The sequence below is a fragment of the Clostridium sp. CM039 genome, from assembly GCF_055081075.1.
Genome location: NZ_CM143649.1, coordinates 1,038,086 through 1,095,756, shown reverse-complemented (window position 1 = coordinate 1,095,756; position 57,671 = coordinate 1,038,086). Strand labels below are relative to the sequence as shown.

45 protein-coding genes are annotated in these 57,671 nt (G+C 31.1%); 31 read left to right on the top strand and 14 right to left on the bottom strand.

The features are described 5' to 3' along the window. Positions 1-163 precede the first annotated feature (163 nt). From ACWJJ2_RS05175 to ACWJJ2_RS05155, 5 genes are all read left to right on the top strand, one after another. Positions 164-1,306 (top strand): SNIPE associated domain-containing protein, encoded by a 1,143-nt coding sequence (locus tag ACWJJ2_RS05175; RefSeq protein WP_216304417.1) that lies wholly within the window; start codon positions 164-166, stop codon positions 1,304-1,306. Between the two features lie 129 nt (positions 1,307-1,435). Then, on the top strand, positions 1,436-2,647 hold the full coding sequence (locus ACWJJ2_RS05170; protein WP_216304418.1) for a dicarboxylate/amino acid:cation symporter: 1,212 nt from the start codon (positions 1,436-1,438) through the stop codon (positions 2,645-2,647). 77 nt (positions 2,648-2,724) lie between these two features. Beyond that, positions 2,725-3,564: an ATP-dependent sacrificial sulfur transferase LarE gene (gene larE / locus ACWJJ2_RS05165; RefSeq protein ID WP_216304420.1), complete on the top strand. Its 840-nt coding sequence runs from the start codon at positions 2,725-2,727 to the stop codon at positions 3,562-3,564. A 259-nt stretch (positions 3,565-3,823) separates the two neighbouring features. Continuing rightward, positions 3,824-5,503, top strand: coding sequence for a glycoside hydrolase family 13 protein (locus ACWJJ2_RS05160; RefSeq protein ID WP_220286879.1), 1,680 nt, complete (start codon positions 3,824-3,826; stop codon positions 5,501-5,503). 283 nt (positions 5,504-5,786) lie between these two features. Further along, on the top strand, positions 5,787-7,886 hold the full coding sequence (locus ACWJJ2_RS05155; RefSeq protein WP_216304422.1) for a sodium-translocating pyrophosphatase: 2,100 nt from the start codon (positions 5,787-5,789) through the stop codon (positions 7,884-7,886). A gap of 100 nt (positions 7,887-7,986) precedes the next feature. On the opposite strand, the gene ACWJJ2_RS05150 is transcribed toward ACWJJ2_RS05155, so the two are convergent. Then, a complete protein-coding gene (locus ACWJJ2_RS05150; RefSeq protein ID WP_216304423.1) occupies positions 7,987-8,670 on the bottom strand; it encodes a tetratricopeptide repeat protein in 684 nt (227 codons plus the stop codon). A 342-nt stretch (positions 8,671-9,012) separates the two neighbouring features. On the opposite strand from ACWJJ2_RS05150, the gene ACWJJ2_RS05145 reads away from it, so the two are divergent. After that, the gene (locus tag ACWJJ2_RS05145; RefSeq protein ID WP_216304424.1) at positions 9,013-10,305 is read left to right on the top strand and encodes a Na+/H+ antiporter NhaC family protein; all 1,293 of its coding nucleotides are present in this window, start codon (positions 9,013-9,015) and stop codon (positions 10,303-10,305) included. Between the two features lie 141 nt (positions 10,306-10,446). On the opposite strand, the gene ACWJJ2_RS05140 is transcribed toward ACWJJ2_RS05145, so the two are convergent. Next, a complete protein-coding gene (locus tag ACWJJ2_RS05140; RefSeq protein WP_220286877.1) occupies positions 10,447-10,923 on the bottom strand; it encodes a DsrE/DsrF/DrsH-like family protein in 477 nt (158 codons plus the stop codon). A 138-nt stretch (positions 10,924-11,061) separates the two neighbouring features. On the opposite strand from ACWJJ2_RS05140, the gene ACWJJ2_RS05135 reads away from it, so the two are divergent. Then, positions 11,062-11,403: a hypothetical protein gene (locus tag ACWJJ2_RS05135; RefSeq protein ID WP_216304425.1), complete on the top strand. Its 342-nt coding sequence runs from the start codon at positions 11,062-11,064 to the stop codon at positions 11,401-11,403. 281 nt (positions 11,404-11,684) lie between these two features. Here the strand turns inward: ACWJJ2_RS05135 and ACWJJ2_RS05130 are convergent, their stop codons facing one another. From ACWJJ2_RS05130 to ACWJJ2_RS05120, 3 genes are all read right to left on the bottom strand, one after another. Beyond that, entirely contained in the window at positions 11,685-12,407 is a 723-nt protein-coding gene (locus ACWJJ2_RS05130) for a phosphatase (RefSeq protein ID WP_216304426.1), read from the bottom strand. Positions 12,408-12,494: 87 nt separating this feature from the next. Continuing rightward, complete coding sequence (locus tag ACWJJ2_RS05125) at positions 12,495-13,517, bottom strand: metal-dependent hydrolase (RefSeq protein ID WP_216304427.1); 1,023 nt, start codon at positions 13,515-13,517, stop codon at positions 12,495-12,497. Positions 13,518-13,571: 54 nt separating this feature from the next. Continuing rightward, entirely contained in the window at positions 13,572-14,213 is a 642-nt protein-coding gene (locus tag ACWJJ2_RS05120; protein ID WP_216304428.1) for a pentapeptide repeat-containing protein, read from the bottom strand. Between the two features lie 220 nt (positions 14,214-14,433). Between ACWJJ2_RS05120 and ACWJJ2_RS05115 the strand changes: the two genes are divergently transcribed. The 7 genes from ACWJJ2_RS05115 to ACWJJ2_RS05085 all read left to right on the top strand — a co-directional run bounded on the left by ACWJJ2_RS05115 (position 14,434) and on the right by ACWJJ2_RS05085 (position 20,940). Beyond that, positions 14,434-14,688 carry a spore coat associated protein CotJA gene (locus tag ACWJJ2_RS05115; protein WP_253198299.1) on the top strand — a complete coding sequence of 85 codons (255 nt, stop codon included), beginning with the start codon at positions 14,434-14,436 and terminating at the stop codon, positions 14,686-14,688. Beyond that, positions 14,678-14,953, top strand: coding sequence for a spore coat protein CotJB (locus ACWJJ2_RS05110; protein ID WP_165414510.1), 276 nt, complete (start codon positions 14,678-14,680; stop codon positions 14,951-14,953). The genes ACWJJ2_RS05115 and ACWJJ2_RS05110 overlap by 11 nt, the downstream gene beginning before the upstream one ends. Before the next feature lie 3 nt (positions 14,954-14,956). Continuing rightward, positions 14,957-15,538: a manganese catalase family protein gene (locus ACWJJ2_RS05105; protein ID WP_165414511.1), complete on the top strand. Its 582-nt coding sequence runs from the start codon at positions 14,957-14,959 to the stop codon at positions 15,536-15,538. Between the two features lie 468 nt (positions 15,539-16,006). Next, positions 16,007-17,230: an arginine deiminase gene (gene arcA / locus ACWJJ2_RS05100; RefSeq protein WP_216304573.1), complete on the top strand. Its 1,224-nt coding sequence runs from the start codon at positions 16,007-16,009 to the stop codon at positions 17,228-17,230. A gap of 49 nt (positions 17,231-17,279) precedes the next feature. Then, complete coding sequence (gene argF / locus ACWJJ2_RS05095; RefSeq protein ID WP_216304574.1) at positions 17,280-18,278, top strand: ornithine carbamoyltransferase; 999 nt, start codon at positions 17,280-17,282, stop codon at positions 18,276-18,278. Positions 18,279-18,373: 95 nt separating this feature from the next. After that, on the top strand, positions 18,374-19,795 hold the full coding sequence (gene arcD / locus ACWJJ2_RS05090; RefSeq protein WP_216304575.1) for an arginine-ornithine antiporter: 1,422 nt from the start codon (positions 18,374-18,376) through the stop codon (positions 19,793-19,795). A 23-nt stretch (positions 19,796-19,818) separates the two neighbouring features. After that, on the top strand, positions 19,819-20,940 hold the full coding sequence (locus tag ACWJJ2_RS05085; RefSeq protein WP_216304576.1) for an aminotransferase: 1,122 nt from the start codon (positions 19,819-19,821) through the stop codon (positions 20,938-20,940). A 159-nt stretch (positions 20,941-21,099) separates the two neighbouring features. On the opposite strand, the gene ACWJJ2_RS05080 is transcribed toward ACWJJ2_RS05085, so the two are convergent. From ACWJJ2_RS05080 to ACWJJ2_RS05060, 5 genes are all read right to left on the bottom strand, one after another. Continuing rightward, positions 21,100-21,807, bottom strand: a complete 708-nt coding sequence (locus tag ACWJJ2_RS05080) for an MIP/aquaporin family protein (RefSeq protein ID WP_216304577.1) — start codon at positions 21,805-21,807, stop codon at positions 21,100-21,102. Between the two features lie 105 nt (positions 21,808-21,912). Further along, complete coding sequence (gene glpK, locus ACWJJ2_RS05075) at positions 21,913-23,403, bottom strand: glycerol kinase GlpK (RefSeq protein ID WP_216304578.1); 1,491 nt, start codon at positions 23,401-23,403, stop codon at positions 21,913-21,915. 261 nt (positions 23,404-23,664) lie between these two features. Then, the gene (locus ACWJJ2_RS05070; RefSeq protein WP_220287842.1) at positions 23,665-24,030 is read right to left on the bottom strand and encodes a DUF1667 domain-containing protein; all 366 of its coding nucleotides are present in this window, start codon (positions 24,028-24,030) and stop codon (positions 23,665-23,667) included. A gap of 6 nt (positions 24,031-24,036) precedes the next feature. Further along, the gene (locus ACWJJ2_RS05065) at positions 24,037-25,296 is read right to left on the bottom strand and encodes an NAD(P)/FAD-dependent oxidoreductase (RefSeq protein WP_304518689.1); all 1,260 of its coding nucleotides are present in this window, start codon (positions 25,294-25,296) and stop codon (positions 24,037-24,039) included. 15 nt (positions 25,297-25,311) lie between these two features. Continuing rightward, positions 25,312-26,751 carry an NAD(P)/FAD-dependent oxidoreductase gene (locus ACWJJ2_RS05060; RefSeq protein WP_258280696.1) on the bottom strand — a complete coding sequence of 480 codons (1,440 nt, stop codon included), beginning with the start codon at positions 26,749-26,751 and terminating at the stop codon, positions 25,312-25,314. Positions 26,752-27,018: 267 nt separating this feature from the next. Between ACWJJ2_RS05060 and ACWJJ2_RS05055 the strand changes: the two genes are divergently transcribed. The 10 genes from ACWJJ2_RS05055 (at position 27,019) to htpG (ending at position 38,167) form a co-directional block, all read left to right on the top strand. Beyond that, a complete protein-coding gene (locus ACWJJ2_RS05055) occupies positions 27,019-27,591 on the top strand; it encodes a glycerol-3-phosphate responsive antiterminator (RefSeq protein WP_165414344.1) in 573 nt (190 codons plus the stop codon). Between the two features lie 495 nt (positions 27,592-28,086). Next, entirely contained in the window at positions 28,087-29,100 is a 1,014-nt protein-coding gene (gene aroF, locus ACWJJ2_RS05050; protein WP_216304052.1) for a 3-deoxy-7-phosphoheptulonate synthase, read from the top strand. A 12-nt stretch (positions 29,101-29,112) separates the two neighbouring features. Further along, on the top strand, positions 29,113-29,973 hold the full coding sequence (locus tag ACWJJ2_RS05045) for a prephenate dehydrogenase (RefSeq protein ID WP_462953940.1): 861 nt from the start codon (positions 29,113-29,115) through the stop codon (positions 29,971-29,973). Next, entirely contained in the window at positions 29,966-31,042 is a 1,077-nt protein-coding gene (aroB, locus tag ACWJJ2_RS05040) for a 3-dehydroquinate synthase (RefSeq protein ID WP_216304050.1), read from the top strand. The genes ACWJJ2_RS05045 and aroB overlap by 8 nt, the downstream gene beginning before the upstream one ends. A gap of 28 nt (positions 31,043-31,070) precedes the next feature. Next, positions 31,071-32,363 (top strand): 3-phosphoshikimate 1-carboxyvinyltransferase, encoded by a 1,293-nt coding sequence (aroA, locus tag ACWJJ2_RS05035; RefSeq protein WP_220287794.1) that lies wholly within the window; start codon positions 31,071-31,073, stop codon positions 32,361-32,363. After that, positions 32,344-33,414 (top strand): chorismate synthase, encoded by a 1,071-nt coding sequence (gene aroC, locus ACWJJ2_RS05030; protein ID WP_462953004.1) that lies wholly within the window; start codon positions 32,344-32,346, stop codon positions 33,412-33,414. The genes aroA and aroC overlap by 20 nt, the downstream gene beginning before the upstream one ends. Before the next feature lie 13 nt (positions 33,415-33,427). After that, complete coding sequence (gene pheA, locus ACWJJ2_RS05025) at positions 33,428-34,567, top strand: prephenate dehydratase (RefSeq protein ID WP_220287790.1); 1,140 nt, start codon at positions 33,428-33,430, stop codon at positions 34,565-34,567. Positions 34,568-34,607: 40 nt separating this feature from the next. Beyond that, positions 34,608-35,432, top strand: coding sequence for a shikimate dehydrogenase (gene aroE, locus ACWJJ2_RS05020; RefSeq protein ID WP_462953939.1), 825 nt, complete (start codon positions 34,608-34,610; stop codon positions 35,430-35,432). Between the two features lie 3 nt (positions 35,433-35,435). Further along, entirely contained in the window at positions 35,436-35,945 is a 510-nt protein-coding gene (locus ACWJJ2_RS05015) for a shikimate kinase (protein WP_216304045.1), read from the top strand. Between the two features lie 341 nt (positions 35,946-36,286). Beyond that, a complete protein-coding gene (gene htpG, locus ACWJJ2_RS05010) occupies positions 36,287-38,167 on the top strand; it encodes a molecular chaperone HtpG (protein WP_216304044.1) in 1,881 nt (626 codons plus the stop codon). A 141-nt stretch (positions 38,168-38,308) separates the two neighbouring features. Here htpG and ACWJJ2_RS05005 read toward each other — a convergent pair whose 3' ends face one another. Both ACWJJ2_RS05005 and ACWJJ2_RS05000 read right to left on the bottom strand, forming a co-directional pair. After that, on the bottom strand, positions 38,309-38,665 hold the full coding sequence (locus tag ACWJJ2_RS05005; protein WP_258280761.1) for an IS3 family transposase: 357 nt from the start codon (positions 38,663-38,665) through the stop codon (positions 38,309-38,311). Between the two features lie 242 nt (positions 38,666-38,907). Beyond that, positions 38,908-39,057 carry an IS3 family transposase gene (locus ACWJJ2_RS05000; protein WP_369811885.1) on the bottom strand — a complete coding sequence of 50 codons (150 nt, stop codon included), beginning with the start codon at positions 39,055-39,057 and terminating at the stop codon, positions 38,908-38,910. A gap of 292 nt (positions 39,058-39,349) precedes the next feature. Here ACWJJ2_RS05000 and ACWJJ2_RS04995 point away from each other — a divergent pair, with 292 nt between their 5' ends. The 3 genes from ACWJJ2_RS04995 (at position 39,350) to ACWJJ2_RS04985 (ending at position 53,192) form a co-directional block, all read left to right on the top strand. After that, complete coding sequence (locus ACWJJ2_RS04995) at positions 39,350-43,906, top strand: amino acid adenylation domain-containing protein (protein ID WP_462953938.1); 4,557 nt, start codon at positions 39,350-39,352, stop codon at positions 43,904-43,906. A 101-nt stretch (positions 43,907-44,007) separates the two neighbouring features. Then, positions 44,008-47,196 carry a non-ribosomal peptide synthetase gene (locus tag ACWJJ2_RS04990; protein WP_462953937.1) on the top strand — a complete coding sequence of 1,063 codons (3,189 nt, stop codon included), beginning with the start codon at positions 44,008-44,010 and terminating at the stop codon, positions 47,194-47,196. Then, the gene (locus ACWJJ2_RS04985) at positions 47,193-53,192 is read left to right on the top strand and encodes an amino acid adenylation domain-containing protein (RefSeq protein ID WP_462953936.1); all 6,000 of its coding nucleotides are present in this window, start codon (positions 47,193-47,195) and stop codon (positions 53,190-53,192) included. Before ACWJJ2_RS04990 ends, ACWJJ2_RS04985 begins: the two co-directional genes overlap by 4 nt. Positions 53,193-53,465: 273 nt before the next feature. Here ACWJJ2_RS04985 and ACWJJ2_RS04980 read toward each other — a convergent pair whose 3' ends face one another. Beyond that, positions 53,466-53,705 (bottom strand): hypothetical protein, encoded by a 240-nt coding sequence (locus ACWJJ2_RS04980; protein WP_216304039.1) that lies wholly within the window; start codon positions 53,703-53,705, stop codon positions 53,466-53,468. 97 nt (positions 53,706-53,802) lie between these two features. Then, positions 53,803-54,543: a LytR/AlgR family response regulator transcription factor gene (locus tag ACWJJ2_RS04975; protein ID WP_216304038.1), complete on the bottom strand. Its 741-nt coding sequence runs from the start codon at positions 54,541-54,543 to the stop codon at positions 53,803-53,805. A 472-nt stretch (positions 54,544-55,015) separates the two neighbouring features. Between ACWJJ2_RS04975 and ACWJJ2_RS04970 the strand changes: the two genes are divergently transcribed. The 4 genes from ACWJJ2_RS04970 to ACWJJ2_RS04955 all read left to right on the top strand — a co-directional run bounded on the left by ACWJJ2_RS04970 (position 55,016) and on the right by ACWJJ2_RS04955 (position 57,564). Then, a complete protein-coding gene (locus tag ACWJJ2_RS04970; RefSeq protein ID WP_462953935.1) occupies positions 55,016-55,798 on the top strand; it encodes an HAD family hydrolase in 783 nt (260 codons plus the stop codon). 252 nt (positions 55,799-56,050) lie between these two features. Beyond that, the gene (locus ACWJJ2_RS04965) at positions 56,051-56,665 is read left to right on the top strand and encodes a TetR/AcrR family transcriptional regulator (protein WP_462954313.1); all 615 of its coding nucleotides are present in this window, start codon (positions 56,051-56,053) and stop codon (positions 56,663-56,665) included. A gap of 14 nt (positions 56,666-56,679) precedes the next feature. Next, positions 56,680-57,159, top strand: coding sequence for a flavodoxin domain-containing protein (locus ACWJJ2_RS04960; protein ID WP_216304035.1), 480 nt, complete (start codon positions 56,680-56,682; stop codon positions 57,157-57,159). 21 nt (positions 57,160-57,180) lie between these two features. Continuing rightward, entirely contained in the window at positions 57,181-57,564 is a 384-nt protein-coding gene (locus ACWJJ2_RS04955; RefSeq protein ID WP_216304034.1) for an FMN-binding protein, read from the top strand. Positions 57,565-57,671: the final 107 nt, after the last annotated feature.

Genomic DNA, 57,671 nt, shown 5'->3' with positions numbered 1-57,671 from the left:
ATTTTTTATATTTAGGGTAGTGAGCTACAGTATACATAAGGATAAAATTAGGAAAATATTAATAGTTTGGTAATTATTGAGCTAAAATTTGACTTATTACTATATTTACGAGTGAATTTTTTGTGGTATAATGTAAATTAATAAAGAAATAGGAGGGTTTTCAATGGCAATACTTACGTCTATTAAAGATGCTTTAAATGCGAAGCAATATAAATCTGAGGTTGAAAAACTAATCGAGGAAAATAAAAATTTGAAATATATAAAATTAACTCCAACTCAAATGGGAATGAGTCAAATTTTATCTAAAACTAAAGAACTTGAAGCAGAGCTCGAAGGATATGATAATATAATTAAAACAAAAGCAAAAGACATACAAGAACTTAAAACAGAATATAATGATCAAGCTGTGTATCAGTCTAGAGAGTTTGAACAAAAATCGAATGAATATGATGATTTAATTAAGCTGAAATGTAAAGAGCTTGAAGATAAATCAGCAGAATACGATTGCATAATTGAAAACAAGAGTAAAGAATATGATGATCTAATTCAGCTAAAAGGTAAAGAACTTGAAGACAAATCAACAGAATACGATGGATTAATTGAAAACAAAAGTAAAGAGTATGATAATTTAATCCAGTTAAAAGATAAAGAACTTGAAGATAAATCAACAGAGTATGATGACTTTATTGAAATGAAAAGCAAAGAATATGAGGATATGTTCAAACTAAAAGCTAATGAAATTGAACAGAAATCAAATGAATATGAAGTTTTAATTGAAACTAAAACAAAATTCATTGAGGAACTTAATGCAGAATATAACGATATAAAAACATGTGTGGATAGCTTAAAGTCTCAAATAATAAATTTAGATGATGATATTTTAATGCAAAGTTTTGGAGTTTATAAATCTGAATATAATTTAATGAATTCAGAAAAATGTTCTACAATGCTTCAGGATATAAGAGAAAAGCAAATTGAGATGATAAAATCAAAGGAAGCTATAGAATTTAAGCAGTGGATTGTTAATGGAAGTATAAAAGAAGGCAATCAACTAGTTGGAGATATGACAGAGGATATGATTAAATTAGTCCTTAGGATTTTTAATGATGAGTGTGATTCTATAATTGAAAAGGTTAAATTTAGTAATATAGAAATGATAGAAAATAGAATCAAAAAATTCTTTGAGGATTTAAATAAGCTTGGGAATATAACACAAGTTAAAATAGCTCCTAAATATTTGGATACTAAACTAGAAGAACTTTATCTTTCTTATGAATATAAACTTAAAAAACAGGAAGAAAAGTAAAATAATGGTTGTGTGATAACCTTAGAAGAACTATAATGAAGCTATAACAAAAATGCATTATTTATGAAAGTAATTATTAAAATTAAAATTTAAACGTCAAATTAAGTTTATTTATAAGGAGGAATATAAATGAAAAAAACAGTAAAAAAGAAAAAAATAGGATTACTTCCTAGACTTATTATCGCTATCATATTAGGTATCATTTTAGGAAAAATACTTCCAGGAACAGGGATTAGGATTTTTGCAACATTCAATGGACTATTCGGTCAATTTTTAGGTTTTGCTATACCGCTTATAATTATAGGATTTATAGTACCTGGTATAGGTGATCTTGGTAGTGGGGCTGGTAAAATTCTAGCTTTAACTGCAGGAATAGCGTATGCATCTACTATAATTGCCGGATCAATAGCATACTTTGCAAATATTACTATTCTTCCAATGTTTTTAAAACCTGGAGCACTAGGCGCAAATTTTGGTAGTAGTGAGAGTGGGCTTGCTAAAGCCTTTATTGAATTTAAAATACTACCTTTAATGGATGTAATGACTGCTTTAGTTCTTGCATTTACAATAGGTATAGGAATTGCTGCAATAAAATCTACTGCCATAAAGAGTGTTATGAAGGAATTCCAAGAAATTATAAGTAAACTGATTTCTGGAATAATAATTCCACTACTACCTATATACATTATGGGTACTTTCGCAAATATGACTTATGCTGGTCAAGTTGAATCTATATTAAAGGTATTCTCAAAAGTATTCATTTTAGTTATTTTACTTCACATTATAGTAATTGTTCTTCAATATGTAGTTGCTGGAAGCATATCAGGTGCTAATCCATTCAGATTAATTAAGAAAATGATTCCTGCATATTTAACAGCTATAGGAACTCAATCATCTGCAGCAACTATTCCTGTTACTCTTGCTCAAACTAAAAAAAATGGGGTAAGTGATGGAGTAGCTGATTTTGTAATACCACTTTGTGCAACTATACATCTTTCAGGTAGCACAATAACTTTGGTAAGTTGTTCTCTTGCAATAATGATGTTAAATGGTATGAATTATGGTTTTGGAACTTTCTTTGGATTTATTTTAGCATTAGGAGTTACAATGGTAGCGGCTCCCGGAGTTCCTGGCGGAGCGGTTATGGCATCACTTGGACTTCTTCAAAGTATGCTCGGATTCAATGAAACATTGACATCGCTTATGATAGCTCTATATGTAGCCCAAGATAGTTTTGGTACTGCTTGCAACATAACTGGAGATGGAGCAATTGCTGTTATAATAAATAAAATCTCAGGACATAAACTTGAAACTCCAAAAGAAAAAGATGCTATTGCTTAGATATTATGGTAAATTAAATATAGTGATATATTTTTAGTGTAAATAGTAATAGCATTATAAGAACAGGAGGACGAAATATGGAATTAGATTTGAAATTTCAAAAGTTAAAGGAGATTCTTCAAGATTTAGAAAGTGTAGCGGTAGCGTATTCTGGGGGTGTTGATAGCACGTTTCTTTTAAAGGTAGCAGCTGATGTTTTGGGGAATAGGGTTATAGCAATAACGGCAAAGTCATCAACATACCCGGAAAGAGAATTTAAGGAAGCTGTTAAATATATTGAAGGTATCGGGGCAAAGCATATAGTCATAATTTCGGAAGAATTAGAAATTGAAGGATTTGCTAAAAATCCTGTTAATAGGTGCTATTTTTGTAAAAAAGAACTTTTCTCAAAGATTAGAAAAGTTGCTGATGATAATAACATTAATGCAGTTTTAGATGGTTCGAATGTTGATGACTCTTCCGATTACAGACCGGGAATGAAGGCAGCTAAGGAATTAAAAGTTATTAGCCCATTAAAGGATGCTGGCTTTACGAAAAATGATATAAGAGCACTGTCAAAGAGATTGGGTGTACCTACTTGGGACAAGCCAGCATTTGCATGTCTATCCTCAAGATTTCCATATGGCAATGAGATAACGGTGAAAAAACTAAGTATGGTTGAAAAAGCCGAACAGTTTTTATTGGATTTAGGGTTCAGACAGATAAGGGTAAGGCACCACGGAGATATAGCAAGGGTAGAGGTTAATGTTGAAGAAAGAAATAAATTTTTCAATATTGAAATGATGGATAAAGTTGGAAACAAATTGAAAAGTATTGGTTTTAAATATGTAACCCTTGATTTGTTAGGCTATAGAACTGGAAGTATGAACGAAGTACTTAGCGTAGCAGAAAGAAATTCAGTAAAAGCTCTTGATTAAAATCAAGAGCTTTTTTATTAATAGTTGCTACTATATCAAAGATTGTTTTATCTAAATAAATTTAATTTTCATGAAATATTTTTTATAGCAAGTAAAAAATATATACTAATTTACGTTTATATGGTAAAATGTGGTAGAGGAAATTTAATATAGACTAACTGCAATTGGTAGGAACTTAAAGACAAAAACTAGCCATATTATAGAGGTATTGTTACCAAATGTTAAGGAAGTTATAAAACAATAGAAAGAAGGAGAGTTTATGAATAAATATTGGTGGAAAGAAAGTGTAGTTTACCAGATTTACCCAAGAAGTTTTAAAGATAGTAATGGCGACGGAATCGGAGACTTAAGAGGAATAATAGAAAAACTTGATTATCTTGAGGAACTAGGAATTGATGTAATATGGTTGTCGCCTGTTTATGAATCACCTAATGATGATAATGGATATGATATAAGTAATTACCAGGGGATAATGAAAGAATTTGGAACCATAGAGGATTTTGATTTATTGCTATCACGAGCTCATGATAGAAAGATTAAGATAATGATGGATCTTGTCGTAAATCATAGTTCTGATGAGCATAAATGGTTTATTGAGAGTAAGAAATCTAAAACAAATAAATATAGAGATTATTACATTTGGAGGGATGCAAAAGATAGCTTGCCTCCCAATAATTGGGGATCGTGCTTTAGTGGTTCTGCTTGGGAATTAGACCCTCAATCACAAATGTATTATTTACACTTATTCTCGAAAAAACAACCAGATTTAAATTGGGAGAACGAAAATTTAAGAAAAGAAATCTTTGGTATGATGGAATGGTGGCTAGAAAAAGGAATTGATGGTTTCCGTATGGATGTTATTAATATGATTGGAAAAGATCAAAGCTATCCTGACGGTATTCTTAATGGAGATAATAACTATGCAGATCCAGGTAATTTCAGCAAAAATCATCCAAAGGTTCATGATTATTTACAAGAAATGAATAAAGAAGTATTAAGCAAGTATGATGTTATAACTGTTGGCGAAACGCCAGATGTAACACCTGCGCAAGCTATCGAATACGTAGATGAAGATAGAAATGAATTAAATATGGTGTTTCAATTTGAACATATGAGTGTAGGAGATGGGCCAGAAGGGAAATGGGGCAAAACAAAATTTGAGCTGAGTGAATTTAAAACTATTATGTCAAAATGGCAAAATGAACTTGAAGCTAAAGGATGGAATAGTCTTTATTTAAATAACCATGATCAACCAAGAATGGTTTCACGTTTTGGAAATGACAATAAATATAGAATTGAATCTGCAAAAATGTTAGCAACCTTTCTTCATATGATGCAAGGTACTCCCTACATTTATCAAGGTGAGGAAATAGGTATGACAAATGTCAAATTTGATAACATCAATGATTACAAAGATATTGAAACACTAAATGCATATAGAGATTTTACTGAAAGTGGTAAGAAAAGTCATGATGAGATTATGAATTCTATTTATAAAAGGGGCAGAGATAACGCAAGAACGCCATTTCAGTGGAATAATAAAAAAAATGCAGGTTTTACTGATGGAACTCCTTGGATCAAGGTAAATCCAAATTATAAATATGTTAATGCGCAATCGCAATTAGAAGATGAAAACTCTATTTTTAATTATTATAAAAAACTTATAAGACTTAGAAAGAATAATGAAATAATAGTATATGGAAAATATACTTTAATTTTGGGGGACCACAAAGATATCTATGCATATAAAAGAGAATTAAAAAATGAGACTCTTTTAGTAATATGTAATTTCTGTGAGAACATTGCTAAATTTGCTCTTTCCAACAATATAAAATATGAGCATAAGGATCTTCTAATTTCAAATTATATTGTAGAGACTGAGTCCATAGATGAAATTAACCTTAAACCTTATGAAGCAAGAGTATATTTGTTAAAATAAGTGAACTATATAAGTGGAATTAATACTCAAGGTTCGCAACCCTCAAAAACTTGTTAAATAAGGATTTGAGGGTTTTTATTTATAATGATAATTAGGTGTACGAATGATTTTCAAAAATCGATTTATGAGAAGTAAGCTGCTAGAGCATTTAATGTTGGTGGAAAGTAGTAGAAAAAATTGATGATAGCTTAAAGCTTTCAACTAAGCTTAATTTGTGGTATAATAAGACAATATTGTAAAGATAATGAAACACTATTACTAAAATACTTGGGAGGGAATTATTATGAATTTATTGATTTTAGCCCCAGCTTGTTCCATATTAGCCCTTGCTTTTGCCGGTTATCTTGCAGCTAAAGTACTAAAAAAAGATGAAGGAACCGAGCAGATGAAAAAAATTGCGACTGCTATTAGAAATGGTGCAGATGCATATTTAAAAAGACAGTATACAGGAGTGATTATTTTCTTTGCAGCTATGTTTGTAATACTAGGAATACTTGCATCATTTGGGTTTATTACCCCATTTGCACCTTTTGCATTTATAAGTGGGGGGTTCTTCTCAGGTCTCTCAGGCTTTATAGGAATGAAAATTGCTACCCGTGCAAATGTTAGAACTACACATGCAGCTGGGAAAAGTCTTAATAGTGCTTTAAACGTTGCTTTTTCAAGCGGTGCAGTAATGGGACTTACCGTTGTAGGTCTTGGACTTCTTCATGTTAGTATATTTTATTACTTATTGGATTTTTTCTATAGAGATTTAGAAGCGGGTATAAGAATTCAAAATATAACAAGTGCACTGATTACATGTGGAATGGGAGCTAGTGCAATGGCATTATTTGCACGTGTTGGTGGCGGTATATTTACTAAAGCAGCAGATGTAGGTGCAGACCTTGTTGGTAAGCTTGAAGCAGGAATTCCTGAGGATGATCCAAGAAACCCTGCAGTTATAGCGGATAACGTTGGAGACAATGTTGGAGATGTAGCTGGTATGGGTGCAGATTTATATGAATCCTATGTTGGGTCAATAGTAGCTACTGCTGCTCTTGCCGTAGCAGCTGGACTTGGAGTTTCAGGTGTTACAATTCCTATGATCATAGCAGCTATAGGTATAGTTGCATCTATTATTGGAACCTTCTTTGTTAAATCAGGGGAGAAAGCTGAGCAAAAAAGTCTTTTATCAGCTCTTAGACGAGGTGTTTACGTTAGTTCTGCAATAATTGGGATAGCTACATTCTTCCTAGTCTGGAATGTACTTGGATGGGATCATATTGGAGTTTACTTTGCAATATTAAGTGGTCTTATAGCAGGTAATTTAATTGGGTTTTGTACAGAGTACTTTACTTCAGACACATACAAGCCTACCCAAAAACTAGCACAAACAACAAAAACCGGTGCAGCAACAGTTATAATAGGTGGTCTTTCACTTGGAATGATGTCTACTTTTCTTCCAGTTGTAATAGTAGCTGTGGCTATAGCAACTAGTTTTTATTTTGCTGGAGGAGCAGTAGATTATAATATGGGGTTATATGGCGTAGGAATAGCCGCAGTAGGTATGCTTAGCACACTAGGTATAACACTTGCTACGGATGCGTATGGTCCTGTGGCAGATAACGCTGGTGGTATTGCAGAAATGACTCATCAAGATCCTATAGTACGAGAAAGAACAGATGCTCTTGATTCTTTAGGCAATACTACTGCAGCTACAGGCAAAGGTTTTGCTATAGGTTCTGCAGCACTAACAGCTCTTGCGCTTATCGCAGCATATAGAGATCAAGTAGAAATTATTATAAAAAAAGAAAATTTGGATTTTGTTTTTAATTTGTCAGTATTAAATCCCCAGGTTCTTATAGGGTTATTTATAGGTGGAATGGTGCCTTTCATATTTGCAGCACTCACCATGGATGCAGTCGGCACGGCAGCACAACTTATAGTGGTAGAAGTTAGAAGACAATTTAAAGAGATAGTGGGTCTTATGGAAGGTAAATCAGAAGCTGATTATGCAAGGTGTGTTGATATCTGTACAAAATCAGCTCAAAGGGAAATGATTATGCCAGCACTACTCGCTATTACTATTCCAATAGTAGTTGGTTTACTTTTAGGTGTAAATGGCGTAGTAGGATTATTAGCAGGAGCAACTGTAACAGGTTTTGTACTTGCTATTATGATGGCAAATTCAGGTGGAGCTTGGGATAATGCTAAAAAGCATATTGAAGCCGGAAACCTAGGTGGAAAAGGATCGGATTGTCATAAAGCTGCCGTTGTTGGTGACACTGTAGGAGATCCATTTAAGGATACCTCAGGTCCATCCATAAACATATTGATTAAATTACTTTCAATGGTATCAATAGTATTTGCAGCATTTATTTTGAAGTTCTCAATGTTTTAGATATTACAAAGTCAACTGTAAAATAGTAATAATAACCATCGGTTAAGATGCAAGCAGCATCTTAATCGGTGGTTATTATTAGTATTATGGCAAAGAAAAGTTATTCTATTAATTCCTTAAACTCCATATGGTTACGTACATTATCAAAATCTTCCTCATTCTTTGCATTATTTTTTACACTTGGATTAATATCAATAGCTAGTTTTAAGTATTTTACGGTATTATTAACATCACCTTTTCTTCCATAGATACTAGCTATACCATAATAGCTCCATTCAAACTTTTCGACTTCTAGATCTTTTTTATACCATGTTATAGCTTCATCATAATGTTCGTATAATTCATTGGCTAGTGCTTTATTAAATCTTGCATATCCGTAATTAGGGTTAAGTTTTAATGATTGATTGATTTGCTGCATACCTTTTTCAAAATTTCCACTATAAGCTAAGGCAATTCCTTCTACAGCATATGCTTTATAAAAAGTAGGATCTTCTTTTATGACTTGTCTTTCCGTTTCAATAGCTTGCTTATATTTTTTATCAAAAAATTCATCATACCCTTTCTTCCATACCTTTTCTAAGTTTTCTTGTTTTTGATTTATCTGTTGCTGTTTTTCTTTTTCTTTTTCTTTTTCTTTTAATTGTTGCTTTTTTATTTCTTCGTTTTTATTGCTCGATACAATCACACTGTTATTTTTCATTGTAGCATTAACCATTATACCTATCACTATAGCAGAAAGAATAGCAAACATTATTACCCTAAATTTAAATGATTGTGATTTCATATTTTCCACCGATTCCTTTACTATAATATTTTAAACTTAAACTTTAATATTACGCCATATGATTTTGTTCGTTTTTGACAAGTATATGGTAGAGATACCTATATAATAACAATATATGAATATTTAATATAGTAAAAGTTATTAAGGGCTGTGTTTATTTAAACAAAACATAAAAAAATACCGGAATATATCAAAATACATCGAAATAAACGAAATTAAATGATAGAATAGTAAAAAGATATACAAAATAAATGGTTATATCTAAACAAAAGCTTTAGAACAGACTAAGGCGATGATTTAACATGAAAGAATAATTATTATTATACATAGGAGGAAAATTAAATGGAAAAAAGAACTAATTTTATAGGATTATTACCTTTGGTATTTTTCTTAATATTGTTTATGGGGGTTGGTATTTTAACGGGAAACTTCTCTAGTATGCCATTATTGCTAGCATTTGTTTTCGCTACTGCTTTTGCTTTATTATTGGATAAAAAAGGAGAGAAAACATCGTTGTCCGACAAGATTGATATATTTGCGAAAGCGGCTGGAGAACCTACTATTATGTTAATGGTAGTTATATTCATATTGGCAGGCGCTTTTTATTCAATTGCAGATGCAATGGGTGCTGTTACTTCCATAGTAAATATGGGATTAAGTGTTTTACCAGCCAATATGATGTTACCAGGTTTATTTATAGTTTGTTCTATTTTATCATTTTCTATGGGCACTTCAATGGGAACTATAACAGCTTTAGCGCCAATAGGAGTTGGTATAGCATCGCAAACGGGTATGGGATTACCTTTGGTATTAGGAACTGTAGTCGGTGGTGCAATGTTTGGGGATAATCTATCTTTTATTTCAGATACAACAATTGCAGCTACAAGAACGCAAGGAGTAAAAATGAGAGATAAATTTAAATCAAACGGTTTAATTATTTTACCCGCTTTTGTTATTACTGTAATAATATTGACTTTTCTATCTGGTGGAAATGTTCAGTTGCAAGCACTTGAATACTCGTTAGTTAGAATAATTCCATATATATCAATTATTGCTAGTGCGGCAATCGGCCTAAATGTTATGGTTGTTTTAGGAATAGGTATAGCTACTGGATCAATAATAGGACTTGCAATGGGTAGTTTTAATATAGTTGAGATGTTTGCAATATTGCAAAGAGGGATGGGCTGGATGGAAGATTTAGCACTGATATCTATTATAGTAGGCGGATTGGTTGGCCTTATGCATTATTATGGGGGGATTGAGTATCTACTAGAAAATTTAGCATCTAAAGTTAAAACAAAAAAAGGAGCAGAAATAGGAATAGCTGCACTAGTAAGCGTGCTAGATATAACTACAACAAATAATACAATATCTATTATTACGGCAGGACCACTCGCAAAGGATTTGTCAGAGAAATATGGGGTTAGTCCAATAAGAGCAGCAAGTATTTTAGATATATTTTCGGCTGGGTTTCAAGGCGTAAGTCCTTATGCAGGGCAAATGCTATTAGCAGCAACAATTGGGAAGATATCACCTATTCAAATTATTCCTTTTTCAATATATTCTTATTTAATGATAGTTTGCGGATTACTTTCAATATTCTTAGATTGGCCCAAAGCCCAAAGTTTTAAATAAACAGGGGCAGTCATGAGAATGGCTTTAGTGGAGTTTTATTCTAGCAATAAGGAAGTAAATCCTAAGTAAGCTGGCACCTGTAGAGTAAACACTTTTTTATGTGCTTACCCTATAGGTGCCAGTTTATTTATGCACTTACCCTTATATGAATAATTGTATATCTGATTCGAGAGCATCCTTTAGATAGTCCTTAGCCTCAATTACCTCAAGTTCTGGAATGAGTTCTTCCTTTTTAAGGCCCATAACTTCCATTGAAAGCTTACATCCATAAAACTTAACACCTTTTTTTACAGCACCTTCTAGAAATTTAGAAAGGGTAGGTGTTCCGTCTTCCTTCATCATAGCCTCAAGCATTTTTTTTCCGAAACCACTAAAATTCATGGTGGAAAGGGGTAATTCATCTGGACCTTTTGGAGTCATTGCACCCATAAGTTTCTCCAGCGAAGACTTACCTTCACTTGTATTTATATTTGGATTTCTCAATAAAAGCAGACCCCAAAAGGCGAAAAACATAGACACTTCCATTCCTAATTCTTTAGCTGAATTTGCCAGTATTAATCCAGCTAAAGCTTTGTCATATTCTCCACTAAACATTATAAGACTTAGTTTTTTATTCATTATAGCACCTCATTTTCTTTAGTATGTGTATATATTTACATATTTATTCTTATTCATTAATTGAATTTTTTTATAATAATGGGGAAATAATATAATAAATGTTGCAAAAATATTTATTATATTTAGGAGGATTATTGTATGAATTCTTTAGACAGACTATCAAATAAAAATAAATTTAAAAAAAGAAAACAAAGGGTTTGCCCTATTAACAGTTTAGCAGTGATAGGTGTCGCAATTGGAGGAGCTATTGCAGGTTTGTTCGTTCGAAGTTGTTGTGGCGAAATAAAAAATATTATTATTAGTAATGCAAAAGATATTGAAGAGGATATTGAAGAAGATACAAATACTAAAAGGGATGAAATTAAGCAAACATTGGATAAAGCACTTGATGAATCTGTAGGTGACGTAGGAATTGCAATGGAGAGGGCCTTTGAAGACTTGGAAGATGAGAAACAAAGCAAGGATGAGGTTATAAAATAATATGTATATATTAAATCAACTCCTGCGGAGCTGCACAGCATCGAAGAAGATGAATTGACGACTTCAGAAGGAGATTAATACCGCACTTATAGAAGTAGGAGACTTTCCTTCTGAAATGTCGTTAAACTTTGAGTTATAAAAAATGATTATATGCTAATAGTTAAGAAAGAGGATTAAAAACAACAGAGATTGGAAGCTTTTAGAAGCTTCCAATCTCTGTAAATGGTAAGAACTTTTTGAACAGTCTTATTTATGTCTGTTTAATGATTTTAGCTACTGTATTATATATTTTTACCTTTTTCTTTAAGAAATGATAATAACATTTTTTTATTAGTATTAATAATAAGTTCTTCAGGCATATTTATATCTCTAAGTAGTTTTTCTACAACACTAAAATTTCCTATAGAATAGCAGAAATGAGCATCACTGTTTACAATAATCCTTACTCCAAATTCTTTGCAAAGTTTTAGAATTTTAAGACAGTTTTTGTCACTGCCTTTTCTTGAAGTTACAAAAGAGCTATTATTTATTTCGATTAGTATATTTTTTTCTTTTGCTTTTTTTACGATTTCTTCCGCATGTATAGGGAATTTAGGATTTCCCATATGTCCTAAAATATTCACATAAGGATTATCCATAGCTTTTAAAATAGTAGCTGTATTTAAGTCTGCACTCTTTTCACCTTCCATTAGAGGTTCATGCATGCTTGCTATCATTATGTCAAGAACATTTTGTAGCTTTACTGGTATATCAAGATTACCTTCATAATCAATTATATTAGCTTCACATCCGTAAAGCATTTTAACACCGTATAATTCTCTTGGCAGCACTTTAAAATTTTCAAAATACCAAGGGTCGGGAGCCCCTGGCATATTAGGACCGTGATCTGTAACTCCTAATATCTCAAGACCTTTCTCACTAGCATATTTCGCATTCTCCATTAAAGTACTATATGCATGGCCACTAACTATAGTATGGGTATGTAAATCAGCAATAAACTTCATAAAATCTCTCCTCTCACTTTTCCATCTGTATATATTTAATTGTATCCCAAAATCCATGCTAGTGCTTAAAAAGGGGATATATTTTACTTATATTACTCTGAATTCTCCACCATAAACATTGAAACCTATCACGACTACTACAAATAATACTACAATATATATTACTTCAAATAAATTTCCAGTATCAGAGCCTGTGGTAATATGTGGTGGGAATTTAAGTTTAAACTTACCTATTTTTTCTAATATATTAACAAATTTATTATGAATACCTAATTTTTTCAATAACTGCGCAAGAAACCTGGGTATTGAAAGTATTGGTACTCCTTCTTTAGTAAATATATCAGCCCAATAAATATGACTTATATATCCAACGAAAAAACACCCCGTTAAATACTCATAGCCTAATTTATTAAATACATATGAAGCTGAAATAGTAAAAATAGTAACGCCTTCTATTGAGTGCAAAAATGTTCTGTGTGGGAATATTGCTATACAAATTAATAAAATACAAATAAGATAAATAAATGCATCGTTTAAATTAGTAACGTTATACATTGCTAAAATTGCACTCGAACCAATATAAGTTATAAGCATGGTCGACCTTTTGAAATTATTTGTTCCTTTACTAATTGTGGCGGATAATTTCTTATAAACTAAACCAATGATAGGAATCCTTTTGTAATACCTATCATTGGTGATTCCTAAAACTATAAAAAGGAAAGACATAAAATATGTGAATATCTCAGCATATTTACCTATATATTTTATCATTGTTAACTCTTGTACAATAGTTTTTGAATACCACAAAATCAGTGCCCCAAGTCCAATACTTAATAATAATTTTAGTAATAACTTTAATGATTTTTCCATATTATTTATTACTTTAGTACTTGTGCCTGAAAGTGGGTTCATTTGGTTTATCTTACTATTTTGACTATCTGCATCAACAAGTAATCCCGCCAGAGAGGCAGTTCCAAGGCCAATAATGCTTATTCCCATTGGAACATGTATATATTTATTGTTGAATATTGGCATTGAATTAATTAAAGGTATTGTCGCTACTATAGCATATGATAATATCGCTATTTTTTGGTGTGATCGCCCATTCATCTTATGTACTCCTTACTTCCGTTGATGTCATTGTAAATTTTTTTATAAATTACATTACATATTGTTTTTTAAAAACTTAATTATATAACTTAATGTGTGAAAATCACAATTTAAATCGGATTTAATGATATTTAATCCTTTAATTAAGGTATCCTCATCAAAGTTCTCTAATAATATTGTTAAATTTATCATGTTAATGCTACCATCTTTTGTATCTAGAACCCTTGCAGCCTTTACATATTTATTTTTCATTGCATCTAGAATAGCTATTTTAAGGTCCTCACTAATTTCAAATTGTGGCATTTCATCAAAAATTTTGATGCCTGAGTTTTTAATGCTAAGATTCTTAGCTTTTGTAACATCAGTTGACAAAAATATAGTATTTTTAAATTCCGCATCTTTAAAATCAACACCGTCTAGATTCACAGAATCAAATATAGTATTTTCAAATATAGTATTTTTGAAATCACTGCCTTTTAGATTTGTTCCAATAAATTCGGCCCACTTAAAGGTACACTCAAAAAACACACATGATTTAAAATGCGCACCTCTAAAATTTACAAAATTAAAATTAGAGTTTGAAAAATCACTATTATAACAATTGCTTCTCTCAAGATTTTTATACATAAAATTCTTACCTATTTTCTCTATGTTGTTGTAAATAAAATTACCTTTAACACTTTGATTCTTACCCATTTTTACCTCCATGGCAAATGCATTTATTTGCCTTCCTTAATATTAGTATACCTTAAAAAAACTTCTAACCAATTTTAAGGTGGTTAGAAGTTTTTACATTCATTATAAATAGTATACACAATTTCAATAAAAGTCAATAATTAATTAAAAGAAAACTATCACATTTTTAAATACGTGAATATAATATTATGTACTAAACAATATTATATGGAGGATTAAATTGGAACAGAATGAAATGAGAAAAAAAACAAACTGCCCAACAATGAGTAATTGTATTCCACAAGAAACTATAATAGAAAATGTTAGATTAGCCGCAGCTTACGTTCCGTACCAAAAACTTTGCACGATTTTTGCGCCTTTAGAAGCACTTAAAAGAGGAACTGCTTTCCCAGAACTTTATAGTCCGTTTGAGGGGGAAAACAAAAAAAATAGTCCATTTGCATCAAGTAAAAAGGGGAGAACTTATGAAGACTAAAATGGAACTTTTAAAACTAATTGTTGCTTCAGAATTTATGAAAGATGACCTAGGTTTGTTTCTTAATACCCATCCAATGGATCAAGAGGCTCTTGCAAAATATAATTTTTATGTGATGGAATCAAGAGGATTAAGAGAAAGCTATGAGATGAATTACGGAATGTTGTCTGACAACTCGCTGAGCCCTTATCCATGGCAGTGGATAAATAATCCATGGCCTTGGGAAACTGATGCTAATTTCAAACTTGAAAGGGGGGATATGTAATTTATGTGGACATACGATAAGTTTTTACAGTATCCAGTGAAAATTAAAAACCCAAATCCTGCAATGGCGAAAATTATTATTACTCAATATGGCGGACCGGATGGTGAATTAGGTGCCTCATTAAGATATCTGAGTCAGCGCTTTTCTATGATTACGCCTCAAGCGATAACAACATGTACTGATATTGGTACGGAAGAATTGGCCCATTTAGAAATGGTAGGTGCTATGGTTAGACAGCTAATGAAAGGTGCCAGTCTTGAAGAAATTGAAAAAGGAGGCATGAGTGGCTATTATGTGGATCATGGTAGAGGAGTATACCCTGTAAGTGCTTCAGGAGTACCCTTTAATGCTTCTTATCTTCAATCAAAAGGGGATCCAATTGTAGATCTAACAGAAAACTTAGCAGCAGAGCAAAAAGCAAGGGCCACTTATGAATATCTAATTAACATGGCAGATGACCCTGATGTATTAGATCCATTGAAGTTTCTACGAGAAAGAGAAATTGTTCACTATCAAAGGTTTGGTGAATCTCTTAGGATTGTTCAAGATTACTTACAGGAACCTCGTTTGTTTACAATGAGATAATGAATTATAAGTACACATATAAATGATAATAAAGCTTAGGATTGTGAAAACAATCCTAAGCTTTTAATTTATAAAAAAAATTTGCGGTTGACTTCCATATACAAAGATGGTAAAATCTTAACAGAATTATGAACAAATTATTAACAAAAATCATTAAACACATTTATAAGTATAAATAACCAAAAATAAGTTTAATGAATATTTATGCTTTAGTTTTATTATTATGCATAGCAAATTAGATAATTGCGAATATATATACAAACAATCTGACGTTTTAACTTATCAAGAGGAGATGTATGTAGTATTATTGCGCAAAATAGAGATTTTCATAACCATATAGTGATAATTCAGGAGCAAAGCTAATAATCAAGATATATATGCAATTACAGTGAAATAATGGGGTTCCCTTATAAAATCGTACACTTTATAATGATAGTATAAATAAAAATGAATAGGAGGCCAAGTTAAATGGAATCATTTATAAATGTAACTTCTGAAATAGGAAAACTTAATAAAGTAATGCTACATAGACCTGGTAGAGAAATAGAAAATTTAGTACCAAATCTTCTTGAAAGATTGCTTTTCGATGATATTCCTTATTTAGAAGTAGCGCGAAAAGAACATGACATATTTGCAAAAATATTAAAAGAAAACGATGTTGAAGTTCTTTATTTAGAAGAACTTGTTACAGAGGCTTTGAATGAGGATCAAACAAAAAAAATATTTTTACAACAGTTTTTACATGAAAGCCACATTAGTAATAAAGAAATATATAAATCTCTTTATGATTATTTAATGTCAAAGCCTACAAGAGAAATGATTGATATACTTATGGCTGGAGTTAGAAAAAACGAAATAGCTGTTAAGGAGATTCATTCTCTAAGAGGATTAATAGGAACCCAGTATCCATTCTACTTAGATCCTATGCCTAATCTTTACTTTACTCGCGATCCAGGTGCTTCAATTGGAAATGGGATTACTATAAATACTATGCAAACTGAAGCTAGAAGACGTGAGACTTTGTTCCTAGAATTTATTCATGAATATCATAGCTCTTTCAAACAAAATGAAGTGCCACTTTGGTATGATAGAAGCCTCCCAAATAATATCGAAGGTGGGGACGAACTTATATTATCTGCCACAACCCTTGCAATAGGATGCAGTCAAAGAACTTCCCCTGAAGCTATAGAAGTTGTAGCAAGAAATTTGTTTGAAATACATACTACTTTTGAAAAAGTATTAGTACTAGAAATTCCATCTAGCAGAGCATTTATGCATCTTGATACTGTATTTACTATGGTTGATTATGATAAATTTACAATACACCCAGAGATAGAAGGACCACTTAATGTTTTCGAAATTACAAAAGGTGTCAATGGAGAATTAAATATTAAGCAAGAAAAAGATATATTACAAAATGTATTAAAATCTGCATTAAAAGTGCCTTCAGTTGATTTAATAAGATGTGGTGGTGGTGACGCTATTGTAGCGGCAAGAGAGCAATGGAATGATGGATCAAACACTCTAGCTATTGCACCAGGAAAAGTTATAACTTATGAACGAAATTATGTTACAAATGAAATTTTATCAAAACGTGGTGTAACAGTGCTCACAATGCCAAGTGCCGAACTTTCAAGAGGAAGAGGCGGCCCAAGATGTATGAGTATGCCACTAAATAGAGACAACTTATAAACACAATATAAAAACAATATAAAAACAACAATATTAGGAGGAATTTATTATGTTTAACTTAAGAAACAGAAACTTTTTAACTTTGATGGACTTTACTCCAAAGGAAATAAACTACTTTTTAGATTTAGCTAGAGATTTAAAAAGAGCTAAGTATGCAGGTACAGAACAACAGAAATTAAAAGGTAAAAACATTGCGCTAATATTTGAAAAGAGTTCTACAAGAACAAGATGTGCTTTTGAAGTAGGAGCACTAGACCAAGGAGCTCATGTAACTTACCTTGGACCTACAGGAACTCAAATTGGTAAAAAGGAATCTGTAGCAGATACAGCTAGAGTTCTTGGAAGAATGTATGATGGAATAGAATATAGAGGATATGGCCAAGAAATAGTTGAAGAACTAGCAAAATATGCAGGAGTTCCTGTCTGGAACGGATTAACAACTGAAGACCACCCAACACAAATTCTTGCAGATTTTTTAACTATAAAAGAACACTTTGACAAGCCATTAAGCGATATTGTGTTTGTATATGCCGGAGATGGAAGAAACAACATGGCAAATGCATTGATGATAGGCGCTGCTAAAATGGGTATGGACTTTAGAATTGTATCACCAAAGAGCTTATTCCCAGAAGCAGCATTAGTTTCAAAATGTAATGAAATTGCTAAAGAAACAGGAGGAAAGATTACCATTACAGATAGCGTTGATGCAGGAGTTAAAAGTGCAGATGTAATCTACACAGACGTATGGGTTTCTATGGGCGAAGCAGACGAAGTATGGGCATCAAGAATAGAATTATTAAGGCCATACCAAGTTAATATGGAAATGCTTAATAAGACAGGTAATAAAAACGTTAAATTCATGCACTGCCTACCAGCTTTTCATGATTTAAAAACACTTGTAGGTAAAGATATATTTGAAAAATATGGTCTTGAAGGTTTAGAAGTTACAGATGAAGTATTTGAAAGTACACATTCTATAGTATTTGATGAAGCAGAAAACAGAATGCATACAATCAAAGCAATTATGGTTGCTACACTTGGAAACTAGCCTAAAATAATTATAAAATTAATTGGTGAGGGCAATATTATTGCTCTCACCAATTTAAAATATGGCTAATACATTAATCAAAAGGAGATTACAAAATGTCTGATAGATCAAAAAAACTAGGGTTGTTTTCACTAACAGCATTAGTTATTACGTCCTCAATAGGTGCTGGTATATTTAGTATATCTAGTGATTTAGTATCTGGTGCTGCAGCAGGACCTGCAATTATTGCATGGATAATTGTTGGTTTTGGTGTTTTAATGTTATCGTTATCTTTTAACAATTTATTATTAAAAAAGCCTGAATTAAATGGCATATTCAGCTATGCAGAAGATGGTTTTGGAAAATTTGGAGGTTTTATTAGTGGATGGGGATACTGGTTATCATCTTGGCTTGGCAATGTAGCCTTTGCCACAATGCTTATGAGTATACTTTCCTACTTCTTTCCCGTCTTTGGAAATGGTCATAATATACCATCAATTATCGGTGCAAGTGTTTTTATATGGTTACTTACTTACATAGTTAATAGAGGAGTTGAAGAAGCCGCTGTTATAAATACACTAGTTACCTTATTTAAATTAATACCAATCTTTTTATTCATAGTAATAGGTATTATAGCTTTTAAGGTGGATTTATTTACATATCATTTTTGGGGAAACATATCTACTAATTTTAAGATATCAGATATATTCGTGCAAGTTAAAAGTTGTATGATGGTAATGATGTGGGTTTTTGTCGGTATAGAAGGGGCCTCTATGTTATCTTCTCGTGCTAATAAGAAATCTGAAGCAGGCAGGGCAACTGTACTAGGACTATTAGGTTTATTAATTATTTATGTTTTAGCTTCTATGATTCCTTATGGTCTTATGAGTAAAGAGCAACTAGTAAATTTACCAACTCCTACAATGGCGTATATCTTAAAAGATATTGTTGGGCCATGGGGAGCTACATTCATAAACATAGGTTTAATAATATCTATTTTAGGTTCATGGTTATCGTGGACAATGTTACCCGCTGAAACCACTCTTTTAATGGCACGTGCAAACCTACTGCCGAAAAAATTTGGTGAAGTAAATAAAGCTGGTGCGCCTACTTTTTCATTAATTATCACGGCGGCTTTAACTCAATTATTCATTTTCACTTTATTATTTACAGATAAAGCATATCAGTTTGCTTATTCAATGGGTACTGCTGCAATATTAATATGTTATTTATTCGTTGGAATGTATCAATTTAAAATATCTTATATCGACAGACATAAAAAAGGTGAAATAAAACAAATAATCATAGGTTTAATTACAGTAATTTTTGAAATTTGGGGAATTCTAGCTTCAGGAATAAACTATACTTTGCTTTGTCTTTTGGCTTATATTCCTGGGATTGCGTTTTTTGTAATGGCTAGAAAAGAAAATGGTGAAAAGAAATTACTAACAAAAAACCAATTTGTATTAACTTCTTTGATCGTTATTGGATCAATATATGTTATTTATCTATTAGCAATAAGTAAAATTACAATTTAAATTGTTGAAAAGAGGTTTTTAATATGAAAATTGCAAATTTTGGCGTTGAAGAATGGTTAAATGTTTGGGAAAATGATGCTATCTATGATATAGCAGGAAGCTCAATAGCTTCATTTTCATTAGAGGAAATAATATCTATAGATGGGACAACTCCAGAGGAATTTTTCCATGGACTATTAAAAACAAAAATGAACTATGGATGGATAGAAGGGTCCCCAGAGTTTAAAAAAGAGGTTAGTAAATTATATGAAAATGTTCCAGCTGAAAATATTCTACAAACTAATGGAGCAACTGGCGCAAATTTATTAGCTTTATATTCATTAATTGAGCCAAATGATCATGTGATTGCCATGCATCCTAGCTATCAACAATTATATGAGATTCCAAAGTCTTTTGGTGCTGAAGTGGAGTTTTGGGAAATTTATGAAGATAATGACTGGCTACCTAAGTTAGATGAATTAAAAAAATTAATGCGTCCAAATACAAAATTGATTTGTTTGAATAATGCAAATAATCCTACTGGGACTATTTTTGATGATAACTTTCTAAAAGAAATAGTTAAGATTGCGGATGCTGTGGGTGCTTACATTTTAGTTGATGAAGTATATAAACCTTTAGATTCTGACATTTCTGTTTCATCAATAGTAGACCTATATGATAAAGGGATTTCTACAAATAGTCTATCAAAAACATATTCAGTTCCAGGAATACGTGTTGGTTGGATTGCTAGCAATAAAGAATTAGCAGATTCATTTAGGAAGTATCGTGATTACACTATGATTTGCGCAGGTGTTTTTGATGATTATCTAGCTGTTCATGTATTAAAAAATAAAGAATTAGTCCTAGATAGAAATAAAAAAATTATCCATACGAATTTAGAAATTGTTAAGGAATGGATTAAAAATGAACCTCGCGTTTCATTAGTGTTTCCGAAATATGTTTCTACATCATTTATAAAATTAGATATACCTGTTGATATTGAACAATTCTGCATAGATATTTTAAAAGAAAAAGGAGTTCTTTTAGTTCCAGGCAATCGTTTTGATGTTCCGGGGCATGCTAGGTTAGGATACTGTTCGCATTCAAATATATTAATAAATGGATTAAAAGAGCTATCTGCTTATTTAACAAAGTTTGATAAATAATCTAATCTAAAATAATTTATACTTACAAAGTTAATATATTTTACAAATAAAAAAGTTTACATGGAAGTCATAAGATGAAAATACTTACGGCTTGCATGTAAACTTTTAATTTAGTTTATTGAGGATCTATGTGTTCCAATTTAATGACTACATGATTTACTAAAATACAGCTACCCAAACTAATGCTGCAAGTACTGCTCCAACTATTGGGGCAAATACTGGAATCCATGAATACGCCCAATCAGAATCTCCTTTACCGGCTATTGGTAATATTGCATGAACAATTCTTGGTCCTAAATCTCTTGCTGGATTTATTGCATATCCCGTTGGTCCACCTAAAGAAAGTCCTAAACCCAAAATTAATCCTCCAACAACAAATGTTGGTAATCCTGCAGCAGCTGTAACACCACCTATACCTAATATAACAAAAACCAATACAAATGTTCCGATTACTTCAGTTAAAAAGTTTGAAGAATACTTTCTAATTGCTGGTCCTGTACAAAATACTGCGAGTTTTCCAGCCTGGTCATCTGTTGCCTTCCAGTGTTCTAAGTATGTAAGCCATACTAGTGTAGCTCCAGCCATAGCTCCTAACATTTGGGCTATAACATAACCAGGCACTTGCGCCCAGGAAAATTTTCCAGCAACAGCTAAAGCAATAGTAAGCGCTGGGTTAAAGTGAGCACCGCTTATTGCACCAAAAATGAACGCTGGCAACATAACGGCCATTGCCCAACCAGATGCAATTACAATCCATCCGCTATTTTGAGACTTACTTTTGTTTAGTACACTGCCTGCAACTACACCGTCTCCTAAAAGAATAAGTATCATAGTACCAAAAAATTCAGCTAATAGTTTTGTTGACATTTTATTTTCCCCCTAATTTTCGAATATCTTTATAGATGAAATGTATTGCATTGCATCTATATTTGAATACATATCATATCATATCATATTATAGCTTTATTTTCCTTATTTCGACCAATTTCTTGATCTTCCAATAGCTTTATGCCATCCTTTTAAAAGTTCTAATCTCTTTTCTTCTCCCATTTTTGGTTCAAAGGATCTTGATAGTGCCCAATTTTTCGCAATTTCCTCCTGATCTTTCCAATATCCAACTGCCAGGCCTGCTAAATAGGCAGCACCTAACGCTGTTGTTTCAATTACTTTTGGTCTGTCAACTTGAACATCTAATATATCTGACTGAAACTGCATTAAGAAGTTATTAGCACATGCACCACCATCCACCTTTAATGATTTAAGTGTAATACCTGAATCTTCTTGCATAGCTTTTAATACATCATTTGTCTGATAAGCTAAGGATTCAAGTGCTGCTCGTATAAAGTGTTCTTTCTTAGTTCCGCGAGTTAAACCAACTATTGTTCCTCTTGCATATGGATCCCAATATGGAGCACCAAGTCCAACGAATGCTGGCACCATATATACACCATCTGTATCTTCAACAGCACAGGCATACTCCTCTGATTCAGGTGCGGTCTTTATCATTCTTAATTCATCTCTTAGCCATTGAATAGTTGCACCTGCAACAAATACACTGCCCTCAAGAGCGTAGTTAACTTTGCCATTAATGCCGTAAGCTATAGTTGTAAGTAAACCATTGTGGGAATCAACTGCTTTTTCACCAGTGTTCATTAATAGGAAGCAACCAGTACCATAAGTATTTTTAGCCGTTCCAGCTTGATAACAAGTTTGTCCAAACAGGGCAGCTTGCTGATCACCGGCTGCGCCAGCTATTGCAATTGGAGAACCAAATATTGAATTATCGGTGTATCCATAAACACAGCTTGATGGTTTTACTTCTGCAAGCATTGATTTAGGTATATCTAAAGTACTAAGTATTTCATCGTCCCATTTCAATTCATGAATGTTGTATAGAAGTGTTCTTGAAGCATTTGTATAATCTGTTACATGAACCTTTCCATTTGTTAATTTCCAAATTAACCATGTATCAATAGTACCAAATATTAAATTACCTTTTTCAGCCTCGTCTCTAGCACCAGCGACATTATCAAGTATCCATTTAACTTTTGTTCCAGAAAAATAAGCATCAAGTATAAGTCCAGTTTTATCGCGTACTACTTTATTAAAGCCTATAGTTTTTAATTCATCACACATGCCAGCGGTTCTTCTACATTGCCAAACAATTGCATTGTATACAGGAACTCCAGTGTTTTTATTCCAAACCACTGTAGTTTCTCTTTGATTAGTAATACCAATAGCGGAGATATCTTTTGCTGTGGCACCAATTTTGGCCATAGCTTCTTGTGCCATACCTAATTGAGTAGCCCAAATTTCCATAGGGTCATGCTCAACCCAACCTGGACTCGGAAATATTTGTGTAAACTCTTTTTGAGCTACGCTTGCAATAAGTCCTTCTTTGTTAAATAAAATGCATCTTGAACTTGTTGTTCCTTGATCTAGTGCCATTACATACTTAGCCATAATTTGTACACTCCTTTTTCGGTTTAATAGTAATCGTTTACTTAATGATTTATGGAAACACGATATTAATTAATATAATATCGTGAATTATTATTGGATTAGTTGTTAATGTTAAATCATCACCTGCGCAGCGGCAGTATCAACGACTTCAGAAAGAAATTTATACTCTCACTGAAGTTTTTTCTTTATTATAGTGTATAACCCCCTCTTATAGAAGAAGGGGTTATATACTATTACTAATATACTATTAAAGTAATACTATTAGACCACTTTAACGTTCTTAGTTGCTATAATATTCACTCCGGTGTCAAGTATGTTTTCTAGAACCACATCACCTATAGAAATAGGAGCTTTTACTATAACATTTTTTAATGCTCTTACGCAGTCATAAATCATATCCTTTGGAATATCTCTCTCAGTTTTAACAGGAAGTATCTCATTTTCCCCACCTGAAACTAAAACAGAGGATGTAACGACTCTTGTTGGATTAGTGCATTCTTTCTTGCCGTAGGTTTCTCCCAGCTTACAGGTATTTCCTTTAACGCTAATAACTTCTTTGCCCTCAAGCGCTACCACAAGAGCACAACCTATTGGACAGCCTATGCATGTTAATTCCCTTGTACTCATAGTTAACTACTCCTTTTCTACCTTTATGGTAATCTTTTTACAGTTACTATATTTATCAAAAACTGCTTTAGTTAATTTAACGCTTTCCATTTCGCCTGGTGTAAGAATCTTTTTCTTTAAATGCATTTCGCGCACATCATCAAAATAAACAGATATATAAGCAGATTTATGTACCTCACCAACCCTAAATCTAACATCTATTATGTTATCGATATTTTCAGGATTGATAGTACTTGGTACTGTATACCTAACTCCGTCTGTCGCGAAGATCTCAATACTCTTTCCGGCATGGTAAATTCCTTTTATGTAATCAGAAGCATTTCTACCAGCAGTGTAGCTTTCAGTGGTTACATTATCTACTAAATCATGAACGTGAAGCACATTGCCACAGGTAAATATTCCAGAAATGCTCGTCTGCATGCTTTCATCTACCTCAGGACCCCCAGTAACTCTGGAAAGTTTAACATTAGCTTTTCTAGAAAGTTCATTTTCGGGTAGAAGGCCAACAGATAAAAGTAATGTATCACAAGCAATGTATTCCTCAGTTCCCTTAATTGGTTTTCTATGGTCATCAACTTGAGCTATAGTAACTCCGCAAAGTCTATCATGCCCATGTATATTTGTTATAGTGTGGCTTAATTTTAAAGGAATATTAAAATCGTCTAAGCATTGTACAATATTTCTCTTAAGTCCACTTGAATGAGGCATTAGTTCTACACAAGCCTTTACATTTGCACCTTCGAGAGTCATTCGTCTTGCCATTATAAGTCCGATATCTCCAGAACCAAGTATTACTACTTCTTTTCCTGGCATTAGACCCTCAACATTAACATATTTTTGAGCTGTTCCAGCTGTATAAATACCTGCGCATCTTGCACCTGGTATGTTTAAAGCTCCTCTTGGTCTTTCTCTGCATCCCATTGCAAGTATAACTGCTTTTGCCTGGAGCTCCAATATACCATCTTCTGTATTTACAGCAGTAACTTGTTTACTATCATTTACATCTAGAACCATGGTATTTAGTTTATACTCGATATTAAGTGCAATAACCTTGTCAATAAACCGTTGTGAATACTCAGGACCAGTAAGTTCTTCTTTAAAGGTGTGAAGACCAAAACCATTATGAATACATTGATTGAGAATACCACCTAATTGATTATCTCTTTCTATAATTAAAATGCTGTTTATCCCTTGATCCTTTGCAGAAACTGCAGCTGCAAGGCCTGCTGGACCTCCACCAATTATGATTAAATCATATTCTTGCATATATATTCCTCCAATTTATAAAGATTGTTTATTTTTGCCAGTGAGCAGTATAGAATTTTCGCCTGATTTTGTGATGGCGCATCGTGGTATATTAAGTTCTCTTGAAAGAATATCTACAACTTTTGTTGCACAAAAGCCCGATTGGCATCTCCCCATTCCAGCTCTTGTCCTTCTTTTAACTCCATCAAGTGTTTTTGCTCCAAGAGGTCTTCTTATAGAGTCTATAATTTCACCTTCTGTTACAGTTTCACACCTACAAACAATTGTTCCATATTCAGGTATTTCCTTGATTATTTTTTTTCGCTCATCGTTTGACATTTCTCTAAATTTTCTTGTACCTTTTCGTATAGGGTTGAATTTTACATTTTCCTGCGGTGCTAATTTTTCTGTTACTATATCAGCTACCATTGCAGCAATACTTGGAGCACTAGTTAAACCTGGAGAATCAATTGCTGCTACATTAATAAAGTTCTTAGCGTCTTCTGCTTCCCCAATTATAAAATCATTTCCCTCGCATTTTGATCTATTCCCTGCAAAAGAAGTTATAACCATATTCATAGGAAGTGGCATTTGGATACTTAATTGAGCATTTAAAACGATATCATCGATGCCTTCGCGAGTTGTACTAAGATCAGCTTTGTTATCTTGATCTACAGCATTAGGTCCAATTAGAAGGTTACCATCAACAGTAGGGGTAACTAAAACTCCTTTTCCAAGTTTAGTTGGAAGTTGAAAAATAGTTTTTGTAACTAAATCTCCGCAAGCTTTATCAAATAAGACATATTCTCCTAGCTTGGGAAGTATTTTAAATTTATTATTGCTTACCATATTATTAATTTCATCCGAAAATAAACCGGCTGCATTTATTACTACTTTTGTTTCAATGTCGCCTTTATTAGTTTTTATAACGTAACAACTTTGTTTTTTTTCTATATTAAGGACCTCAGTTCCAAATTCAAATTCCACGCCATTGGTGTATGCGTTTTCAGCCATAGCAATAGTCATTTCATATGGGCAAACAATTCCTCCTGTTGGAGCATATAAGGCACCGACACAGCTCAATGTTACATTAGGTTCCATTTCTCTAACTTGATCTCCATCAAGAATAGCTAAATTAGGTACTCCATTTTTTTCGCCTTGTTCTAGTAATTCTTTAAGATCATTCATGTGTTTCTCGTCGAAGCACAGAACCAATGATCCATTCCTCTTAAATGGGAAATCTAATTCCTTTGCAAGCTTTGTATACATTTCATTACCTTTTGCGTTTAATTTTCCCTTAATAGTACTTGGATTAGCATCATACCCTGCATGTACTATTGCACTATTTGCTTTTGTTGTACCAGAAGCAACATCACTAGATTTTTCAATAACACATGTTTTTAAATTATATTTAGATAGCTCTCTTGATACTGAGCAGCCAATGATGCCAGCACCAATAATAGTTACGTCAAACATCCTTTTACCTCCTAAATGCAAATAAAAAGAGAACCTTGATTAATAGGTATAAAATACCCATACATCAAGGCTCTCTTTTCTCCGCCTTTACTTATTTAAGTACATACTAACATAATAATTAAAGAAGTACAAGTCCCAATTAAAAACATACATAATTTCGAAACAACAACAGAATGATGTGAATTTGCTTGAATGAGAAATGAGAATGTGATAGTATTTAATTAACTATATCTTATAAACCTAAATAAATTTTTGGAGGGTACATCATTGGAAAACCTAGAACAATTATTAATAGAGAACCCAGTTATTGCAGCCATACGAAATGAGCAGGATTTAAAAAAAGTGATTCTTAGTAATGTTCATATTGTGTTTGTCTTATATGGGAGCATAATAAATTTAAAGAAAACATGTGAGGACCTTAAAGAGGCGGGCAAAGTAGTATTTGTTCACGTGGACTTAATAGAAGGATTAAAGGCAGATTATGCAGGGCTGCTTTTTCTAAAACAATGTGGAGAACCTTATGGAATTATAACTACAAGGGCAACAAATATAAAAAATGGGAGAAAGCTAGGATTCTGCGCTATACAGAGAATATTTGCAGTAGATTCTTTGGCTTTAGAAACGGGAATAAGAAATATACAATCTGTAATTCCAGATGCTGTAGAGGTTATGCCTGGGGTTGCAAGTAAGATTATTAAAAATATAGGAAGTGCAGTGAGAGTACCAATTATAGCAGGGGGATTGATTCAAAATAAGAAGGATATAATGGAATCAATTAGCGCAGGAGCAATGGCTATTTCAACGTCAAAACAAGAATTATGGGGTTTATCTGAAGAATAGTAAAGATGAGATTTTCTTATAGGAACATAAGTTGGTAATTAGTTATCAACTTATGTTCCTATAATTTTTGAGAAATAGACCATTGACAAACATGTTAACATGTTATATCATTTAAACATTAAAGAATTTGAAGATATTAATTTAAACTTTTGTGAGGTGTTATTATTATGAAAAATATCATTATTAAGGAAATCAATAAAAAAGTATATTTTTATTTTAGCTGGGGCTATCGTTATTTTAGCGTTAGTTACTTTTTGTGCAAAAAAAAATATATGGTTTTTTTAAATAATGAGTTTAGTAATAAAACTATGATACCAGCGTATGCTGATTTATAGAAAGTAAACTAAGTCTGTACGCAAGGAGGACTCATTATAGGGGTTCTCCTTTTTTAAAAGGAAGACCCATTATAAGGGGTCTTCCTTTTTTTATAATTTTTTATAAGTTAAATGACTTATTAAGACTAAGATCAAAATAATATTTTAGGAGGAATTTTAAATGGTAATCGTAATGAAATCAACTGCAAAACAAGAACAGATTATGAATATTAAGAAAAAACTTGAGGGGTTAGGTTGTGCCATCTTTATTACACAGGGAGAAAACTGTTGCATTTTAGGGATTGTTGGAGACACAAGTTCAATAAATGCAGGCCAGATTGAAGCAGAGGAATGTGTTGATAATGTTATGAGAGTTCAAGCTCCTTACAAAAGAGCTAATAGACTTTTTCATCCTGATGATTCATTAATAAAGGTAGATAACAGAATAATAGGTGGAAAAGAACTAGCGATAATTGCAGGGCCTTGTGCTGTGGAAAGTGAAGAGCAATTGATAACTATTGCAAAAGATGTAAAGCTAGCAGGAGCTAATTTTCTAAGAGGCGGAGCTTACAAACCTAGAACTTCTCCATACGCATTTCAAGGAATGGAGGAAGAAGGATTAAAAATATTATTAGAAGCAAGAAAAATAACGGGGCTTCCAATAGTAACTGAAGTTATGAGTGTTGAACTAGTTGATAAAATATCGCAATATGCTGATGTACTTCAAATTGGAGCTAGAAATATGCAAAATTTCGATCTTTTAAAAGAAGTAGGAAGATGTAATAAGACAATACTTTTAAAGAGAGGTATGAGTGCAACAATTGAAGAACTTCTTATGTCTGCGGAGTACATAATGTCTGAAGGAAATCAAAATGTAGTTTTATGTGAAAGAGGTATTAGGACCTTCGAAACTTTCACAAGAAACACCTTAGATTTAAGTGCAATTCCAGTACTTAAGAGGCTTAGTCACTTGCCAGTTATAGTAGATCCAAGTCATGCCGCTGGTAAATGGTGGTTAGTAGAGTCACTTGCGAAAGCAGCTATAGCAGTTGGTGCAGATGGTCTTGAAATTGAGGTGCATAACGATCCTACCAATGCATTGTGTGATGGACAACAATCATTAAAACCGGAGAAATTTGAGGATCTTGTAAATTCCATAAGAGTAATTGCAAAAACACAAAATAGAATAGTTTAAGAGGTGGTAAATTTGGATTGTACAGACTTTAACATTACAATTGTAGGATTAGGACTTATAGGTGGCTCCTTTGCTATGGCACTAAGAGAATTAAAACCTAAAAATATTTGGGCTATTGACATTGATAAAGATGTTTTAGATATAGCTGAGGAAATGAACATTATTGATAAAGGATATACAAGTCCAGAAATACCACTTAGTAATTCGGATATTGTGATACTTGCAGTTTATCCTCAAAAGACTATAGATTTTGTGAAAAACAATATGAACTTATTTAAAAGCGGAGCAGTTATTACAGATACTGCTGGAATTAAGAGTAATTTAATAAGTGAAATTATGATTGAACTTAGAGATGATTTAGATTTTATCGGTGGTCACCCAATGGCTGGAAAAGAAGAATCAGGGCTCAAGGCTGCAACTAAAGATATGTTTAAAAATGCTAACTATATCTTGACACCAATTAATGGAAATAAAGAGGAGAATATAAATTTAGTAACGGGGATAGTTAGGGGAAGGGGGTGTAAAAGTGTGGTACGACTTACACCGAATCAGCATGATGATATAATTGCTTATACAAGCCAGTTACCACATGTTATAGCTGTTTCCTTAATAGATTGTAATAGTTTAATTGTCGGAATACCCCAGTTTGTTGGAGGAAGTTTTAAGGATACCACTAGAGTTGCTACTATAAATGGTGAATTATGGCCTGAATTACTTTTTTATAATGAAGAAAATATAGTTAGCAAAATCGAAGACTTTGAAAATAATATAAAAGAAATAAAAGATGCAATAATAAATCATGATGAAGCTTTTCTAAAGAAAAGGTTTGAGAATGCAACTAATAAGAGAAAGGAGATAAGCAAAGGTGTATAGTATAGAAGTTAAAGCTTCTAGCAGAAGCTATCCAATATACATTAAGAATGGATTACTAGAGGAAATTGGAGCAGAAGTTAAGAAGATATATAAAGGAAGAAAAATAGCCGTAGTAACAGATTCTAATGTTAATGGATTTTATGGGCAAAAGCTTATTTGTTCATTAAAAGAGTCAGGATTTGAAACTTTTAAAATTGTTGTAAAAGCTGGTGAAGAAAGCAAGTCCTTCGAAACTCTTTTAGAGGTGTATGATAAACTTTTAGATTTTAAGATAAACAGAGGAGATATTATAATTGCCTTAGGTGGTGGAGTTGTTGGAGATATGAGTGGTTTTGCAGCCGCAACTTTTTTAAGAGGGATTCCACTCATACAAATTCCAACTACATTACTAGCACAGGTGGATAGTAGTGTAGGTGGTAAGGTTGCAGTAGATTTGCCTCGTGGAAAGAACCTTGTGGGAAGTTTTTATAGCCCTACAGCAGTTTTTATTGATCCATTACTGCTTGGAACACTTAATGACAAGTTTTTTAGTGATGGAATGGGTGAAGTTATAAAATATGGAGCAATAAAAGATAGTGAGCTATTTTATACATTAATGAATTATGAAAACAAAGAAGCCCTTTTAAAAGAGATAGATAAAATCATTTATACTTGCCTTAGTATTAAGGCCGCTATTGTTGAAGATGATGAGTTGGATACTGGGGGCAGAATGTTATTAAACTATGGTCATACCATCGGTCACGCAATTGAGCAATTCTTTAATTTTGAGGTGTATTCCCATGGAGAAGCAGTGGCAATGGGGATGTATTCTATAACAAAACTAGGAGAAGAACTAGGAATGACTAAAACTGGAACAGCAAGTGCTATAAAAGATATTTTAATTAAGTATAATTTGCCTTGGATGTTACCTGAAATAAAAAGTGAGAATATAATTGAGACTATTAGTCATGATAAGAAAAACATTGGGGAATCCATGAATTTCATATTAATAGAATCCATTGGAAATAGTTTTATTGAAAAAATTAATGAAGCTAATATTAAGGGTTATCTGCAAAAAATTCTTAAATAATTATTATATTGAATTGAGGTGTTCGTCGATGAAGTCAGTTATAATTCAACCTTTTTCTTTGAATGGAAAAGTCAAAATTCCGCCTTCAAAATCATTATCCCATAGAGCGGTTATAGCTGCAGGATTAAGTGGCGATGAATGTGCCATTAATAATATTAGTATGTCTGAGGATATAATAGCTACTTGTGAAATAATGGAGAAACTTGGAGTTAAGATTAAACAATTCCCAAACAATCTTGTGGTATGTGGAAAAGGTAAGCTTCAGCTTGCATGCGGTGGAACTTTGGGAAGCGAGCTACAATGCAATGAAAGTGGATCAACACTACGTTTTTTAATTCCTATAGCAATTTTAACTGGAGAAAAAATAATCTTTAAAGGGAAGTCCAAACTAGTACAAAGAACACTTAAACCTTATTATGAAATTTTTGATAAGCAGAATATAAAGTACACTACTAACAATGGTTGTCTTCCTTTAACAATACACGGGAGCCTTAAACCTGGGATTTTTGAACTAAGAGGAGATGTAAGCTCTCAGTTCATTACCGGTCTTATTTATGCGCTGCCTCTATTAAATGGAGAGTCAACGATTAAAATTACTAGTTCCATAGAATCTATTGGGTACATAGATTTAACCCTAGATGTGCTTTCTAAATTTGGGATAAAGGTAGAAAATAATAATTATAGAGAATTTAAAATAAAAGGAAATCAACATTTCATGAAAAGAGATTATAGAGTTGAGGGCGATTTTTCTCAAGCTGCATTTTACCTTGCTGCTGGTGTTTTAGGTGGAGAAATTGAATGCATTGATTTAAATATGGAATCACTTCAAGGAGACAAAGTAATATTGGACATAATTAAAAATATGGGCGGAAAGATTACTATTGAAGATGGTATTATAAGGGCTTCAAAATCAAATTTAAAAGGCACCGTTATTGATGCATCACAATGTCCTGACCTTGTACCAATTGCTGCGGTGCTTGGTGCTTTAAGCGATGGAACAACAGAGATCATTAATGCTGCTAGAGTTAGAATAAAAGAATCTGATAGATTAAAAGCTATAGCAACAGAGCTAAATAAAATTGGAGCAGAGGTTATTGAAAGAGAGGATTCACTTCTAATTCATGGTAAACCATGGCTTAAGGGCGGAATTGTAAGCAGTTGGAATGATCATAGAATAGCTATGGCTATGGCAATTGCTTCAATTAGATGCACGCAGAAGCTCACAATTGAGGATAGTGGGGCAGTGAAAAAATCCTATCCAGAGTTTTATGAGGATTTTAAGGGGTTAGGAGGAAAAGTTAATGAGCGGACAATGGGGTAAAAAAGTAAAGTATTCCATCTTTGGAGAATCGCATGGAAGAGGAATAGGAATAATTATTGATGGATTACCGCCAGGTATAAAGCTTGATATGGATTTTATTAATAGTGAAATGCAAAGACGCGCTCCAGGACGAGATGAATTTTCAACTAAAAGAAAAGAAGGTGATAAATTTGAAATACTAAGTGGATATTTTAATGGATATACCACAGGGACACCTCTTTGTAGCGTTATTTTTAATGAAAATCAAAATTCGAAGGATTACGATAAGTTAAAGGATTTAGTAAGACCGGGTCATGCTGATTTTACAGGAAAGGTTAAATATTCAGGCTTTAACGATTATAGAGGTGGCGGACATTTCTCAGGAAGAATTACAGCACCACTTGTTTTTGCAGGTGCTGTTGCGAAACAGATACTTTTTGATAAGGGAATCGAAATAGGAAGTCACATTTTAAGTATTGGGAATGTGTTTGATAGTTATTTTGATGGAGTCAATTTAAAGAAACAGATATTAGCAGATATTCTAAAGAAAGATTTTCCTGTAATTGATGATTCAAAGGGAAAAGAAATGAAGAACATTATATTAAAGGCGAAGGAAGAAACAGATTCGGTTGGAGGTATAATTGAAGCTACTATATTAAATGTGCCTTGTGGACTGGGGGAACCATTCTTTGATTCTATAGAGAGCAATTTAGCTCAATTACTATTTTCTGTGCCTGCAGTTAAGGGGGTAGAATTTGGCATGGGCTTTCAAATAACAAAACTTCGGGGAAGCGTATCAAATGATGTACCGTGCATTAAAAATGGGAGTGTATTGACGAAAACTAACAATAATGGTGGAATTAATGGTGGTATTTCTAATGGAATGCCGATAGTTTTTAGGGTAGCTATGAAACCAACACCTTCTATTGCAAAAACTCAAGATACCATTGATATGGTGACTTGTGAAAATTCGGAAGTATCTGTTACAGGAAGGCATGACCCTTGCATAGTTTTAAGAGCGCTAGCAGTGATAGAAGCTTGCGCTGCAATGAGTATTTTAGATTTTATTTGAAGGATGTGCTTTAATGAGTAAATTAGATGATTTTAATATAGATAATTTAAGAAGTGAAATTGATAAAATTGACTCAAGCCTTGTATCATTATTTGAAAAGCGTATGGAAGTAGTTTTAAAGGTAGCTGAATATAAAAAAAATAATCATATGGAAGTTTTAAATAAGGCTAGAGAAGAAATAGTTATAAAGAAGAATTTAGACTTAGTTAAAAATAAAAATTTGTTTTTAGAGGTAGAAGAATTTTTCAAATCCGTTATGGAAATAAGTAGAGGGTTTCAAAACAAAAATTTAAATCGGGAGGGGGCTTTTGCTACTGAGAAAAAGCTAACAGTTGGTTTTTATGGCGTAACAGGTTCCTTTAGCGAACAAGCTTTAAAGGGATATTTCGGTGAAAATGTGGACGCAAAAGCAATAAGTGAGTTTGAAGATATATTTTTGCAATTGAAATATGGGAAGATAAATTATGGTGTTATCCCTATAGAAAATTCTTCCACAGGAGCAATATCCGCGGTTTATGACCTTCTAAATAAATATAATTTTTATATAACAGGAGAAAAATATCTTAAAATAAGCCAAAACTTAATGGGAATTAGAGGATCAACACTAGATGATATCAAAGAGGTTTACTCTCATCCACAGGGATTAGAGCAAAGTATGGAATTTTTAAAAGGCTACAAGCAGTGGAAGTTAGTTCCCTATAACAGCACTGCAAAAAGTGCGCAGTTAGTTAAAGATAGACAGGACAAAACCTTGGCAGCCATAGCTAGCGCTAAGGCAGCGGAAATATACAACCTTGAGATTTTGCAGAAAAATGTAAATTCAAATGCAACAAATATGACTAGGTTTGTTGTTATTGGTAAAGAGTTGGAGTCAACTAGCGGAAACAATAAAACAAGCCTAGTTTTATCTACTACCCACAAGGCAGGTTCGCTCTATCATGTTTTAAAGCATTTTGAAGAAAATGGTATAAACCTTTTGAAAATTGAATCTAGACCAATAAAGGATAAGCCATGGGAATATTTCTTTTACATAGATTTCCACGGAAACATAGATGAAGATAAAATTATATCTTCAATTAAGTTAATTAAAAAGAATAGCCGTTATTTTAAAATATTGGGCAATTATAAAAGTGAAATGATTGACAATGAATAAATGATATTAGTAAGTTTTACTTAAGAAATGAGGGTGAGTTATGTCAGAGTTATATGGTTTACTTGGAGAAAAACTATCACATAGTGTTTCGCCGCAAATACATTCAATGGTATTTAATAAATTGAATATGAAGGGTTATTATCATCTCTTCGAATTTAAAAGCAAAGATCTGAAAGCAGCAATGGCCGGATTTAATGTTATTAAACCAAGAGGTATTAATGTAACTATTCCTTATAAAATTAAGGTTATGGAATTACTTGATGAGGTTAGCATAGAAGCAAAAGCGATAGGATCTGTAAACACCCTAAAGTTTGAGGAAAACAAAACTATTGGATACAACACAGATTACTTTGGAATTGGAATGCTTTTCAATAAGTATGATATTGAAGTGAAAAATAAAAAAGCAACAATACTTGGAAACGGTGGAGTAGCAGTTACTGTGGTTCAATATTTATTAAATAAGGGAATAACTGAAATTACTGTAGTTACAAGAGATATCTCAAGGATTAAGGAAAACAGCAAATTTAATGGTTGTAAATTGATTTCTTATAATGAAATTCAAGGGCTTAAAGAGTCAGATATAGTGGTAAACTGTACACCACTTGGAATGTATCCTAATTTGGACAATTCTCCAATTGAAAAGAAACATATTGGTAAATTTGGCGCCGCTGTAGATATGATCTACAATCCTAAGGAAACCCTATTTTTAAAGTATGCGAAGGAGACGGGTTTAAAAGCAGTTAATGGTCTTTATATGCTAGTTGGCCAGGCAATTGCTGCTCAGGAAATCTGGAATGATATTAAGATCCCAAAGATAATAATTGATGAAATTTATGATGAACTAGAAAAGGGAGTAGAAAATTAAAAGATGAAAAATATAGTTTTAATTGGGATGCCCGGTTGTGGTAAAAGTGTCATTGGAGAAATAATCGCAGAAAAGATAGAAATGGCATTTATAGACATAGATGCATATATTGAAGCTAGTACAAATCTTACGATTACTGAAATGTTTAAAAATGGTGAGGCTGGATTTAGAGACATAGAATCTAAAGTAGTTGAGAAATTATCTAAAAAAAATCGAGTAATTATTTCAACTGGCGGTGGAGTGATTAAAAAACATGAAAATATTTTAAATTTAAAGAAAAATGGTATTATAATTTACATAAACCGTCCTATTGAAAATATAGTAGCGGATATAGATGTTGAGACCCGCCCCTTACTAGCAAAAGATCCATCTAAGCTTTATAGATTGTTTGAGGAGAGAGGTCACTTGTACAAACAATATTGTGACTATGAGGTTATGAATACTAGTGATATTTACGATGTAGTGAATAATATCATAGAAATATATATAAATGAGATGTCGTTAATTAAATAACTTAACACAGAAAAAAAGCTGTTGATTATTAAACAGTATCGTTGAAAAATAATTGTAAACAAGTATTTTATCATTTAGCATTGAGTAATATGGAAATTATTATTGTGAAATGAATTCAAATAAAGTAATATATATATAAGATTAAATTCAAAACAACAAATTATCTATATTTAAAATGGAGAGAGTAAATTAATAAATGTTTGAGATGGAAGAAAAATATATTATGTACGTTGACAAATTATAAAAAAAGGTGTAGTTTATAACTAGCGTTAGCACTCGATAACATAGAGTGCTAACAAAATAAAAAATAAGAAGATTTGGTACGAAAGGGGAAATTTTAATTGGAAAAAAAGCAGTTTAAAACGGAGTCTAAGAGAATTCTGGATATGATGGTAAATTCAATATATACTCATAGGGATATTTTTTTAAGAGAACTTATCTCTAATGCTAGTGATGCTATTGATAAAATTTATTATAAGACATTAGCGGATGATTCATTGAATTTTGATAAGGGTAATTACTATATTACAATAGCCAGTGATAAGTTAACTAGAACAATAAAAATTTCTGATACAGGAATTGGAATGACAGAAGCTGAACTTAGTGATAACCTAGGAGTTATAGCTAAAAGTGGCTCTTTAGCATTCAAAAAAGAAAATGAAATAAAAGATGGGTACGACATAATTGGACAATTTGGAGTGGGATTTTATTCTGCATTTATGGTAGCAGATAATATTACTGTTATAAGTAAAGTTTTTGGTAGTGATGAAGCACATAAATGGGAATCTAATGGTGCAGAGGGTTATACCATAGAACCTTGCGCAAAAGATACTGTTGGAACAGAAATTATACTTAAAATAAAAGAGAATACAGAAGATGATAACTTTGATGAATTTCTTGATGAAAATGGACTAAAATCTATTGTAAAGAAATACTCCGATTTCATTAGGTATCCAATTAAAATGGATATAAGTCAGTCAAGACTTAAAGAAGGTAGTGAAACAGACTACGAAGACTTCGTTGAGGAAAAGACTGTAAACAGCATGGTTCCTATATGGAGAAAAAATAAAAGCGAACTTACTGATGAAGATTATGATAATTTTTACGCTGAAAAGCACTATGGATTTGACAAACCAGCAAGGCATATCCATATTAGTGTTGATGGTGTTATAAGTTATAATTCAATTTTATATATTCCAGAAAAAACGCCTTATGATTTCTATACAAAAGAATATGAAAAAGGCTTAGAATTATATTCAAGTGGTGTTTTAATCATGGATAAGTGTGCAGATTTATTGCCTGACTATTTTAGTTTTGTAAAAGGAATAGTTGATTCAGAAGATCTGTCGCTTAACATATCTAGAGAAGTACTGCAACATGATAGACAACTTAAACTTATAGCTAAAAACATTAAAACTAAAATTAAAAATGAGTTAGATAGTTTACTTAAAAATGAAAGAGAAAAATATGAAGAATTTTATGAAGCATTTGGAAGACAATTGAAGTATGGTATTTATAGCGATTTTGGAAGTAACAAAGATGTTTTGCAAGATTTATTGTTGTTTTATTCATCAAAGGAGAAAAAGAATGTTACTTTAGATGAATATGTTTCTAGAATGCCAGAGGATCAAAAATATATTTATTATGCTTCAGGAGAATCAAACGCGCGAATTGAAAAATTACCACAAATTGAAATGGTATCAGATAAGGGATTCGAAATTTTATATTTCACGGATGAGGTAGACGAATTCGCTGTGAAAATGATAATGAAGTACAAAGAAAAGGAATTTAAATCTGTATCAAGTGGTGACTTAGGTATAGAAGTAGATGAAAAAGAAAATCCTTCTAGCACTGATGAAAAAGACAATAAAGAATTATTTGAACATATGAAAAGTGTTTTAACAGGTAGAGTTAAGGATGTTAGGGCATCAAAAAGACTTAAGAACTACCCAGTATGTTTATCAAATGATGGTGACCTTACAATAGAAATGGAAAAAACATTAAATTCTATGCCTAACAATGAAAACATAAAAGCAGATAAGGTTTTAGAAATAAATATAAATAATGATATGTTTAAAGTACTTAAGGAATCTTTCGAAAAAGATAAAGTTAAGTTAGATTTATATACTAATATATTATATAATCAGGCGCTACTTATTGAAGGATTACCGATTAACGATCCGGTAGAATTCACAAACAATATATGTAAAGTAATGATATAAGAAAAATACGCTTTCAATAAAAATTTAAGAGAGCTTTGCAAAAGCGTTACAAATATATAAAAAAAGCATATGCTATATTTGGAAGATGGTTTCTGTATTGTGAAATATAACCCATAAACTAGACAGTTTAAAAAAAATGACCTATGTTAGCACTAAAAAGTGAGTCCTGTATTGAGCAGGGCTCATTTTATTTAATCCCCACTGGTATCTGTCATTATTATAGTAACTCATATAACTATCAACTATTCCTACTAACTCACCGAATGACATAGCTTGTTTATATTCCATCTCGTCTTTCATATGCCCGAAAAATGATTCCATAGGAGCATTATCTAAACAATTACCTTTTCTAGACTTTGATTGTGTCAGTCCTAATTCTTTAACACGAGATTGAAAATCTGCATTTGTATAATGAAATCCTTGATCAGGGTGTATAATTGTATCTGAATTATCTTCCAAATTAAGGTTGCATTCTAACCTATTAAGCGTTTTTAACACTATACTCAATCTGATATTGTTTAAATTCTCGTTTTAATAGGTTTGATAGTGTTTTATGTTCATGGTTTGCTTTTAACATCTTAGCATAAGTCTTTGCCCTTCCTACCTTAGTAATTAAACTATATTTTTTCATAAGCCTTCTTATACGTTTGTGATTCGTTCATTTATTAATCCAGCTTCCCCCAAATGATCATAGATTTTTCTCCAGCGAGCCAGCGTATTGACTGGGTTTCGCTTTTCTATTATAGATATGTCAAATCCACAATGCCTAAAGAAATCCATAGGGGCTTTTTTAGAGTCCATTGATATCTATCTTTATTATAATAGTTCGCATAGTCCTTAATTTCATTTTTTACGCTTTTAGAATAGCAGGCTACCGCCTGAAAAATCATGTGATATTTTAAGTTGAATAATATATCGTGAATACATTTTTTTGTCTCAAAGCTAACAAATTTAAATTATATAACGACTTATGGTCTAAAATATGTATTTCATGGTAATAGAGTTTACACTATTTGTACATCTGTGTAAAATGATTATTATAAAGTAATGCCCTATGTATGAAAGAGTATTAACATGTCTTACAAAACTATTATTTAGTATGGAGTGCAATGAGCAAGCAGCATATTGTAGTTCATAGAAGGAGTGGTTAATCACTGAATAAGAAGAATAGGTGGTATAAAAATGGTAAAAAAACAATTAAATAAAGAAGAAATACAAATTTATCCGTTAAGTTTATATCAAAAAGATGTATGGGTTGAACAATGCTTATATAAAGATAAACCAATATATAATATTGGTGGTTATGCAAATATTAATGGTCCTATCGAATACCAAATGTTTCAAAAATCGGTACAAAAGCTAATTGAAGACAATGATAGTTTAAGAATTAGAATATTTGAAAATGATGGACAACCTTCGCAGAAAATATTAAAAGAATTGAAATATGAGGTACCGTTTTATGATTTTTCCATAAAAGAATATGCGGAGAAATTTTCTTTGAATTGGATGCAAAAGGAATTTTTAAAACCATTTATTTTTGATAATGGTGAGAATTTATTTCGATTTGTTCTTATTAAAGTAAATAATAATAAGTATTTCTACTTTATGGAATCGCATCATATAGTATCAGATGGATGGGGATTTTCACTAATATTTAAAGAGACAGTTAATAATTATAACAATATAACTGAGACAAAAAGCAAGTTAGAAAAGTATTCCTATTTAGAATTTATAAAAGAAAATAAAAGATACCAAGAATCAGATACATATTTAAAAAACAAAATGTTTTGGAAGGATAAATTCAAACATATTCCAGAAGCTCTATTTACTAAGGGTGTGAATAGTAATGGAGGTATAGTTAGTAATAGAGAAAGCCTAGTAATAGAAAGAAAAGTGTATGATGAAATAATTGAATTTTCTAACAAAAGAAAATGTTCCGTATTTCACTTTTTTCTTGGTATATTAGCTGTATATTTCGGAGAGGTTTGCAATAAAGAAGAGGTAGTAATAGGAGTTCCCATATTAAACAGAACAAAAGCTAGCAATAAGCAAATAGTAGGACATTTTGCCAATGTTATACCATTAAAGATAGCTATAATAAAAGAAAAGACATTTTCATATATGATAAATGAAATAAGGATGGAATTAGGAGAGTGTTACAGACATCAAAAACTTTCTTTTGGTGAAATTTGCGGTAGCATTTATAAAGAAAGAAAAGACGGCTTATTTGATATAACTTTATCCTATGAACATCATAATTACGCAGCAAATTTTAATGGGGCAAAAACGGATATAAAAACGTTAAGTAATCATCATGAAAGAAATTCCATGAGCGTATTTATACGAGAGTTTGACGAGTGTAAAGATGTTGAGATTAACTTTGACTATAATATTGAAGTATTTAAAAAATTTATGCCTATAAAAGATGTAATTACACATATCCAATATTTAATTAAACATATTATAGATAGTGATGAAAAAAGTATTAATGATATTGAAATAATTACAGAACAAGAAAAACATCAGATATTATGTGATTTTAACGATACAAAGGCAGAATATCAAAAATATAAGACAATATATGAATTGTTTGAGGAACAGGTTGAAAAAACGCCAGATAATATAGCAGTAGTATTTGAAGATGAGAAGCTAACTTATAGAGAACTAAATGAGAAAGCCAATAGTTTAGCAAGAATATTGAGGGAAAAAGGCGTTAAACCAGACAGTGTAGTAGGAATAATGATAGAGAGTTCCCCGGAGATGATAGTAGGAATACTTGCAATTTTAAAAGCTGGAGGAGCCTATTTACCAATAGAACCAAGTTACCCACAAGAGAGAATAAAATACATATTGGAAAACAGTAAGTCTTCTATACTTATTACAAAGTCAGCATATATGGATCTATTTAACATTGAGGTAGAAATAATAGACATGGATAATACTGAAATCTATAATACTGATAAAGAGAATTTGGGGAAAGTAAATATACCCCAAGATTTAGCTTATATAATCTATACATCAGGGAGTACTGGAAAACCTAAAGGTGTTGTAATTACGCATGAGGCAGTGTTAAATACAATACAGGATATAAATAGTAAATTTGCAGTAAAAGAAAATGATAAAATCATAGGACTTTCTTCTGTGTGTTTTGATCTATCAGTATATGATATCTTTGGGGCTTTGAGTACAGGAGCAAAGCTTGTGCAAATTAAAGATCAACGAGATGTAAATAAAATTATTGAAGTATTAAAGGATAAAAGTATAACTATATGGAACTCAGTTCCTGCTATTATGGATATGTTAATAGAAAGTATAACAGAGCCATTTAAAAATGAAAATTTGAGACTAGTAATGTTAAGTGGAGATTGGATTCCTTTAAAATTGCCTGGAAAAATAAAAAAATATTTTCCAAATGCAGCAATAATAAGTTTAGGTGGTGCAACAGAAGCTTCTATTTGGTCTATCTATTATCCGGTTACGGAAGTTAAAATCGAATGGAATAGCATTCCATATGGAATGCCTTTATCTAATCAAAGTTTCTATGTGTTAAACAAAGAAATGAAGTTATGTCCATTTGGAATCCCTGGAAAGTTATATATTGGAGGAGTTGGATTAGCAAAAGGGTATATGAATGATATAGAAAAGACGAAAAATGCGTTTATTAATCATCCTGAGTTGGGTAAATTGTATAGTACTGGAGATTGGGGGAGATTTCGTAAAGAAGGATATATTGAATTTTTAGGTAGAAGAGATCATCAGGTGAAAATAAGAGGCTTTAGAATAGAACTTGGTGAAATAGAAAATCAGTTATTAAGGCAAGAAAATATAAAAGAAGCAGTAGTAGTAGATAGAGAAGACAAAAAAGGGAATAAATACTTATGTGCATATATAGTATTTAAAAAGGAAATGACATTATCAGAATTAAGAGAAAGTTTGTCAAAAGAACTACCAGACTACATGATACCATCATATTTTATACAGATAGAAAAGTTGCCGTTAACACCAAATGGAAAGGTAGATAGAAAATCACTGCCAGAGCCAGATGGAGAAATAAGTACAGGAGTAGAATATGCGGTACCAAGAAATGAAATAGAAGAGAAAATGGTAAAGGTATGGTCTGAAGTATTAGGAGTAAAAAAAGTAGGAATTGATGACAGTTTCTTTGAATTAGGGGGAGATTCAATTAAGGCTATACAGGTCTGCGCTCGTTTAAGCAGATATAATTTGAAGATAACAGTTAGTGAGTTGTTTGCAAATCCAACAATAAGAGAATTAAGTATAAATGCTAAGCAAGAGGATAAACAAATAAATCAAAAAGTTATACAAGGAGAAGTAGAACTAACTGCTATACAAAGGTGGTTTTTTAAACAGGAATTTACCAATATGCATCATTGGAACCAAGCATTTATGATGTACTCAAAAGAGTGTTTTGATGAAAAAATTATAGATAAGGTATTTTCGAAAATAGTTGAACATCATGATGCATTAAGGATAGTTATTAGAAAAGAAGAAAATAAGCTAATTCAGTACAACAGGAGAGTAGAAGATAAATTATTTGATTTATCAGTTATGGATTTGGGTAATAAAGAATCATATCAAGCAGAAATGGAAGAAGAGGCAACAAAGATACAGTCAAGTATAAATCTAATTGATGGACCTCTTGTAAAGTTAGGGTTGTTTAAAACTAAAGATGGAGATCATTTGTTAATAGTAATACATCATTTAGTAGTGGATGGTATTTCGTGGAGAGTTTTACTTGAAGATTTTTCGGCAGGATATAGATGTGCTGTAAATAAAGAAAAAATAGAACTACCTATAAAAACACATTCATTTAAGGAATGGTCAGAGAATATTCAAAAATACGCTAAGAGTAATAAACTATTAGAGGAAATAGAGTATTGGAAAAATGTCGAAGATACTGAAGTAATAAAACTTCCTAAAGATCATCAAACTACAAGTAATAATTGGTATAGTTCTAAGAAGGTACAAATGAAAATATCAAAAGAAGAGACAGATAAGCTATTAACAGATACAAATAGAGCTTATAATACAGAAATAAATGATATTTTATTAGCTGCACTAGGATTATCAATAAAAAATTGGACAGGTGAAAATAAAGTCTTAGTAAGTATTGAAGGGCATGGAAGAGAAGAAATAATACCTAATATGAATATAACAAGAACAATAGGATGGTTTACATCATCTTATCCTGTAATTTTAGATTGTGAAAAATCTGAGGATATAAATTACTATATAAAATCAACAAAGGATGGTATAAGGAGAATTCCCAATAAGGGAGTAGGATACAATATATTAAAATATGTAACACTTAATGAGTATATAAAAGATTTAGAATTTAAACAAAACCCTCAAATAAGCTTTAATTATTTAGGCCAATTTGATAATGATGTAAACCAAGAAATGTTTAATGCATCATTTATTCCTACAGGAGATGCTATAGGTAAGGAATGTCAACGTTTATATGATATAGACATAAATGGCATGGTAGTAAAGGGAGAATTGTGTTTAAACTTTGAATATAATAAAGATGAGTATGATGAGAGCACAATTATAGAACTTGTTAAAAATTATAAAGAAGCACTACTAGATATTATTAAATATTGTGTTGAAAAAGAAGAGACGGAAATGACACCAAGTGACTTGGACTATAAAGAAGTTTCTATTGAAGAACTTCAAGATATAAAGTTAACAATTGGAAGTTTATTTAATGAAATCTGATCTCTATTGAAGTGCAATTTGAAATTACTACTAATATATCTTGCTTCGTGTTTCAGTTAGACTGAAGCAAGGTATATATTAAAAATGGGAGATGATAAATAGTGAGTAATAATGAAATGATAAAAAATATATATCCCTTATCTCCAATGCAAGAAGGTATGCTATTTCATAAATTATTGGGTAATGATAAAAATTCATATTTTGAACAATCATCTTCTAAAATAATTGGAAGCTTAGAAGTGGAATTATTTGAAATAAGTATAAATAAACTCATTGAAAGATATGATGTTTTAAGAACCTTATTTATATATGAAGATAAAAAAAGACCTTTACAGATTGTACTAAAAAAAGCCAAAATAAAAATATGCTTTGAAGATATATCGTCCTTAAGAAGTAGTGAGAAAGTAATATTCATAAAGGAATTTAAAGAAAAGGATACAGTTAAAGGATTTAACTTGTCGAGGGAAATTTCAATAAGAGCTTCGATAATTAAAACAGATGAAGAAAAGTATATTTTTATATTAAGTTTTCATCACATAATTTTAGATGGATGGAGTATTCCAATTATATTTAATGAGCTTATGTATATATATAGTGCGCTTAAGGAAAATAGGCCTATAAAGTTTAAAAAAGTAAACGAGTACAGTAATTATATAAAATGGTTAGAAAAGCAAGATAAAAAAGAAGCTCTTTTATATTGGGAGAAATACTTAGAAGACTACGAACAACAAGCGCAGATTTCACAATTAGCTAAGTCCGTTAAAGAGGTTAAGTACATAAACAGTGATATAAAATTTATTATAGATAAAGAAACAACAAACAAGTTAGAAAATATAGCAAGAAAGAATAAAGCAACTGTAAACACAGTGTTTCAAACTATATGGGGAATATTACTTCAAAGATATAATAATGTAAATGATGTTGTGTTTGGAGCCATAGTGTCAGGTAGACCGGCTGAAATTGATGGAATTGAAAATATGGCAGGGTTGTTTATAAATACTGTTCCAGTACGAATAAAAAGTAGCACAGACAAGGGGTTTATAGGATTATTAAAAGAAGTACAAGATGCTAATGTTAAGTCTAAAAAGTATGAGTATGTGCCATTAGCAGAAGTACAATCAAATACAAGTATAAAACAAAAATTAATAGATAATATAATGGTATTTGAAAATTATCCAGTGATTGAACATAATAAAAAATTAGATTTTAAAATACAAATGGATGAAGTTGTTGAACAAACTAATTATAATTTTAATATTATAATTGGAATGACTGATGAAATATTTATAAAATTAAATTATAATGCATCTATTTATGATGATAAGTATGTAAATATGATAGCAGGTCATATAAAACATGTCATAAAAGAGGTATCAGAGAATCCAGAAATAAAGATATCAGAAATAGATATGCTTTCAGAAGAGGAAAAGACAAAAATATTAGTAGAGTTCAATGATACAAAAGCAGAGTATCCAAAGGATAAAACAATTCATGAATTGTTCGAAGAACAGGTAGAAAAATCACCAGATAATATGGCAGTAGTACTTGAAGATAAAAAGCTAACTTATAGAGAACTAAATGAGAAAGCAAATAGTTTAGCAAGAATATTGAGAGAAAAGGGCGTAGAGCCAGATTCTATAGTAGGAATAATGGTGGAAAGATCTCTGGAGATGATGATAGGGATAATGGGAATATTAAAAGCGGGGGGAGCATATCTACCTATAGATCTAAGCCATCCAAAGGAAAGAATTGAGTATATGCTAATGGATAGTGAAGTCAAAGTATTATTAAGCGCAGAAAGATTAGTAGATAACATAGAGTTTGATGGAGAAGTTATAGATTTAGTTGATAAATATTTATTTAAAGGTAATTTAAGTAATCTAGAGAAAGTAAATCAATCAAGTAATTTAGCGTATATTATATATACTTCAGGTACAACTGGTGAACCTAAGGGGGCGATGATAGAGCATTTTAACCTTAATAACTTTATACATTCCTTAGCTAAACAATTTGATAAGGGTTTTAATTCAAATGATAGGATTTTATCATTAACAAACTATGTGTTTGATGTAAGTGTATGCGAGTTCTTTGTGTCATTAATCAGTGGAGCAACTTTAGTTATTAATCATAAACAAAAGACCTTTGATCCTATTGAAATAGCAAAATTAATAGTTAATAATCAAATAACGTTTACGTATATTCCACCGTCTCTGTTATTAGAAGTCTATGAAAATTTAAAGATGAATAAGAGAAAGGTAAAGCTAAGGAAATTACTGGTTGGTGTTGAAGCAATAAGAGGCGAGACATTAAATAAATTTTATACTCTAAATAAAGACTTAGAGATAGTAAATGGTTATGGACCTACTGAAACAACTATATGTTCAACTTTTTATAAGGTAACTAAAAATGAGCCTCAAAATAGAAATGTACTAATAGGAAGAAGTGTAGGAAATACTAATATTTATATTTTAAATAAATATTTAAAAATAGTTCAGGTAGGAGTAGTAGGAGAGTTATTCATAAGTGGAGATGGGGTATCAAGAGGATATATAAATAAACAAGAATTGACAGATGAAAAGTTCGTAGGAAATCCATTTAAATTAGGTACTAAAATGTATCACACAGAAGATTTTGCAAGATGGCTACCTGATGGAAATATAGAATTTATAGGAAGAACAGATAATCAAGTAAAAATAAGAGGCTTTAGAATAGAACTTGGTGAAATAGAGAATCAGTTATTAAAGCATAAAAATATAAAAGAGGCAGTAGTAGTAGATAGACAAGATAATCAAGGAAATAAATACTTATGTGCGTATATAGCATGTGATGAAGAAATGACGGTAGCAGAATTAAGAGAAGGGTTGAAAAAAGAATTACCAGAGTACATGATTCCAGCATATTTTATGCAAATAGAGAGGATGCCACTAACACCAAATGGAAAGATAGATAGGAAAGCATTACCAGAGCCGGATGGAGAAATAAACACAGGAGTAGAGTATGCATCAGCAACAAATGAGACAGAAGAGAAGCTAGTAAAGGTATGGAGTGAAGTACTAGGAGTAGAAGGAATAGGTATTGATGATAATTTTTTTGTATTAGGAGGACATTCACTAAAGGCTATACAGGTAGTGTCAATGATACATAAAGAGCTAAATGTAGAAGTGCCTGTAGGTGAGGTATTTAGTAATACAACTATAAGACAGATAGGAGAATATATAAGCAAATCAAAGGAAAGCATATACTCATCAATAAAAGTGGTAGAAGAAAAATGGGAGAAGGAAGTACTATGAGTTTGATATTTAGAATAAAAGCATCTTCAGCACAAAAGAGGTTATTTACATTAAATCAGTTTGAAAAAGAAAAAACAAGCTACAATATGCCATCAGTAATGGTAGTAGAAGGAAATTTAGAAAAAGAAAAAGTAGAAGAAACATTTAGAAAGCTTGTTGAAAGGCATGAAGCATTTAGAACTTCTTTTGAATTAAGAGATAAAGAAATAGTACAAAAAATACACAAAGAGGTAGAATTTTATTTAGAATACATAGAATTAAAGAAAGAAGAAGAAGAAACAATAAAAATAATAGTAAAAAGCTTTATAAAACCATTTGATCTATCAAAAGCACCTTTATTAAGAGTGAAACTAATAAAAATAGAAGAAGAAAAACATATATTAATGATAGATATGCATCATATAATATCAGATGGTACATCTATAGGAATTATTATAGAAGAATTCTCAAAGCTTTACAAAGGAGAAGAATTAAAAAAATTAAAAATACAATATAAAGACTATTCAGCATGGCAAAATGAAGCTTTAAGCTCAGAAAATATGAAAAACCAAGAAGAGTATTGGAAAAATGTATTTAAGAAGAAAATACCTGTATTAGACATGCCAACAGATTATAAAAGACCTACAATGAAAAGCTTCGAAGGAGAAAGTATAGGATTTAAGATTGATAAATATATAACAGAAAAGGCAAAGAAAATAGGAATGGATAATGGAACAACATTGTATATGACATTATTGTCAACATACAATATACTGCTATCAAGATATAGTGGACAAGAAGATATAATAGTAGGCTCACCAATAGAGGGAAGACCACATGCCGATTTACAAAAAATAGTAGGCGTGTTTGTAAATACTCTTGCAATGAGGAACTATCCAAAAGCAGATAAAACCTTTAAAGATTTTTTGCAGGATGTAAAGAAAAATGCATTAAAGGCATACGAAAATCAAGATTATCAATTTGATGAATTAGTAAAAAAGTTAGATATAAGAAAAGATTTAAGTAGAAATGCACTATTTGATGCTATGTTTGTATTACAGAATACTGATGTTTACGGTATAGATATTGATAGCTTAAAATTCAAACCATATAGCTTTGAATATAAAATGTCTAAGTTTGATATTACATTATCAGCAATAGAAGCAAAAGGAGAAATATCATTCAACATAGAATACTGCACAAAGTTGTTTAAGAGAGAAACAATAGAAAGAGTAATACAACACTTTATAAATATATTAAAAGAAGTATCAGAGAATCCAGAAATAAAGATATCAGAGATAGAGATGATTTCAGAAGAAGAAAAGATAAAGATACTAGTAGATTTTAACAATACGAAGGCAGAATATCAAAAAGATAAAACAATATATGAATTGTTTGAGGAACAGGTTGAAAAAACGCCAGATAATATAGCAGTAGTATTTGAAGATGAGAAGCTAACTTATAGAGAACTAAATGAGAAAGCCAATTGTTTGGCAAGAATATTGAGGGAAAAAGGCGTTAAACCAGACAGTGTAGTAGGAATAATGATAGAGAGTTCTCCGGAGATGATAGTAGGAATACTTGCAATTTTAAAAGCTGGAGGAGCCTATTTACCAATAGAACCAAGTTACCCACAAGAGAGAATAAAATACATATTGGAAAACAGTAAGTCTTCTATACTTATTACAAAGTCAGCATATATGGATCTATTTAACATTGAGGTAGAAATAATAGACATGGATAATACTGAAATCTATAATACTGATAAAGAGAATTTGGGGAAAGTAAATATACCCCAAGATTTAGCTTATATAATCTATACATCAGGGAGTACTGGAAAACCTAAAGGTGTTGTAATTACGCATGAGGCAGTGTTAAATACAATACAGGATATAAATAGTAAATTTGCAGTAAAAGAAAATGATAAAATCATAGGACTTTCTTCTGTGTGTTTTGATCTATCAGTATATGATATCTTTGGGGCTTTGAGTACAGGAGCAAAGCTTGTGCAAATTAAAGATCAACGAGATGTAAATAAAATTATTGAAGTATTAAAGGATAAAAGTATAACTATATGGAACTCAGTTCCTGCTATTATGGATATGTTAATAGAAAGTATAACAGAGCCATTTAAAAATGAAAATTTGAGACTAGTAATGTTAAGTGGAGATTGGATTCCTTTAAAATTGCCTGGAAAAATAAAAAAATATTTTCCAAATGCAGCAATAATAAGTTTAGGTGGTGCAACAGAAGCTTCTATTTGGTCTATCTATTATCCGGTTACGGAGGTTAAAATCGAATGGAATAGCATTCCATATGGAATGCCTTTATCTAATCAAAGTTTCTATGTGTTAAATAAAGAAATGAAGTTATGTCCATTTGGAATCCCTGGAAAGTTATATATTGGAGGAATTGGATTAGCAAAAGGGTATATGAATGATATAGAAAAGACGAAAAATGCGTTTATTAATCATCCTGAGTTTGGTAAATTGTATAGTACTGGAGATTGGGGGAGATTTCGTAAAGAAGGATATATTGAATTTTTAGGTAGAAGAGATCATCAGGTGAAAATAAGAGGATTTAGAATAGAACTTGGTGAAATAGAAAATCAGTTATTAAGGCAAGAAAATATAAAAGAAGCAGTAGTAGTAGATAGAGAAGACAAAAAAGGGAATAAATACTTATGTGCATATATAGTATTTAAAAAAGAAATGACAGTAGCAGAATTAAGAGAAAGTTTGTCAAAAGAACTACCAGACTACATGATACCGGCGTATTTTATACAGATAGAGAAGATACCACTAACACCAAATGGAAAGATAGATAGAAAAGCACTGCCAGAGCCAGATGGAGAAATAAGTACAGGAGTAGAATATGCAGTACCAAGAAATGAAATAGAAGAGAAAATGGTAAAGGTATGGTCTGAAGTATTAGGAGTAAAAAAAGTAGGAATTGATGACAGTTTCTTTGAATTAGGGGGAGACTCAATTAAAGCCATTCGTATGATATCGAAACTGCGAGAATACGGTTATGAGATAGGTATAAGAAATATTATGAGAGATAGAACTATTCGAGCAATTTGTACAGGAATTAGTAAAGTAGAAATAAGTAATGCAGAACAATCAGAAATAGTAGGTAAAGTTGGGTTAACACCAATACAAATAGACATCTTTACAAATAAGCTTGAAGTTCCAAATCATTTTAATCAATCCTTTATTCTTGAAAGTAAAGAAAGAATAAAGCAAGAAAGTCTTAAAAAGGCACTCACAGCAATTGTAGAGCATCATGATATACTTAGAGCAGTGTACAAAGATGATGAACTAACAATAAGGTCAAATTCTGAAGGTAGCTTGTATAACTTTAAGTATTATGATTTTTCTGATATTAAAGAAGAAGAAATATTATACAGAAAAATAGATGAAAGTGCAAATGAAATACAATCGAGTATTAATATTTCAACTGGACCATTAATGAAAGTAGGAGTATTCTGTACAGAATACAAAGACTATTTATTCATTTCCATTCATCATTTAGTGGTAGATGGAGTGTCGTGGCGAATCATTTTAGAAGACTTAAGCAGAGGATATTTAGCATCAAAAGAGAAAAAAGAAATTATACTTCCAGCAAAAACTGTTTCATTCAAGAAATGGAGTGAGACATTAAGAAGATATAGAGAGAGCAATGATTTGAAGAAAGAGATTGTTTATTGGAAAGATATTGAACAAAAGGTTAAAGAGAGTAAGATGGGATTTACAGTAAATGAAGTCGAACATGGAATAAATGATGTTATTGTTCATTTAACTAGTGAACAAACAAATGATTTACTATATAAAGCGGGACGAGCTTATGGGACAGAAATTAACGATTTGCTTTTAACAGCATTATTTAGAGCAGTTAATAAAGTTACAGGAATTAAGAGTGTGTCTGTAAGCGTTGAAGGGCATGGAAGAGAGCCAATAGGGTTCTCCATGGCAATTGACAGAACTGTAGGATGGTTTACAAGCGTTTATCCTGTAGCAATAAATGAAATCGGAGAAACAATAGTAAAGGACATATGTAAAATAAAAGAGACTCTAAGAAAAATTCCTAATCATGGAATTGGATATGGAGTGCTAAAAGTATTAGGAGATGATGTGCTGGAGGGAATAGAGCCTGATATCACATTTAATTATTTAGGGGAATTTGGACAGGAAAATAATACTGAGGATTTTTTATTAAGCAATATCTCTTGTGGACAAGAGATATCAGAAAAAAATAGATTTGGAACACCTATTTCAGTTAATGGTGCTATTATTAACAAAGAACTTAATCTCCTTATCAATTTTGATAAGGAGAGATTCAGTAAATGTTTCATAGAAGATTTCAAAAGACAGTATGAAAAACAATTACTTGATATAATAGGGCACTGTGTAAAGGTAAGAAAAAGAGAGAGTATAGAAGTAAATGGACTAGAAATGAATAATAGTTACAATAATTTCGATATGAATCAGTTTATTTGGTCAAGATTTAGTGTTGATAGTATTCTTAAGGTTATTAGTGTAGATAAGCAAGCATATTCTATATTATTTGTAGAAAACATGGATCAAAAAATCAGAAATGAAATTATTAACACAATAACTGAAAAATTGTCAATAAAACATATGCCACATTACTGTATTAATATGAGAAAACATCAACTCTCACAAAGCATAATGGATGAAAAGATGTTTAGAGAGATGTGTAGCGATAATAACTCTTTAAGCAATAAAGATTTTTCACAGATTGAATTAAAGAACTTTAATAATAATTTGAATAACAAAATTATAGACCAATATATAGCTTCTTGTATGCAAAAATCTTTTCTTGAAGCAACGGGCACTATAATAGAAGAAGTGATAACAATTAATGGAATTTATACCCAAGATAAAATTATGGAAGCAGTTAAATTAGTTGTTCAAGAACAAAGTGTATTAAGAAGTTCATATGAGAAGTGTGATAGAGAATATATTATTTCCGAACATAAATATGATACTTCATGGTATGTTCCATATGTTGACTTAAGATACAGTTCCTATGAATATATCACTACCATTCATAAAGATATTTACGGAATGAAAAATGGAGAAGGTAACTGTGATGGTCGAAATAATTTGATTAGAATGGTGATTACTAGAGAGTCGGAAGTATGTCATAAACTCCATATTATAGCACATCATAGTGGATGGGATAAAGCCAGTACACAAATTTTAAATGATAGGTTAAATGATTTAATTAAATCTAATTCAACTGAAACATTAATTAAAACAACGTATAAAAATTATATTGAAGAGATTAAAAATTGTAATGGATTTACAAAAAATATTGGATATATGGCAGAATTAAAAATTGAAGATTTTATAGAAAATGTTAATGAATATGTTCGAGGTAATATAGATAATAATCTCGAAAAATCAATACTTTTAACAATAAAAATGGGACCAAAATCGTTGAAGGTTTTAAAAGAAAAGCCATGGAATTTATTAACTCATGTATTGAGAATTGTAGCAAGGGAGAATCAATTAATCTCACTAGATAAAACTATTATACCAATGTTTATTTTACAAGAAGATAGAAGAGGTAAGGAGAGAAATTATACCAATACAATGGGTGAATTTTTAGATATATTACCAATATTAATAGATTGCTCACAAGATGCAATTAAATGCGATATGCAAAAATACGTAGAAAAAGTTCAAAATATTAAAAAAGATGAAAATATTAATTATTTAGAACTTTTTAACAGGCAACAGCAAGATTTTTATTTATTAACTGCATCTGTTTTGTCAATCAATTATCATGGTATTTTTGAATTAACATATGATATAGTACAAAAAATGTTAAGTTTAGATAAGATAAGAAGGGCAACAGAAATTTTTGTTAATTGTTATTCAAACTATCTAGTTATATCATTTCCTATTTATAAGAAATGCATTAATAATTTAGAAAAAATCTTACAAGATGAATTCAACATATTAGAGACTAAATTTAGTGAGGGATAACATTTAAACTTCAAATGAAAAATGTGGATTCCACCATTCTCATTTAAAAGGTAAAACAGTTTATGGTCATCAATTAGTTACCGTTATGTTATTGTGCGATACTCTTGTGCTACCATATATCATCGTGGTGAAAATAAAGCATGAATCAATTAGTTAATTCACGAGGAAATACCACTAAAAAATAAAAGTGGTATTTTCTCATGATAAAAATAATATAAAGAGTAATGGATGAAAATTTATGATGTACGCTGGTTAACCAACTAAACTCCTTATTTATATATATTCAATTTGTTTATTAAAGGAATAAAGTGAATAATTTAAAATATTTATAATCATGTTTAAAGATTCGTAGTCTTTTGAAACATATTCTAACATATTTGTGTATTCCATAAGTTTAGACAATTCTTCGTTTCTGCATTCTTGTTCAAAATTTCTTTTTACATTTTCATTATTTAATTCTGTAAGTATAATTATTAAAACTAAAGAATTTAATACAATAAATAGATTTATCATGAATAATTTTATGAAGATATTTAAATGACTTATAAAAAAATTGGATATAAATAGAGTACCATTACAATAGTAGAAATTATAGTACTTATATTTAAAACTAAGCTAAGCATTTTTTTATCAGTCCCTTTAGATACATTGCAGAAACAAAACAAGTTTCATCATTTACAAAATATATAATACGATTTTGTTTATCAATTGAGTTTATGTTAGTTATGTTTACCAAATATGATTTATGAGCTTTATAAAAACATGAGTTTAATTCAACCTCAAAATCTTTCAATTTTCCATAAAACTCAAATTGTCCATTATTTGTATGGAGCCTCAATTTATGAGTTATAGTTGTTGTTTCAAAAAATAACATGTCGCATAAAGAGAAATTAGTTATTCTATTTCCTAAATTTATCGCTATAGTTACTTTTTCTTTAGTATTATTTTTGTTGTAATCATTACATGATTCTAAAATACACTCATTAATTTTATTCTTAATACTTTTAATATCACCTTTTAAAATATAATCTAAAGCTTGTACTTTATATTTGAAAGTTAAAAGAGACATCTCAGAATGTGCTGTAATAAAAACAATATATCCTTTTGAATCATACTTTCTTATAATCTTAGCAAGTTCTATTCCTGATATTTGATCTTTTAGGTCTACATCAAGAAAATAAATAAAGATTCTCTCTTTATTGCTTTTTACATAAGCAATGACTTCTTCATATTTTCTTGTTGATAATTCTATTTCTAAATCAATTTTCAAATTTATTAATTCATCTTTTATAATGTTTTCAATTTGTTTTTTTTGATGTTCATTATCTTCACAAATTATGATACCAAGCATTGTATACCCTCCTAAAGTTATTTCAACACTGATTATTACATATTGTAACATAATAATCCGAATTATGCAGTCCTATTGGTCAAGATATTATCATAAGCATATCTCTCCTTCGTTCGAGAAGATCATATTCCATTATCTTTTATATAAAATTAAAATAATTATTCAACAATAAGTAAATTATGTAATATTTTAAGTTGTACTAAAAATGTTCTTAACATCCGACTCGCCACGCACTCTCGTGACTTCAGTCATGAGTTAGTGGCGGACGCATATGTCGAAAAAAATATAGATAAATCGTTATACATGATTATTTTATTTATAAACATATGTTATTATAAATATATCAAATAAAAAAACGGAGTAATAACATGTGAGTAAAATATATCATGGTAGAGGGTATGTTTATTCCATTCAAATCACAGGCTCTAAGGAGTTTTCGTGAATGCTCTGGTAAACAAAGGAGAAAATACTTATGGTAAAACTCATCGCAACAGATATGGATGGTACCTTATTAAATGACAATGGAAATATAAATGAAAAAATATTTGATTTAATACATATGTTTAATGAAAAGGATATAAAATTTGCAGCAGCAAGTGGCAGATTTTACTCTCAACTAAGCAAAAATTTTGAAAAGGTCAATACAGATATGATATTTATTGCTCATAATGGAGCCCTTGTTAAGTATAATAATAAGGGTAAGACGTTGTATTCAAGCAGTATTGATAGAGAAGAAATAGACTCTGTGGTGAATTTAAATCCAAAGCTAGGAGAGGAATTATTTTTAGCTGGAGAAAATGAGGCATATATAGTAAATCCATCAGAAGATATGTTGAATAACTTTACATCTTTTGAGGTGCCTGTGGTAATATTAAAATCTTTTAGCGAAATAAAAAATCCAATATATAAGATTACTTATTATATGACTGATGGAGTTAAACCATCTATAGTGGATTATGTAAAGGGGAATTTGAGTGATAAGCTTGAATTTGTTGTATCCGGCGACAAGTGGATAGATATAATGAACAAAGGTATAAGCAAAGGAAAGGCTATAAATATGATTCAAGAAAAATTTAAAATAAATCAAAAGAACACAATGGTTTTTGGGGATTATTATAATGATTTGACTATGTTTAAAGCAGCACATTATAGTTATGCAATGAAGAATGCTCCAGAAGATGTGAAAAAACATGCTAACTTTATTGCAGGAAGCAATAATGAAGATGGCGTTTATAATGTAATAGCTTCTTTGTAGAAATAAATGCTTTTTATACAATTAGTTAATGAGTTTAAAACAAAGCATAGCCTTTCCTAATAATGGGAGAGGCTATTTTTGGCTGACTCTGTAAGTTATTCGTTGAAGTTCTAGAAATCTCTTTGGATCGTCATTACGCAAAAATTATATGTTTCAATCTATTTACTTATAATCAAGACAATGGTAAAATTACATTAAACGATGTTTAATATAATTACAGTGATTAATAAAACATTAACTATTGGAGGGATTATGGGAATAACAGAAAGAAGACAATTCGAAAAAGAGATCATAAGAAAAAAAATAATAGATGCCACAAATGATATATTAGTGGAAGAAGGCTATGAAAATTTATCTATTCGTAAGATTGCTAGTAGGATTGAGTATTCTCCAGGTATTATTTATCACTATTTTAAGGATAAGGCTGAAATAGTGTCTTTTGTTGTAGCGGAAGGGTATGGAAACATATTAAAAATTATAAGTGAGATTCCTATAGATACTGAAAACCCAGATAAGACAATAGTAAATGGGATGAAGTCTTATATTGAACTTATGCTAGAAAATCCACAGCAATTTAGGGTTGTTTTAATGAATGATATTGAAACTATACAAGAAAAGGTAAATATGCTGCAGGAGGGTATTTCAAAGGAAAGAAAAAGTATACAAGGGCTTTGTAAGTTAGTAGAGTTGGCGATCAGAAAAAACATTTTCAGAAAAATGGATATTGAGCTTACTGCACAAATAATATGGACATCTACTCATGGGCTTGTTTCTAGATTAATATTAGAAAAAAATATTACTAAGCAACAAAAAGAGAGACTTATAAATCATCATTTTGAAATTCTTATTAATGGATTATTAAAATAAAGGGGGGGGCAAGTATGAAAACAGTTATTATTTATGCATCTAAGCATGGTTGCACAGAAAAATGTAGCAATATTTTAAAAGGTAAGCTACATGGTGAAGTGAAAATTGTAGATATAAAAAAGGAAAGTATGCCGGAAATGATTTTGTTTGATAACATTATTATCGGCGGATCAATCTACATGGGGAGAATTCAAAAGGAGGTAAATTCGTTTTGTTTAAAAAATATTAGTGCATTAAAAAAGAAGAAACTTGGATTTTTTATTTGTTGTATGAGTGAAAATGAGATGGCAGAAAAACAGATACACACATCTTTTCCCGAAGAATTGTTAACAGATGCAATTGCAACACAATACTTCGGAGGAGAGTTCATATTTAAAAAAATGAATGTCCTTGAAAGATTTATTATTAAGAAGATTAGTAAAACTAATAAGGATACATCAACGCTTTCAAAGGAAAATATTAATAAATTTGCACAGGTAATAAACAATGGTTAAGTTGAGGGAGGGTGGGATTAAATGAAGAAAATTTTAAAAGTTACAGTATCTATATCCATTCTCCTATTTTTAATTGCTATAGTCGGAGTGCTTTTTGTTACTCGTGGGCTCGAATCGGGTATCAATCTAGTCGTTAATGATGTGAATTTGTCATCATTAAGTGATGGAATGTACAATGGGAAATATAATGCTGGAAGATGGTCTAATGAGATGAATATAATAATTAAAGAACATAAAATTATTAAAATAGATGTGGTAAAGGATGTTTTTTTCTCAAAACCAGAGGTTACAAAAGCCCTGCTAAGTAAGGTTCTAGAAAAACAAAATACTAATGTAGATGTTATTTCAGGGGCAACAGTAACTTCCAAAGCATATTTAAAGGCTATTGAAAATTCATTAAAGTAAAAAAACAATGCAACATTTCATACCTTTTGGTAAGTTATATTACAAAAAAATGTGTACTTGTTCTATGTTTTTTAATGGCGTATACTTTCAAGTAGAAATGTATTTAA

Excerpts from the sequence above, each read along its gene's own strand:
- ACWJJ2_RS05140 (WP_220286877.1), bottom strand. The coding sequence starts at position 10,923 with ATGAATAAAAAACTAAGTCTTATAATGTTTAGTGGAGAATATGACAAA.
- ACWJJ2_RS05085 (WP_216304576.1), top strand. The coding sequence starts at position 19,819 with ATGAAAATTGCAAATTTTGGCGTTGAAGAATGGTTAAATGTTTGGGAA.
- ACWJJ2_RS05015 (WP_216304045.1), top strand. The coding sequence starts at position 35,436 with ATGAAAAATATAGTTTTAATTGGGATGCCCGGTTGTGGTAAAAGTGTC.
- aroE (WP_462953939.1), top strand. The coding sequence starts at position 34,608 with ATGTCAGAGTTATATGGTTTACTTGGAGAAAAACTATCACATAGTGTT.
- ACWJJ2_RS05120 (WP_216304428.1), bottom strand. The coding sequence starts at position 14,213 with ATGGGTAAGAATCAAAGTGTTAAAGGTAATTTTATTTACAACAACATA.
- ACWJJ2_RS05175 (WP_216304417.1), top strand. The coding sequence starts at position 164 with ATGGCAATACTTACGTCTATTAAAGATGCTTTAAATGCGAAGCAATAT.
- aroC (WP_462953004.1), top strand. The coding sequence starts at position 32,344 with ATGAGCGGACAATGGGGTAAAAAAGTAAAGTATTCCATCTTTGGAGAA.
- ACWJJ2_RS04975 (WP_216304038.1), bottom strand. The coding sequence starts at position 54,543 with ATGCTTGGTATCATAATTTGTGAAGATAATGAACATCAAAAAAAACAA.
- ACWJJ2_RS05125 (WP_216304427.1), bottom strand. The coding sequence starts at position 13,517 with ATGAATGGGCGATCACACCAAAAAATAGCGATATTATCATATGCTATA.
- ACWJJ2_RS05145 (WP_216304424.1), top strand. The coding sequence starts at position 9,013 with ATGGAAAAAAGAACTAATTTTATAGGATTATTACCTTTGGTATTTTTC.
- ACWJJ2_RS05130 (WP_216304426.1), bottom strand. The coding sequence starts at position 12,407 with ATGAAGTTTATTGCTGATTTACATACCCATACTATAGTTAGTGGCCAT.
- ACWJJ2_RS05135 (WP_216304425.1), top strand. The coding sequence starts at position 11,062 with ATGAATTCTTTAGACAGACTATCAAATAAAAATAAATTTAAAAAAAGA.
- ACWJJ2_RS04985 (WP_462953936.1), top strand. The coding sequence starts at position 47,193 with ATGAGTTTGATATTTAGAATAAAAGCATCTTCAGCACAAAAGAGGTTA.
- ACWJJ2_RS05080 (WP_216304577.1), bottom strand. The coding sequence starts at position 21,807 with ATGTCAACAAAACTATTAGCTGAATTTTTTGGTACTATGATACTTATT.
- ACWJJ2_RS05150 (WP_216304423.1), bottom strand. The coding sequence starts at position 8,670 with ATGAAATCACAATCATTTAAATTTAGGGTAATAATGTTTGCTATTCTT.
- ACWJJ2_RS04980 (WP_216304039.1), bottom strand. The coding sequence starts at position 53,705 with ATGATAAATCTATTTATTGTATTAAATTCTTTAGTTTTAATAATTATA.
- ACWJJ2_RS05105 (WP_165414511.1), top strand. The coding sequence starts at position 14,957 with ATGTGGACATACGATAAGTTTTTACAGTATCCAGTGAAAATTAAAAAC.
- argF (WP_216304574.1), top strand. The coding sequence starts at position 17,280 with ATGTTTAACTTAAGAAACAGAAACTTTTTAACTTTGATGGACTTTACT.
- larE (WP_216304420.1), top strand. The coding sequence starts at position 2,725 with ATGGAATTAGATTTGAAATTTCAAAAGTTAAAGGAGATTCTTCAAGAT.
- ACWJJ2_RS05060 (WP_258280696.1), bottom strand. The coding sequence starts at position 26,751 with ATGTTTGACGTAACTATTATTGGTGCTGGCATCATTGGCTGCTCAGTA.
- ACWJJ2_RS04970 (WP_462953935.1), top strand. The coding sequence starts at position 55,016 with ATGGTAAAACTCATCGCAACAGATATGGATGGTACCTTATTAAATGAC.
- ACWJJ2_RS05170 (WP_216304418.1), top strand. The coding sequence starts at position 1,436 with ATGAAAAAAACAGTAAAAAAGAAAAAAATAGGATTACTTCCTAGACTT.
- arcA (WP_216304573.1), top strand. The coding sequence starts at position 16,007 with ATGGAATCATTTATAAATGTAACTTCTGAAATAGGAAAACTTAATAAA.
- ACWJJ2_RS05155 (WP_216304422.1), top strand. The coding sequence starts at position 5,787 with ATGAATTTATTGATTTTAGCCCCAGCTTGTTCCATATTAGCCCTTGCT.
- ACWJJ2_RS04955 (WP_216304034.1), top strand. The coding sequence starts at position 57,181 with ATGAAGAAAATTTTAAAAGTTACAGTATCTATATCCATTCTCCTATTT.
- ACWJJ2_RS04965 (WP_462954313.1), top strand. The coding sequence starts at position 56,051 with ATGGGAATAACAGAAAGAAGACAATTCGAAAAAGAGATCATAAGAAAA.
- arcD (WP_216304575.1), top strand. The coding sequence starts at position 18,374 with ATGTCTGATAGATCAAAAAAACTAGGGTTGTTTTCACTAACAGCATTA.
- ACWJJ2_RS05110 (WP_165414510.1), top strand. The coding sequence starts at position 14,678 with ATGAAGACTAAAATGGAACTTTTAAAACTAATTGTTGCTTCAGAATTT.
- ACWJJ2_RS05160 (WP_220286879.1), top strand. The coding sequence starts at position 3,824 with ATGAATAAATATTGGTGGAAAGAAAGTGTAGTTTACCAGATTTACCCA.
- glpK (WP_216304578.1), bottom strand. The coding sequence starts at position 23,403 with ATGGCTAAGTATGTAATGGCACTAGATCAAGGAACAACAAGTTCAAGA.
- ACWJJ2_RS05065 (WP_304518689.1), bottom strand. The coding sequence starts at position 25,296 with ATGCAAGAATATGATTTAATCATAATTGGTGGAGGTCCAGCAGGCCTT.
- aroF (WP_216304052.1), top strand. The coding sequence starts at position 28,087 with ATGGTAATCGTAATGAAATCAACTGCAAAACAAGAACAGATTATGAAT.
- ACWJJ2_RS05000 (WP_369811885.1), bottom strand. The coding sequence starts at position 39,057 with ATGATTTTTCAGGCGGTAGCCTGCTATTCTAAAAGCGTAAAAAATGAA.
- ACWJJ2_RS04960 (WP_216304035.1), top strand. The coding sequence starts at position 56,680 with ATGAAAACAGTTATTATTTATGCATCTAAGCATGGTTGCACAGAAAAA.
- aroA (WP_220287794.1), top strand. The coding sequence starts at position 31,071 with ATGAAGTCAGTTATAATTCAACCTTTTTCTTTGAATGGAAAAGTCAAA.
- pheA (WP_220287790.1), top strand. The coding sequence starts at position 33,428 with ATGAGTAAATTAGATGATTTTAATATAGATAATTTAAGAAGTGAAATT.
- ACWJJ2_RS05070 (WP_220287842.1), bottom strand. The coding sequence starts at position 24,030 with ATGAGTACAAGGGAATTAACATGCATAGGCTGTCCAATAGGTTGTGCT.
- ACWJJ2_RS04995 (WP_462953938.1), top strand. The coding sequence starts at position 39,350 with ATGGTAAAAAAACAATTAAATAAAGAAGAAATACAAATTTATCCGTTA.